Annotated in this window: 59 protein-coding genes, 1 other RNA gene, 1 pseudogene and 1 riboswitch (2 of these 62 only partly in view); of the genes and pseudogenes, 48 read left to right on the top strand and 13 right to left on the bottom strand. The window is 38.5% G+C overall.

Features of this window, described 5'->3' with window-relative positions:
• The 12 genes from eno to BMZ31_RS17100 all read left to right on the top strand — a co-directional run.
• Positions 1 to 423 carry the 3' portion of a phosphopyruvate hydratase gene (gene eno / locus BMZ31_RS17150; RefSeq protein WP_090833147.1) on the top strand. 876 nt of this gene lie to the left of the window's left edge, so only the last 423 of its 1,299 coding nucleotides appear in the window; its start codon lies beyond the left edge, outside the window; it ends in the stop codon at positions 421 to 423.
• A gap of 423 nt (positions 424 to 846) precedes the next feature.
• Positions 847 to 1,080, top strand: a complete 234-nt coding sequence (gene secG / locus BMZ31_RS17145) for a preprotein translocase subunit SecG (RefSeq protein ID WP_090833146.1) — start codon at positions 847 to 849, stop codon at positions 1,078 to 1,080.
• Positions 1,081 to 1,362: 282 nt separating this feature from the next.
• Positions 1,363 to 2,109, top strand: coding sequence for an alpha/beta hydrolase (locus tag BMZ31_RS17140; RefSeq protein WP_090833145.1), 747 nt, complete (start codon positions 1,363 to 1,365; stop codon positions 2,107 to 2,109).
• Positions 2,110 to 2,157: 48 nt separating this feature from the next.
• Positions 2,158 to 4,515, top strand: a complete 2,358-nt coding sequence (gene rnr, locus BMZ31_RS17135; protein ID WP_090833144.1) for a ribonuclease R — start codon at positions 2,158 to 2,160, stop codon at positions 4,513 to 4,515.
• A gap of 94 nt (positions 4,516 to 4,609) precedes the next feature.
• Positions 4,610 to 5,074, top strand: a complete 465-nt coding sequence (smpB, locus tag BMZ31_RS17130) for an SsrA-binding protein SmpB (protein ID WP_090833143.1) — start codon at positions 4,610 to 4,612, stop codon at positions 5,072 to 5,074.
• A 160-nt stretch (positions 5,075 to 5,234) separates the two neighbouring features.
• Positions 5,235 to 5,570, top strand: a transfer-messenger RNA (tmRNA) gene (ssrA, locus tag BMZ31_RS17125).
• A gap of 593 nt (positions 5,571 to 6,163) precedes the next feature.
• Entirely contained in the window at positions 6,164 to 6,472 is a 309-nt protein-coding gene (locus BMZ31_RS17120; RefSeq protein ID WP_090833142.1) for an ArsR/SmtB family transcription factor, read from the top strand.
• Positions 6,473 to 6,785: 313 nt separating this feature from the next.
• Positions 6,786 to 7,733, top strand: coding sequence for an LLM class oxidoreductase (locus tag BMZ31_RS17115; protein WP_090833141.1), 948 nt, complete (start codon positions 6,786 to 6,788; stop codon positions 7,731 to 7,733).
• A gap of 364 nt (positions 7,734 to 8,097) precedes the next feature.
• Positions 8,098 to 8,211: an oxidoreductase gene (locus tag BMZ31_RS20985; RefSeq protein WP_368086658.1), complete on the top strand. Its 114-nt coding sequence runs from the start codon at positions 8,098 to 8,100 to the stop codon at positions 8,209 to 8,211.
• 170 nt (positions 8,212 to 8,381) lie between these two features.
• Positions 8,382 to 8,705 (top strand): oxidoreductase, encoded by a 324-nt coding sequence (locus BMZ31_RS20570; RefSeq protein WP_217642766.1) that lies wholly within the window; start codon positions 8,382 to 8,384, stop codon positions 8,703 to 8,705.
• A gap of 216 nt (positions 8,706 to 8,921) precedes the next feature.
• A complete protein-coding gene (locus tag BMZ31_RS17105) occupies positions 8,922 to 9,203 on the top strand; it encodes a DUF3219 family protein (RefSeq protein WP_090833140.1) in 282 nt (93 codons plus the stop codon).
• A 22-nt stretch (positions 9,204 to 9,225) separates the two neighbouring features.
• The gene (locus BMZ31_RS17100) at positions 9,226 to 10,206 is read left to right on the top strand and encodes an LLM class flavin-dependent oxidoreductase (protein ID WP_090833139.1); all 981 of its coding nucleotides are present in this window, start codon (positions 9,226 to 9,228) and stop codon (positions 10,204 to 10,206) included.
• Positions 10,207 to 12,228: 2,022 nt separating this feature from the next.
• Here the strand turns inward: BMZ31_RS17100 and BMZ31_RS20820 are convergent.
• Positions 12,229 to 12,408 carry a hypothetical protein gene (locus tag BMZ31_RS20820; protein WP_254778892.1) on the bottom strand — a complete coding sequence of 60 codons (180 nt, stop codon included), beginning with the start codon at positions 12,406 to 12,408 and terminating at the stop codon, positions 12,229 to 12,231.
• A 327-nt stretch (positions 12,409 to 12,735) separates the two neighbouring features.
• Here BMZ31_RS20820 and BMZ31_RS17085 point away from each other — a divergent pair, with 327 nt between their 5' ends.
• The 8 genes and pseudogenes from BMZ31_RS17085 to BMZ31_RS17050 all read left to right on the top strand — a co-directional run bounded on the left by BMZ31_RS17085 (position 12,736) and on the right by BMZ31_RS17050 (position 21,125).
• Positions 12,736 to 13,740, top strand: a complete 1,005-nt coding sequence (locus BMZ31_RS17085; protein WP_090833138.1) for a DUF3231 family protein — start codon at positions 12,736 to 12,738, stop codon at positions 13,738 to 13,740.
• A gap of 282 nt (positions 13,741 to 14,022) precedes the next feature.
• Positions 14,023 to 14,262: pseudogene (locus BMZ31_RS20815) on the top strand (hypothetical protein); the annotation flags it as partial.
• A gap of 340 nt (positions 14,263 to 14,602) precedes the next feature.
• A complete protein-coding gene (locus BMZ31_RS17075) occupies positions 14,603 to 15,403 on the top strand; it encodes an NUDIX domain-containing protein (protein ID WP_090833136.1) in 801 nt (266 codons plus the stop codon).
• Between the two features lie 85 nt (positions 15,404 to 15,488).
• Entirely contained in the window at positions 15,489 to 16,055 is a 567-nt protein-coding gene (locus BMZ31_RS17070) for a cysteine hydrolase family protein (protein WP_090833135.1), read from the top strand.
• Between the two features lie 51 nt (positions 16,056 to 16,106).
• Complete coding sequence (locus tag BMZ31_RS17065; RefSeq protein WP_090833134.1) at positions 16,107 to 17,567, top strand: nicotinate phosphoribosyltransferase; 1,461 nt, start codon at positions 16,107 to 16,109, stop codon at positions 17,565 to 17,567.
• A 30-nt stretch (positions 17,568 to 17,597) separates the two neighbouring features.
• Positions 17,598 to 18,215, top strand: a complete 618-nt coding sequence (gene nadD, locus BMZ31_RS17060) for a nicotinate (nicotinamide) nucleotide adenylyltransferase (protein WP_090833133.1) — start codon at positions 17,598 to 17,600, stop codon at positions 18,213 to 18,215.
• 296 nt (positions 18,216 to 18,511) lie between these two features.
• A complete protein-coding gene (locus BMZ31_RS17055; protein ID WP_090833132.1) occupies positions 18,512 to 19,141 on the top strand; it encodes an AmiS/UreI family transporter in 630 nt (209 codons plus the stop codon).
• Between the two features lie 499 nt (positions 19,142 to 19,640).
• Entirely contained in the window at positions 19,641 to 21,125 is a 1,485-nt protein-coding gene (locus BMZ31_RS17050; protein ID WP_090833131.1) for an aldehyde dehydrogenase family protein, read from the top strand.
• A gap of 68 nt (positions 21,126 to 21,193) precedes the next feature.
• On the opposite strand, the gene BMZ31_RS17045 is transcribed toward BMZ31_RS17050, so the two are convergent.
• Positions 21,194 to 22,081, bottom strand: coding sequence for a response regulator transcription factor (locus BMZ31_RS17045; protein ID WP_090833130.1), 888 nt, complete (start codon positions 22,079 to 22,081; stop codon positions 21,194 to 21,196).
• A gap of 118 nt (positions 22,082 to 22,199) precedes the next feature.
• On the opposite strand from BMZ31_RS17045, the gene BMZ31_RS17040 reads away from it, so the two are divergent.
• From BMZ31_RS17040 to BMZ31_RS17020, 5 genes are all read left to right on the top strand, one after another.
• Complete coding sequence (locus tag BMZ31_RS17040) at positions 22,200 to 23,591, top strand: MATE family efflux transporter (RefSeq protein WP_090833129.1); 1,392 nt, start codon at positions 22,200 to 22,202, stop codon at positions 23,589 to 23,591.
• 127 nt (positions 23,592 to 23,718) lie between these two features.
• On the top strand, positions 23,719 to 24,171 hold the full coding sequence (locus tag BMZ31_RS17035; RefSeq protein ID WP_090833128.1) for a GNAT family N-acetyltransferase: 453 nt from the start codon (positions 23,719 to 23,721) through the stop codon (positions 24,169 to 24,171).
• 25 nt (positions 24,172 to 24,196) lie between these two features.
• A complete protein-coding gene (locus BMZ31_RS17030; protein ID WP_090833127.1) occupies positions 24,197 to 24,742 on the top strand; it encodes a GNAT family N-acetyltransferase in 546 nt (181 codons plus the stop codon).
• 165 nt (positions 24,743 to 24,907) lie between these two features.
• Positions 24,908 to 25,417 carry an RNA polymerase sigma factor gene (locus tag BMZ31_RS17025; protein ID WP_090833126.1) on the top strand — a complete coding sequence of 170 codons (510 nt, stop codon included), beginning with the start codon at positions 24,908 to 24,910 and terminating at the stop codon, positions 25,415 to 25,417.
• Positions 25,418 to 25,429: 12 nt separating this feature from the next.
• Positions 25,430 to 26,563, top strand: coding sequence for a DUF4179 domain-containing protein (locus BMZ31_RS17020; RefSeq protein WP_090833125.1), 1,134 nt, complete (start codon positions 25,430 to 25,432; stop codon positions 26,561 to 26,563).
• A gap of 279 nt (positions 26,564 to 26,842) precedes the next feature.
• Here the strand turns inward: BMZ31_RS17020 and BMZ31_RS17015 are convergent, their stop codons facing one another.
• The 3 genes from BMZ31_RS17015 to BMZ31_RS17005 all read right to left on the bottom strand — a co-directional run bounded on the left by BMZ31_RS17015 (position 26,843) and on the right by BMZ31_RS17005 (position 31,222).
• Positions 26,843 to 29,203, bottom strand: coding sequence for an FdhF/YdeP family oxidoreductase (locus BMZ31_RS17015; protein WP_090833124.1), 2,361 nt, complete (start codon positions 29,201 to 29,203; stop codon positions 26,843 to 26,845).
• 324 nt (positions 29,204 to 29,527) lie between these two features.
• A complete protein-coding gene (locus tag BMZ31_RS17010; RefSeq protein ID WP_090833123.1) occupies positions 29,528 to 29,887 on the bottom strand; it encodes a Na-translocating system protein MpsC family protein in 360 nt (119 codons plus the stop codon).
• 72 nt (positions 29,888 to 29,959) lie between these two features.
• Positions 29,960 to 31,222 carry an L-lactate MFS transporter gene (locus BMZ31_RS17005; protein ID WP_090833122.1) on the bottom strand — a complete coding sequence of 421 codons (1,263 nt, stop codon included), beginning with the start codon at positions 31,220 to 31,222 and terminating at the stop codon, positions 29,960 to 29,962.
• A 419-nt stretch (positions 31,223 to 31,641) separates the two neighbouring features.
• Here BMZ31_RS17005 and fdhD point away from each other — a divergent pair, with 419 nt between their 5' ends.
• The 4 genes from fdhD (at position 31,642) to BMZ31_RS20980 (ending at position 34,170) form a co-directional block, all read left to right on the top strand.
• Positions 31,642 to 32,430 carry a formate dehydrogenase accessory sulfurtransferase FdhD gene (fdhD, locus tag BMZ31_RS17000; RefSeq protein ID WP_090833121.1) on the top strand — a complete coding sequence of 263 codons (789 nt, stop codon included), beginning with the start codon at positions 31,642 to 31,644 and terminating at the stop codon, positions 32,428 to 32,430.
• A 24-nt stretch (positions 32,431 to 32,454) separates the two neighbouring features.
• Positions 32,455 to 33,474, top strand: a complete 1,020-nt coding sequence (gene moaA / locus BMZ31_RS16995; RefSeq protein WP_090833120.1) for a GTP 3',8-cyclase MoaA — start codon at positions 32,455 to 32,457, stop codon at positions 33,472 to 33,474.
• Positions 33,475 to 33,679: 205 nt separating this feature from the next.
• A complete protein-coding gene (locus BMZ31_RS20115) occupies positions 33,680 to 33,997 on the top strand; it encodes a hypothetical protein (RefSeq protein WP_139205969.1) in 318 nt (105 codons plus the stop codon).
• Between the two features lie 38 nt (positions 33,998 to 34,035).
• Complete coding sequence (locus BMZ31_RS20980; RefSeq protein ID WP_302846859.1) at positions 34,036 to 34,170, top strand: hypothetical protein; 135 nt, start codon at positions 34,036 to 34,038, stop codon at positions 34,168 to 34,170.
• Here the strand turns inward: BMZ31_RS20980 and BMZ31_RS16985 are convergent.
• Entirely contained in the window at positions 34,167 to 35,147 is a 981-nt protein-coding gene (locus BMZ31_RS16985; protein WP_090833118.1) for a quinone oxidoreductase family protein, read from the bottom strand. The genes BMZ31_RS20980 and BMZ31_RS16985 overlap by 4 nt on opposite strands.
• 153 nt (positions 35,148 to 35,300) lie before the next feature.
• Here BMZ31_RS16985 and BMZ31_RS16980 point away from each other — a divergent pair, with 153 nt between their 5' ends.
• Positions 35,301 to 35,582 carry a hypothetical protein gene (locus tag BMZ31_RS16980; RefSeq protein WP_090833117.1) on the top strand — a complete coding sequence of 94 codons (282 nt, stop codon included), beginning with the start codon at positions 35,301 to 35,303 and terminating at the stop codon, positions 35,580 to 35,582.
• A 247-nt stretch (positions 35,583 to 35,829) separates the two neighbouring features.
• Here BMZ31_RS16980 and BMZ31_RS16975 read toward each other — a convergent pair whose 3' ends face one another.
• The 5 genes from BMZ31_RS16975 to BMZ31_RS16955 all read right to left on the bottom strand — a co-directional run bounded on the left by BMZ31_RS16975 (position 35,830) and on the right by BMZ31_RS16955 (position 40,532).
• Positions 35,830 to 36,417 (bottom strand): DUF6944 family repetitive protein, encoded by a 588-nt coding sequence (locus BMZ31_RS16975; RefSeq protein ID WP_139206622.1) that lies wholly within the window; start codon positions 36,415 to 36,417, stop codon positions 35,830 to 35,832.
• Between the two features lie 69 nt (positions 36,418 to 36,486).
• Entirely contained in the window at positions 36,487 to 37,446 is a 960-nt protein-coding gene (locus BMZ31_RS16970; RefSeq protein ID WP_090833115.1) for a DMT family transporter, read from the bottom strand.
• Positions 37,447 to 37,623: 177 nt separating this feature from the next.
• Entirely contained in the window at positions 37,624 to 38,454 is an 831-nt protein-coding gene (locus BMZ31_RS16965) for an undecaprenyl-diphosphate phosphatase (protein WP_090833114.1), read from the bottom strand.
• Between the two features lie 69 nt (positions 38,455 to 38,523).
• The gene (locus BMZ31_RS16960) at positions 38,524 to 39,063 is read right to left on the bottom strand and encodes a flavodoxin family protein (protein WP_090833175.1); all 540 of its coding nucleotides are present in this window, start codon (positions 39,061 to 39,063) and stop codon (positions 38,524 to 38,526) included.
• Between the two features lie 323 nt (positions 39,064 to 39,386).
• A complete protein-coding gene (locus BMZ31_RS16955) occupies positions 39,387 to 40,532 on the bottom strand; it encodes a zinc-dependent alcohol dehydrogenase (protein ID WP_090833113.1) in 1,146 nt (381 codons plus the stop codon).
• A 377-nt stretch (positions 40,533 to 40,909) separates the two neighbouring features.
• On the opposite strand from BMZ31_RS16955, the gene BMZ31_RS16945 reads away from it, so the two are divergent.
• From BMZ31_RS16945 to BMZ31_RS16930, 4 genes are all read left to right on the top strand, one after another.
• Positions 40,910 to 41,692: an EcsC family protein gene (locus tag BMZ31_RS16945; protein WP_090833111.1), complete on the top strand. Its 783-nt coding sequence runs from the start codon at positions 40,910 to 40,912 to the stop codon at positions 41,690 to 41,692.
• A gap of 110 nt (positions 41,693 to 41,802) precedes the next feature.
• Positions 41,803 to 42,258, top strand: a complete 456-nt coding sequence (locus BMZ31_RS16940; RefSeq protein ID WP_090833110.1) for a MarR family winged helix-turn-helix transcriptional regulator — start codon at positions 41,803 to 41,805, stop codon at positions 42,256 to 42,258.
• Positions 42,259 to 42,319: 61 nt separating this feature from the next.
• The gene (locus tag BMZ31_RS16935; protein WP_090833109.1) at positions 42,320 to 43,204 is read left to right on the top strand and encodes an alpha/beta fold hydrolase; all 885 of its coding nucleotides are present in this window, start codon (positions 42,320 to 42,322) and stop codon (positions 43,202 to 43,204) included.
• 162 nt (positions 43,205 to 43,366) lie between these two features.
• Positions 43,367 to 43,684, top strand: coding sequence for an iron-sulfur cluster biosynthesis family protein (locus BMZ31_RS16930; protein WP_090833108.1), 318 nt, complete (start codon positions 43,367 to 43,369; stop codon positions 43,682 to 43,684).
• 9 nt (positions 43,685 to 43,693) lie between these two features.
• Here the strand turns inward: BMZ31_RS16930 and BMZ31_RS16925 are convergent, their stop codons facing one another.
• Positions 43,694 to 44,071: a winged helix-turn-helix transcriptional regulator gene (locus BMZ31_RS16925; protein ID WP_368086657.1), complete on the bottom strand. Its 378-nt coding sequence runs from the start codon at positions 44,069 to 44,071 to the stop codon at positions 43,694 to 43,696.
• A 113-nt stretch (positions 44,072 to 44,184) separates the two neighbouring features.
• Here BMZ31_RS16925 and BMZ31_RS16920 point away from each other — a divergent pair, with 113 nt between their 5' ends.
• From BMZ31_RS16920 to BMZ31_RS16865, 12 genes are all read left to right on the top strand, one after another.
• Entirely contained in the window at positions 44,185 to 45,162 is a 978-nt protein-coding gene (locus BMZ31_RS16920; RefSeq protein WP_090833106.1) for a zinc-binding dehydrogenase, read from the top strand.
• A gap of 184 nt (positions 45,163 to 45,346) precedes the next feature.
• Positions 45,347 to 46,321, top strand: coding sequence for a nuclease-related domain-containing protein (locus tag BMZ31_RS16915; RefSeq protein WP_090833105.1), 975 nt, complete (start codon positions 45,347 to 45,349; stop codon positions 46,319 to 46,321).
• Between the two features lie 80 nt (positions 46,322 to 46,401).
• A complete protein-coding gene (locus BMZ31_RS16910; RefSeq protein WP_090833104.1) occupies positions 46,402 to 46,746 on the top strand; it encodes a metal-sensitive transcriptional regulator in 345 nt (114 codons plus the stop codon).
• Positions 46,747 to 46,771: 25 nt separating this feature from the next.
• Positions 46,772 to 46,978, top strand: a complete 207-nt coding sequence (gene copZ, locus BMZ31_RS16905; RefSeq protein WP_090833103.1) for a copper chaperone CopZ — start codon at positions 46,772 to 46,774, stop codon at positions 46,976 to 46,978.
• A 63-nt stretch (positions 46,979 to 47,041) separates the two neighbouring features.
• Positions 47,042 to 47,608: a TVP38/TMEM64 family protein gene (locus BMZ31_RS16900; protein WP_090833102.1), complete on the top strand. Its 567-nt coding sequence runs from the start codon at positions 47,042 to 47,044 to the stop codon at positions 47,606 to 47,608.
• Positions 47,609 to 47,793: 185 nt separating this feature from the next.
• A riboswitch (Lysine riboswitch) is annotated at positions 47,794 to 47,972 on the top strand.
• A gap of 121 nt (positions 47,973 to 48,093) precedes the next feature.
• Positions 48,094 to 49,521: an amino acid permease gene (locus BMZ31_RS16895; RefSeq protein WP_090833101.1), complete on the top strand. Its 1,428-nt coding sequence runs from the start codon at positions 48,094 to 48,096 to the stop codon at positions 49,519 to 49,521.
• A 322-nt stretch (positions 49,522 to 49,843) separates the two neighbouring features.
• Positions 49,844 to 51,370 carry a sensor histidine kinase gene (locus tag BMZ31_RS16890; RefSeq protein ID WP_090833100.1) on the top strand — a complete coding sequence of 509 codons (1,527 nt, stop codon included), beginning with the start codon at positions 49,844 to 49,846 and terminating at the stop codon, positions 51,368 to 51,370.
• Entirely contained in the window at positions 51,367 to 52,062 is a 696-nt protein-coding gene (locus BMZ31_RS16885) for a response regulator transcription factor (protein ID WP_090833099.1), read from the top strand. Before BMZ31_RS16890 ends, BMZ31_RS16885 begins: the two co-directional genes overlap by 4 nt.
• Before the next feature lie 20 nt (positions 52,063 to 52,082).
• Positions 52,083 to 52,433, top strand: coding sequence for a YisL family protein (locus tag BMZ31_RS16880; RefSeq protein ID WP_090833098.1), 351 nt, complete (start codon positions 52,083 to 52,085; stop codon positions 52,431 to 52,433).
• Between the two features lie 182 nt (positions 52,434 to 52,615).
• Positions 52,616 to 53,434 (top strand): amino acid ABC transporter substrate-binding protein, encoded by an 819-nt coding sequence (locus BMZ31_RS16875; protein ID WP_254778890.1) that lies wholly within the window; start codon positions 52,616 to 52,618, stop codon positions 53,432 to 53,434.
• Positions 53,421 to 54,119, top strand: a complete 699-nt coding sequence (locus tag BMZ31_RS16870) for an amino acid ABC transporter permease (protein WP_090833097.1) — start codon at positions 53,421 to 53,423, stop codon at positions 54,117 to 54,119. The genes BMZ31_RS16875 and BMZ31_RS16870 overlap by 14 nt, the downstream gene beginning before the upstream one ends.
• A gap of 23 nt (positions 54,120 to 54,142) precedes the next feature.
• Positions 54,143 to 54,880 (top strand): amino acid ABC transporter ATP-binding protein, encoded by a 738-nt coding sequence (locus BMZ31_RS16865; protein WP_090833096.1) that lies wholly within the window; start codon positions 54,143 to 54,145, stop codon positions 54,878 to 54,880.
• Positions 54,881 to 54,989: 109 nt separating this feature from the next.
• Here BMZ31_RS16865 and BMZ31_RS16860 read toward each other — a convergent pair whose 3' ends face one another.
• Complete coding sequence (locus tag BMZ31_RS16860; RefSeq protein WP_090833095.1) at positions 54,990 to 56,726, bottom strand: M1 family aminopeptidase; 1,737 nt, start codon at positions 56,724 to 56,726, stop codon at positions 54,990 to 54,992.
• A gap of 217 nt (positions 56,727 to 56,943) precedes the next feature.
• Here BMZ31_RS16860 and BMZ31_RS16855 point away from each other — a divergent pair, with 217 nt between their 5' ends.
• Positions 56,944 to 57,480: an NfeD family protein gene (locus BMZ31_RS16855; protein WP_090833094.1), complete on the top strand. Its 537-nt coding sequence runs from the start codon at positions 56,944 to 56,946 to the stop codon at positions 57,478 to 57,480.
• A gap of 49 nt (positions 57,481 to 57,529) precedes the next feature.
• Positions 57,530 to 57,671, top strand: partial view of a flotillin family protein gene (locus tag BMZ31_RS16850; protein ID WP_090833093.1) — the beginning only. The gene runs 1,355 nt beyond the window's last position; the window shows 142 of its 1,497 coding nt (coding positions 1-142); its start codon is at positions 57,530 to 57,532; the stop codon falls past the right edge of the window.

The following is a 57,671-nucleotide window of genomic DNA, read 5'->3' as shown; positions in this document are numbered from 1 at the left end:
GACGAAAACGACTGGGAAGGTCACAAGCTTCTAACTGAGCGCATCGGCGGTAAAGTACAATTAGTTGGTGACGATCTATTCGTTACAAACACTTCTAAACTTGCTGAAGGTATTGAAAAAGGAATTGCTAACTCAATCCTTATCAAAGTTAACCAAATCGGTACATTAACTGAAACTTTCGATGCAATCGAAATGGCTAAGCGCGCTGGTTACACAGCAGTTATCTCTCACCGTTCTGGTGAAACAGAAGACAGCACAATTGCTGACATCGCTGTTGCAACAAACGCTGGTCAAATCAAGACTGGTGCACCATCACGTACTGACCGTGTTGCGAAATACAACCAATTGCTTCGTATCGAAGATCAATTAAACGAAACAGCTCAATTCTTAGGAATCAAATCTTTCTACAACTTAAAGAAATAATGATTTCTTGAAAAAAGCTCGCACTTTTTATAGGGTGCGAGTTTTTTTTCTGTTTTGAGGGTTTCTTCATTAGGCTTGATTCGTGTTATTTACGCCTTATTAACTTGTTTATTCCCCCTCTCAATGAATTCATATGGCTTTCTGAGGGAGGGTGCTGTTTTGTTTGTGTAATTGTATAGTTTACTCGCGAGAATCAGAGTTTTACTCGTGTAAATTCTAGTTTTACTTGGGTAAATCTCGATTCTACTCGCGCCTGACAAAATTCAGACACTTTCTAGCAAATCTACTCCCGATTTTTCAGATAGGGAAAAGTTAATCCGAGTTTCCACTTCATTCCCAAAGCTTAAAACCTTCTATTGTTAAAAAAACAAAATTATGATAAATTTAAAATAATGTAAATGTACGTTAACGGAGGTGGACTTCATGCACGCATTATTAGTTACATTATTAGTCATCGTAAGCCTTGGACTTATTCTTGTTGTCTTGCTTCAATCAGGCAAAAGCGCAGGTTTGTCCGGTGCCATTTCAGGTGGTGCTGAGCAACTTTTCGGCAAGCAAAAAGCACGCGGAATCGACTTGGTACTTCACCGAATCACGGTTGTACTGGCTGTCTTATTCTTTGTCTTAACAATTGCAGTATCATATTTCAAATTATAAGATCAATCAAACCTGGCCTTAACCGGTCAGGTTTTTTGATTTTTTCTACAGAGTCACATAGCTTGGAAGCTTATCGAATTATATAATGCTTATTTCTGGAATGTGTGGGTCATGTTTGTTTAAACTAAATTCATAATCGTATTTTGATTCTGTTGTTCAAACGTTTGTTTAAAGAGTGTAGAAGCCATGTCCCATAAGGGATTTGCAAAACTAAACAAACGTTTGGTTAAACTTATTTCACCATTTAAGTGAAAGTAATTTGTTAATAAAGGAGTTTTACATATGAGAGTTGCAATGCCAAAGCCATTTACTTTTGAAGGAGGAAATAGAGCCGTTCTGTTGTTGCACGGTTTTACTGGCAATTCCTCTGACGTTAGGATGCTAGGCAGATTCCTCGAGAAAAAGGGATACACTTGTCACGCACCACACTATAAAGGTCACGGCGTTCCACCAGAAGAACTTGTTCATACAGGTCCAGAAGATTGGTGGCAGGATGTCATGGCGGGCTATGAATTTTTGAAAAATAAAGGTCATAACGAGATCGCTGTTGCAGGGCTTTCCCTCGGCGGGGTATTTTCTTTAAAATTAGGTTACACTGTTCCTATAAAGGGTATCGTACCGATGTGTGCTCCAATGTATATTAAAAGTGAAGAAGTGATGTACCAGGGAATTCTTGACTATGCCCGCGAATATAAAAAGCAGGAAAGAAAGTCTGAACAGGAAATTGAAACAGAGATGATCGAATTCCAAAAGACACCAATGAACACACTTAAGGCACTTCAAGGACTAATCAGTGATGTCAGAAATCATGTTGATATGATTTATGCCCCAACATTTGTCGTGCAGGCGAGAAATGATCATATGATTAATACAGACAGCGCGAATATCATTTATAACGAAGTAGAATCAGATTTGAAAGAATTGAAGTGGTATGAAAATTCCGGTCACGTGATTACGCTTGATGTGGAAAAGGAACAGCTTCATGAAGACGTTTATAACTTTTTAGAAAAATTGGATTGGCACAATTAGGATAAGCCCAAATTCATAAAATATAAATCCTCAAAAGGAGGAATCTGCTTGGAAGAAAACATTCAAAACCATATAGACAGGTTATTGCAGTATATGAAAGACGAGGCTTATAAGCCGCTAACGGTTCAGGAGTTAGAAACAGCTTTTGGAATAAGTGACTCCAGTTCTTTTAAAGAGTTTGTGAAAGCACTCGTGGTCATGGAAGAGAAAGGCCTCGTCGTCAGAACGCGCAGCAATCGTTACGGTCTGCCGCAAAAAATGAATTTAATTAAAGGTAAACTGACGGGCCATGCAAAAGGGTTTGCCTTTGTTGTGCCTGAAGAACCAGGGGCAGATGATATTTTCATTCCGCCAAATGAAACGAACAATGCAATGCATGGTGACATCGTTCTTGTTAGAGTTTCCTCGGAAACGTCTGGTGAGCGACGCGAAGGAAGTGTTGTACGTATTCTTGAAAGAGGCGTCCAGCAAATCGTCGGGACTTATACGGAAAGCCGTAATTTTGGATTCGTGTTGCCTGATGATAAAAAGTTCGCTAGTGATATTTTTATCCCGAAATCAGCTGCCAAAGGTGCCATTGAAGGTCATAAAGTAGTCGTCAAATTGACGACGTATCCGGAAGGGCGTAAAAGTGCTGAAGGAGAAATCGTCGAAATCCTTGGGCACAAAAACGATCCTGGCGTCGATATTCTTTCTGTTATTCATAAACACGGATTGCCGCTTGCTTTCCCTGATGATGTATTGCAGCAAGCAAATGAGGCGCCAGATACAATAGATGAGAGCGAAATCGCTAATCGTCGTGATTTAAGAAGCCAAACGATTGTCACCATCGATGGTGCCGATGCGAAAGACCTTGATGACGCGGTAACGGTAACGAAGCTAGAGAATGGCAACTATAAACTTGGCGTCCATATCGCAGATGTTACATATTATGTGACAGAAGAATCGCCAATTGACCGTGAGGCTGCAGATCGTGCGACAAGTGTGTACCTCGTTGACCGTGTTATTCCGATGATCCCTCATCGTCTATCTAACGGGATATGCTCATTGAATCCTCAAGTTGACCGCTTAACCCTATCTTGTGACATGGAGATTAATCCTGATGGCGAAGTCGTTCATCATGAGATTTTCCAAAGTGTCATCAAGACTGCTGAGCGAATGACTTATACGGATGTTAAAAAGATCCTTGTTGATCAAGACGAGGAATTAATAGAGCGTTACAAACCACTTGTACCTATGTTCAAAATGATGGAGGAGCTAGCGGCTATCCTGCGCAAAAAGCGTATGGCGCGTGGTGCGATTGACTTTGATTTTAAAGAATCAAAGGTTTTGGTTGAAGAAGACGGTAAGCCAACCGATGTTGTCTTGCGTGAACGTTCTGTCGCTGAGAGATTGATTGAGGAGTTCATGCTATGTGCCAACGAAACGGTTGCTGAGCATTTCCACTGGCTCGACGTACCTTTCATTTACCGTATCCATGAAGATCCAAAGGAAGACAAACTTAGACGTTTCTTTGAATTCATTACGAACTTCGGCTATATCGTGAGAGGAACGGCAAATGACGTTCACCCACGAGCGCTTCAGGAGATCATCGAAGAAGTTCAAGGGAAGCCAGAAGAGATGGTTGTGTCTACTGTCATGCTTCGCTCCATGCAACAGGCAAAGTATGATCCGAACAGCCTTGGTCACTTCGGATTATCTACGGAATTCTACACCCATTTCACATCACCGATTCGCCGTTATCCTGACTTAATCGTACACCGTTTGATCCGTACGTATTTAATAGAAGGAAAGCTCGATCAACCTACAAGAGAGAAGTGGAATGCTCGCCTTCCTGAAATTGCGGATCATTCTTCAAAAATGGAACGTCGCGCTGTCGATGCTGAACGTGAGACGGATGAAATGAAGAAAGCAGAATACATGGAAGACAAAATCGGTGAAGAATACGATGGTATTATTAGTTCTGTCACGAACTTTGGCTTATTCGTCGAATTGCCGAACACAATTGAAGGTCTTGTTCATGTTAGCTATATGACCGATGATTACTACCGCTTTGATGACCGTCATTTTGCCATGATCGGTGAGCGTACAGGCAATGTGTTTCGAATTGGGGACGAAATTACCGTACGTGTCGTTAATGTGAAAAAAGAAGAGCGCTCCATCGACTTTGAGATTGTCGGTATGAAAGGAACGCGTCGTCCTGATGAGCGCAGTGGTCCAACGAAAATCTTCAAAACGGGAAGCGATTCAAAGAAACCGCGCCGCAATAAAGAAGGCGACAAGCCTAAATCACGTGGTGGAGGCGGAGGAAAGCCTTCCGACGATTCGAAAAATAAATCTAAGAAGAAGCGTAAGTTTTTCGAGAATGTTCCTAAAGCGAAAAGCAAGAAACGCAAGAATAAATAACAATGACGAGAAAGAGGGCTCAGAGCTGGGCTCTCTTTCGTTGTAGTAGTAATAGCAATTTGCTAAAATAGAGATAGATGAGGGGGAAGTTACAATGCCAAAAGGTGAAGGGAAACTCATTTCCAATAATAAAAAAGCGTATCACGATTATTTTATCGAAGAAACATTCGAAGCTGGCATCGTTCTTCAGGGTACGGAAATCAAAGCTATTCGTGCTGGGCGTATCAACCTGAAAGATTCGTATGCTAAAATTTTTAACAATGAAATCTTTTTGTACAGCATGCATGTTAGCCCATATGAGCAAGGAAACCGCTATAACCACGATCCATTAAGAACAAGAAAGCTTCTATTAAAACGTCGCGAAATTGCCAAGTTGATTGGTGAAACAAAGCAAGCAGGCTATGCACTCGTACCGTTAAAGCTATACTTGAAAAATGGCTTTGCCAAAGTTTTGATTGGTCTTGCAAAGGGTAAAAAGAATTATGACAAGCGTGAGGATTTAAAGCAGAAAGAAGCGAAACGTGACATTGAGCGTGCCTTCCGCGACCGTCAGAAGTAAATACAGATATTTACAATTGAAATATCTGCTCACTGTGTTATAATAAGTTATGTCGCAGGAGCGACGATGACTTTTGCTCAAACTTAACTTGAGCATCCCGAACGTCAGGGCGTGTAAATCTTAAATGTGATTTTCCGCTTATACTCTTACATGGGGACGCTACGGATTCGACAGGGGTAGTTCGAGCTTGGGTTGCGAGTCGAGGGGATCGGCCTCGTTAAAACGTCAAAGCCAATAACTGGCAAAACTCAAAACAACTTCGCTTTAGCTGCTTAATAGCGCTTAGCGGTTCCTCCCTCCATCGCCTATGTGGTAGGGTAAGGGACTCACTTTAAGTAGGCTACGCCGGATTCCACCGCCTGAGGATGAAGGAAGAGAACAACCAGGCTAGCTGACCGGACGCCTGTCGATAGGCATAAGGATCAGCGAAACGCCAATATGTCGACTACACTCGTAGAAGCTTAAGTGCCGATATCTTTGGACGTGGGTTCGATTAGTAATTAGTCGCCTTGTGTGGTAACACACAAGTGAAAATCTGGCTTTATCGGTGAAACCTAACTCGTCAACATGACGACAAGGCAATGCCGAGCGGTATGTGGAGTAATCCAACAGCCGTGTATCGACTTATAGGCTGCCCCAAGTGGTAGTACTAGGATGCGAAATCCGGCTTGAGAGACTCAAGCAAATATATGATTCGCATAATACGCCAGAGGGCCTTCAGATTGAAGGTTCAAGATATAGTCAGTGCCATGACGAAAGCATGGAAGTGCACGTCCCACCGTCTCCACCAAATACATATTTGGTGGTTTTTTATTTGGTTTTGTGACTTAAAGCATAAAAATGTCACCATTACATCATTATGCTTTAAAAAGTTAATGACAATAATATGCTTTAAACTAAAAAAAGAGTTGCAAAGTGGGAATATTTTGTTATTAATAAAGGAGCATTCTCGTGAAATTATTATACTATGTTTTAGAAGATAGAATTGAAACAAGAATTGTCCAAGTGGATAATGCACAAGAAGTTTTAAAAGTCCTTTTAGGGGAAAATACAAATTGATATATCGGAAATTAATGATATAATAAACATATGGATATCATAGAAATTTTTAAAGCATTGTCTAATGAAAAACGTTTGCAGATTTTGAAGTGGTTAAAAGAGCCTGAAAACTATTTTACCCTCCCTATTTCTGAAGGGGTTAGCTTTGAGAAAGAGGGTGTATGCGTATCACAGCTGCATCAAAAGTTAAATGTAACACAATCAACGGTTTCTCAATATCTTACTATGTTACATCGGGCTGGGCTACTCGAAGCAACGCGTAAGGGGAAGTGGACATACTATAAGCGTAATGAAGAAGTGATTAAGGAAATAAGCTATTACATTGCGAAAGAGATTTGAGGATTAAAGTGAATTGCTTGAAGCAATTCACTTTAATTAATTACTATATATCGAGATTTCAGAATATATAAATATGCTAGGTCATCTATTTTTTTATTAAAATAAATCGTTAATTCGCGATATATTAATTTATTATATACGCTTCTATGATTTCAGCTTTATTTAAGGAGCTGATTTATTAATTATAGTAAGGAAGAAATGGTGTCATAAAGGATAAGGATGAAGTATTCGCTTTTGTTTCCTATTGATCCAAAACAATCCGTTGTTTAATAATATACTGAAATTCTAAGAGATGAAAAGGGAGATAATAAACATGAACAAATTTGAAAAACATAATGGATATTCGAGAACATTTCAAGAAAATAAACTTACTTTAGGTTTGCTTTTTCCACTTGAAGCCTACCAAGGCAACATTCCAGAAATGGATTTGGAACAACAAATAAAACTAGCAACTGTTGCTGAAAAAGCCAATTTTGCTTCTCTATTTGTCCGAGATGTTCCATTAAATGATCCGTCATTCGGAGATGTAGGACAAATGTATGATCCGTGGGTATTCCTTAGCCATATAGCAGCGCATACAAAGAAAATTGCCTTAGGAACAGCAAGTGCGATAACGTCATTTCAACATCCATTAAATCTTGCTAAATCAGCAGCATCCTTGGACAAAATCTCAGGGGAAAGACTTTTATTTGGTCTTGCAACGGGAGATCGTCCGATTGAATTTAACGCTTATGGCCTTGACCGAGAAAAAAGGACTGAATTATATCAAGAAGCTTTTTATGTGATGAAGGAAGTTTGGGCAAAATCATTCCCAACGATTAATTCTAGTAGGGTAAGTCTGACTGGAGGAACAGATCTTCTGCCAAAACCAGTTTTAGGCGATATCCCAGTATTTGTAACAGGTTTTTCTGGGCAATCGATGGAATGGATTGCGGAAAATAGTGATGGAATACTTGGTTATCCACGTAACCCAGCTCAACAAGAGAGACTCATTAGAGATTATCGTTCATTAACAGATGGATTTAAACCATTTGCCCAATCGCTATATATTGATTTAACTGAGGATCCGAATGAAGGGCCAACATCTATTCACTTAGGGTTCAGAAGTGGCCATAAATTCTTAATCGAATTTCTAAACGCATTACAAGAAGTCGGAGTTAACCATGTGTTTATAAATAACAAATATAGTCGTCGCCCTGCGGAAGAGGTAATACAAGAATTAGCGGAAGAAGTAGTCCCTCTATTTCCTGCATTAACGTAATCGAGCGCCTATTTATGAGTTCAATAAGGAAAAGTAACTTTCAAAAATTGTAAATAAAACAATAGGATAATTATGGAATGGAATTAAAAGAAGCAATTTTTAATAGACGTTCAGTCCGTTACTATATGGATAAAAACAAATTGATAAAGAAACATTAATTGAAATAGTTAAAGATGCGAAATGACACCTTCATGAGCAAATTCACAACCATGGCGTGTTTAAATTGCGACTGGTGAGACGCTTAAACAAATTCAAAAAGCTCATTTGGCATATGCGCAGCAAGGAATTCATGTTAGAAATTAAAAATTAGAGTAGAAACATTACGAGAAAAAGTGCAATTAAAGCCTGATTTGATGGGGTAGAAATTGATGGAGCAAACACCTATATAATCCAACAATTTTTCTCTCCACACTCAAACCGTCGTGAAGACCAATGGGGAGGAAGTATAGAGAAACGATTTAATTTCATTAACCAATAAGTTGATGCTGTTACTGAGGTCGTGGATAATTCAAATGTTCAAGATTTTTATTGTGGGATATCGTTTTTCTCTAGAAGAATATGAAGAACCTGGAATAAAAATGTCAGATCCCCTTTATCTTGTTGATAAATTAGCTAATAAAAAGTTAGACTATTTGCATATATCATTGGGTGACTAAGCGAGTATCTGTATCTGAAGATTATAAAGAAAAATCTATTATGCAATATGTTCATGAGAAAATAAATGGACCTGTACCTTTAATTGGTGTTGGTGATTTTCGTACTAAACAGGATGCAGAGGATACATTGACAAAGGCTGAAATAGTGGCAGTAGGGCGCTCTCTCATCATTGACCCTCATTGGACAAGTAAAGTGCTGGAGGGAAAAGAAGATATGATCAGAAGAGTACTAGTTGATCAAGATAGAGAAGAACTCATGATAGGGAATGGGATTGTAGATTTCCTGAGTAGTATAATGCCTGATCGATTACGCTAAACCAAATTCAATAAAAGCGCTGGTCACAAGTAAGTTGGTTACATTGTTGAAAATACAGCTAACGGTTGATTAACTTTTTATATGGTTGTGACGAACGTAGAAAGTTTACATTCGTCACGATATTCTAGAAAAATCATATCATACGACGTCATTTATAAGTTAGAGTACGTTAATTGTATAAGGAATGTGTATCTATTAGAAAGGGACGATGATGAAATGGTTACAGAAATCCAACTAAATGATACTAAAATTAATATCACACAATATGATGAAAAAAAGATAGAAGGTAAAACTCAGATATCGTTAACTTTTTATGTTACAAGTGACAACTACCATGACATAGCAACGTTATTATACAAAGGAACATTTGATGTAATCGTACCCGAGAGACATCTTGAGTTCCGCGGAACGATTCAAGAATATTCAACATCAATTACGAATCTATACGAAAAAGGGCAAATTGGTGAATATAAACTGACTTTGAAAGAAGCGGAATAATAGAAAAGGGGATTTTCATCTTATGAAATTAAGCATTTTAGATCAGTCTCCCATTTCAACTAATCAAACGGCAAATGAAGCATTACAGGAATCAATGAATCTCGCACGCATAGGGGAGACATTAGGATATTCACGTTATTGGATTGCTGAACATCATGCAATGCCAGGGCTTGCATGCTCCGCGCCCGAGGTAATGTTAGGGTATATTGGGGCAAATACAAAAAATATACGAATTGGCTCTGGAGCAGTTTTATTGCCATACTATAAGCCGTATAAAGTAGCAGAAACCTATCACATGTTATCCACTCTATTTCCTAATCGAATTGATATAGGGATTGGAAGGGCACCGGGTGGTCCTGCTGAAGCAACAAATGCATTATCGGATAACTATTTGGAACATGTCTATAAAATGCCTGATTTAGTAAATGAATTAATTAAATACATAGATAATGAAGGGACCGTATTAGAGGCTTCTCCGATACCGCAAATTAGTCCTGATCTATGGATGTTAGGTACAAGTAGAAAAAGTGGAAATTTTGCTGCGGAAAACGGTTTAGCCTATAGTTTCGGACAATTTATGAGTGATGAAAACGGAGCAGAAATCGTCCAACAATATCGTCAGTCATTTAAACCAAGAAAAAAAGGGCAAAAACCATACGTCATTATGGCTTTATCAGTAATATGTGCAGAAACTATTCAAAAAGCAGAAGAAATTGCATTAAGTTCGATTGTTTGGGAACTACAAAATGAGAGTATGAATGGAAACAAAGGAGTTCCTTCTGTTGATGAGGCAAAAAATATTCTATTAAATCTACGTAATCAAAAGTCTATTGAAAGAATAAAAAAGAAAATGATTATAGGTACTCCTAATGAGGTGAAAAGCAAAATATTAGAAATTCAATCTCATGTATTAGCAGATGAAATCATGATTATAACTATCACTTATTCATCAAAGGATAAGCATCAATCATATCGATTAATCGCAGAACAATTTATTAAATGAAAAAGTTAAGATTAAAAGGGAGTGGAATGATTAACGTTTTTTTCCCTTAAGTTCCATTTTAGAGTAGAAGAGATTAAAAGGAGTAGTGTGTTAAAATTGGTGAGGTTTGTGAAAAATTCTTCTGCGCGAAACGTTTCCTTATAAGTGCCAAAGCACGAAATAGGAGAATTGCTACTAAGCAATTACAACTGATTAATTAAAACTCTGAATGAAAGCCGTCATGTTGAGCTGAAACGGGTTATCTGATCCTCCTACATGCACATAATGGTAGTAGTCAGAGTGTGTATGAAGCTAGGTAAAGTCGGCTGAAATGAACCTAAGCTGCTTCTTCAGGATATGTTTGTGATAGGTCGGGATGCTACAAAATATCTATGGTGAGAATGTCCAATTGGACTGACGAACTTGTGAATGTAAGGGTCTAGAAATTAATACGTTCGAAAGGCGTATACTGCGAACGCAGTTTAAAACACCGAAAAGTACGAGTAGTGTATAGGAACTTCGGTATATCTAACAAATGAGGGTATAGAGTTGATAGGCTTAAAATGAGCACCTACGGATTTAGACAACCTGGAAGTTGCAGATAACAGAATCTCAAGGTACTCTATGCAATTAGGCAAATGTGCAGTAACAGGGGAATTTTTAACATCCAATCAAGTACACTGTCATCATATATTACCCAGATATATGGGAGGCATGATGAGTTTAATAATCTTGTAATCGTACATAAAGATGTCCATAGATTAATCCATGCTACAAGTTAAAAGACGATTGAACGATATAGGAACATTCTTCAATTAGATGGAAAACAATTGAAGAAGCTAAACCAATTTCGTAAAGTTTGTAATTTAGTTGCTTTAGTCTAAAAGAATGAGATTGAACGCCTAATGCGGTGAAAGTCGCACGTTGGGTGTGGAGCTAGGGGAAAGATGGAGATAACATCAAAGTCTTACCTATTGCTATTAAACAAACGGGCGCTTTAGTTAAATAAGTATTTATTTTATATAAGGCTTTATATACAAGATTTTATGCATAACTGGGATATAAAGCCTTGAATACTATTCAAAAAACATACTGCCATAAACGACATTTTTTATTTGCCAAATATGCCCTTACATTTAAGTGATATTTAATTTTTGAAAATACATAGGCGATTTATTAAGTTTAAAATATTTCATGAAGACTCAGATTAATAAATCATAAAATTTCCTAAAACAAAAAAATAAAACAAAAGCTTTCCTAAAACGATTATAATACAGTTATTTTACTATATTTCATAAAACTATCTGTGATAAAGGAAGTGGGAAGTTAAATTGAAAAGTGTCTTGAAGTCAAGTGGCTCTAAGGCTGGAAAGCTTATGCTTTATTCGATGGAAATTTTATGGTTAACGTCAAATGTTTTACTTTAAGCATAAAATGTCAGTGCATCTTTATGTTTAAAAATCATCGTAACAATATTATGCTTAAAATATATTTCTGAGTTAAGAGATGTAGACCCAATGGGTCTACATCTCTTCTTTACTTATTGTGTTGTCCATGATATGGAAAACCTTCATAAATAGTCTTTTACGGATAGATTTATCCATTTTAGTTTCCTCTTTTTTGACGATTGAGAAGGGTTTACTTAAGTATTGTTATTTTTCCATTCTTATAGAAACTTATTTTCATGGGTAGTTGAATAAGAAAAGCTCTCCTCTCCTTGTTGAAGTAAAGCACCCGTAACTTTAAGTGTAATTCTTCACAAATAAAAAAACCTCTTTAGGGTTATCTGTAATAAATATGGCAATAGCATTGGACAATCACCTTTATTTAGTCACTATTTCAGGAGGTGTAAATGCTTCCCATTGACTATATTTCGTTGTTATTGATGAAATTAACCAGTTCGTCATATATGGTACTGGATTCTGTTCAACAGTAATAACCTTTTGCCCATTCCCGAAGTTTGCATATGAACTTAGTAAATCGTAAACAACTGTATATTGTATTTTTGAATCACTAATCTTGTACACCTTTACAAAGCGAAAGTTATCGAGCCAAGGGCTTGATTACTCCTGTTACCCATCCTCTTTGTTCAAACTGTTTCCTTGTCTTTTGTTGAAGCGAAGGCGATAACATAGCAAATTGAACAGCACCACTTCGGTTATTCACACCTAATATCCATAATTCAACAGCTTGTTTCGGATCTTCGACTTGCAAACCAGTCATAAATGACGTAATTATCTGGCTTTCTAATGGATTTTTTTCTTTTCCTGCATAGGTCGAATTGTTTTGTAATAAAATTATCGCAATTAAAAGGGGAAGAAGAACAATTAAACGCACATTATCACCTCTGATGTATTTTCTCCTTTTCCATCTTTTATAGTCCCTCGTATTAACCTGCTCCGTTTGTTCAATAAGAAAAAAGGAACGCGGCAGCAATCCCACTCGTTAGTTGAACAAGAAACTACTCAACTAATCATCTAAAAAGTTTAAGTCCAAAGAAATGTATACCTATTTCTGTATTAGTAAAAAATACTGAAGAGGTGAGAACAAATGGAAAATGATAAATTAAAACTTACATCTTCCGAAATAGGAACACTATGGGGGGAGTATGTAAACGGAACAATGGCCGAGATAGTAAATAGGTATATGATTTCTATTTTAGAAGACGAATCAATAAAAAAAGTTTTTCAAATAGCCATTGAGATATGGGAAAAGCAAAAGCAGCAGATTGTAACCTTCATGGAGAAGGATGGATTTCCAGTTCCCATTGGATTTACTGAGTCCGACCTTAATCAAAATGCAGAGAGATTGTTTTCTGACACATTCTGCTTAAATTATTTACATATTATGACTATACATGGTTTGTTGGGTCATACAACTGCTTTAAGTGTTTCTGTCAGAAAGGACATACGGGAATTTTACAATGCATGCGATAATGATGCAAAAAGAATGTACGATTTAACCATTGAGTTATTGCTTAAAAAAGGAATATTCCAAAGAGACCCCTATTTCTATCCTAACGAGAACCCTGAATTTATTTCTACCAAAGATTTTATTGATGGATACTTTGGAAAAGGGAGACGATTATCTAGTTCAGAAATAATCAGTATTTCTCTTAACATTAAAAAGGGCATATTAGCAAAAGCTCTTTCAATCGGATTCAGTCAAGTCACAGAATCGAAAGAAGTAAGAAAGTTTCTTGAGGAATTAGATAAAACCGCAGATGAAAACCTACAAGCCCTTTCAAAAATTTTGCAGAAGGATAATTTGCCCGTTCCAATGTCGTTGGAATCAGAAGTTACAACGTCAAAAGACTCTCCTTTTTCAGAAAAATTAATGTTGTATCATGTGGGTTTCTTGGTTCAAACTGCACAAGTATATTACGGGACAGGTCTGGCAGGAGCCATGCGAACAGACATAGCTGTAGCTTATGAAAAAGCAGTTCTAAAAGCACTAGGAATCACCAAAAACTGGTTCGATATTATGGTGAAAAACAAGTGGTTAGAACAGCCACCACTTGCTCCTAATAGAAAAGAACTTGCACGGGATAAATAAGATATACCCCTCATTAGTGAGGGGTATATTTTTAATTAGGCTCTTTTTATTTATAACTTCGTTACGTTATTAGCTTTTCCTTCTAAAATAAATCTGACACGTTACTTCAAAAGGAAAAAGCGATCCCTCGTTTTTGAAGCATCGCCCTCTATAGCATTCCTGTAGAGCATTATTTTTGAGCTTTGATAAAAAAAGGATCCTCAGTAAGATATGAGTAAGACACGACTCTAACTCAACTTTAGTAGGAACCCTTACTATGAATCTTAAAATGCAGGAAAAACAAGCTTGGTGGTGAACAAAGTAGAGTTTAAGGCCATTCACTCCAACAACGAGAAAGTTAAGAAAATGAAAAAGATGAAATCCATTATGAAACTGGTTGGTAAATTTGCCAGGATTTTTGTAGGAATAGACCAGAGGGACTTGATGACTATAACACAGCAAAGAATTTTTATGAGTGTTTATCATAAAGGTTGTTGGATGCACAAGAAGCATGGGAAGAAGATTTTTAAGATAGATAAATAGAAAGAAATTATAAATGAAATTAACGGTAAAGTATATCAGTGAGAGCCATAAGTCGGTGGCTCAAGTAAGATAAAATAAACCATGTGTGACTTTAGGTCTTAATGTCTAAGTTGATAGGAGAACTCCAAAATTATATTAATTATGAAAAACGATTGATCTAAATTTTTGTGTGAAATGCCAAAAATTTCCTCAATAAAATTATTGGAAAAATTTTAGGGTTTTCACTTGAATTATTTGTATGGAATCGTTATTATATTATTAATTAGTAATTATATAATTTATAATTACTGATAACTCAATAAAAACAATCAGTTTTGCTACACGAAAAGAGGATTTCTAAATGACTAAATATAATACGGAACAAGAGGTTTTGGCCCACTATGATTCATCCAAGTACCTCACTCCGGATGGCTATGTTGCAGATATCGCTATATTCACCATTGTATCGGATAAAGTAGAGGAAAAAGCGCCTCCTAAAATGACGCTTAAACTGATGCTCATCAAACGAGCAGAAAAAGACAGTGAAGGTAATGCGAATATCGAGGGTGGTAAATGGGCTTTGCCAGGAGGATTTGTAGATGCCATTCATAAAGAAACAGCGTTGATGGCAGCAAAACGCGAATTAAAGGAAGAAACAAACGTTGATGGATTACTCATCAAACACTTCGGTGTTTATGATGAAGTAGAGCGTGATCCACGTGGTTGGATGATATCCAATGCATTCTACGCGATCGTCCCTGAACAATTGATCGGTCAACGTGAAGCAAATGACGATGCAGCAGATATAGAATTGTTTGATGTAGAAGAAGTGTTTCAATTGGACTTAGCTTTCGACCATCGTAAAATTATTAAAGATGCTTTGACATTTATAAAAAGGGACATGGTACAAACCACCCTTGCGAAGAACTTTTTACCGGAAGAGTTTACCCTTTCCGAATTACAAAGAGTCTTGCTGACAGTAGGTGAGGATTCAAAGATTTCAAGTGACCCAGTATTCTTTGCAAAAGCTCCAAAGCTGCCTTTTTTAGAGAAAGTACTAGATGAAGAGATGAAGCCAAAAAAGACGAATAGGAATTCTTTTAGGCCATCTCAATTATATCGATTTAACGATTTTGAAATCATTGAATCAATCTACAATTAGGAAAGAAATTCTTTTCTAATTATTTTTAGAAGAAGTAATTAGTAATATTATAATTACAAAATACAAAAAGGATGGAGAGATGAAAATGGAAAGGCGTGCATTGATCAACATTGATTACACGAAAGATTTTGTCGCAACAAACGGAGCCCTTACTTGTGGGGAACCTGCACAATTATTGGAAAGTCGGATTACACAGATTACGAATTTTTTTATTGATAATGGTGACTTTACAGTATTTGCAGTCGATGTTCATGAAGAAGGAGACTCACTTCATCCAGAAACAAAGTTGTTCCCGCCTCATAATATACGTAACACTGAAGGAAGAGATCTATATGGTTCTTTAAATGAACTTTACAAAAGTAATGAACAGGTTGCTCAAGTTTACTTTATGGATAAAACAAGATATTCGGCTTTTGCAGGAACAGATCTAGAAATCAAATTGCGTGAACGGGGAATTACGGAAGTCCATTTAGTAGGAGTTTGTACGGATATCTGCGTTCTTCATACCGCTGTGGATGCATATAACAAAGGATTTAATATTGTCGTTCATCAAGATGCAGTAGCTTCTTTCAACCAAGCTGGACATGAATGGGCATTGGGACATTTTGAACATACACTTGGAGCAAAAGTTATTCGGGGAAGTTTTTTATAAAAGGAAACAGTGAAGAGGATAAATGATCAAACCGGACAGGAGAAATGAAGGATGAATTATAAAGACGATAGCTTAATGCTACACACGGATCTTTATCAAATCAATATGGTTGAAACGTATTGGAAGGATGGCATCCATAATCGAAATGCCGTATTTGAAGTGTATTTTCGAAAATTGCCATTTAAAAACGGATATGCCATTTTTGCAGGCCTTCAACGTATCTTGGATTTCATTCATAAATTCGGTTTTTCTGAAAGTGACATTGCCTATCTGAGAGAAGAAGGAATGTACTCTGATGAATATCTTGAATACCTTCGCAAGCTTACTTTTACAGGAACGATTCGATCTATGCGGGAAGGTGAATTGGTTTTTGCAAATGAACCTATTCTCCGTATCGAGGCTCCACTAGCAGAAGCACAGCTTATTGAAACACCCATCCTAAATATCATTAACTTTCAAACATTAATTGCCACCAAAGCTTCCCGTATCAAGCAAGTGATTGGTGATGGCCATGCAATGGAATTTGGAACAAGACGTGCGCACGAATTTGATGCTGCTATTTGGGGAACACGTGCTGCTTATATTGCTGGATTTGAAGCTACAAGTAATGTAAGGGCAGGGAAATTGTTTGGTATTCCTATTGCAGGTACTCACGCTCATGCGATGGTTCAAGCTTATCGGGACGAATATGAAGCATTTAAAAAGTATGCAAGTACTCATAAAGACTGTGTGTTTCTCGTAGATACGTATGATACATTGCGTTCAGGTGTCCCGAATGCGATCAAGGTGGCTAAAGAATTTGGTGATAAGATTAATTTCAAGGGGATTCGCTTAGATAGCGGTGACTTAGCTTATTTTTCAAAAGAAGCTAGGAAAATGCTTGATGAAGCAGGCTTTCCTGATGCAAAAATTGTAGCTTCAAATGACTTAGATGAATACACGATCATGCATCTAATAGCTCAAGGAGCCAAAATTGATATGTGGGGAATAGGCACAAAGTTGATCACGGCCTACGATCAAGCGGCTCTTGGTGGGGTTTATAAATTGGTTTCAATTGCAAATGAAAATGGGCAAATGGTAGACACGATCAAGATTTCTGCAAATCCAGAAAAAGTGACTACACCAGGTCGCAAGCGGATCTACCGAATCATTAATAACCTGAATGGTCATGCAGAAGGGGACTACATTGCATTGGATCATGAAAACCCAGAAGGGGAAGAAAGATTGAAAATGTTCCATCCCATTCACACCTATATTAGTAAGTTCGTTACCAACTTTACAGCAAAAGAGCTTCATGAAGATGTAGTGGTGAATGGTTCTATCGTTTACCAAATGCCAGCATTACAAGAGATTCAAGCGCATGCAAAAGAGAACCTAAAGGTATTGTGGGATGAATATAAACGTACGTTGAATCCAGAAGAATATCCCGTGGATTTAAGTCAAGCTTGTTGGGATAACAAGATGAAGAACATTCAAGAGGTGAAAGAAACAGTAGCTAATATGATTCGTTAAACGACATGAATGCTAGGGAGGAAACAGCTCATGGCTAAAATCGGTATTTATGGATCATCATTTGATCCGATTACCAATGTGCACTTATGGACGGCAAGTACAATCGCACATCGCTGTCGATTGGATAAAGTAATCTTCTTACCTTGTTCAAATAAACGCAAGGACAAAAAAATGAAAACAGAAGATATCCATCGTTGGAACATGCTGCAAATGGCAATTGAAAAGGACGAACGTTTTGCTGCGGACTCATTCGAAATGGAGCAGGAAGCTTGGAAAATTTTCACCTATAATACGATGGAACATTTCAAGAAGCGATATCCAAATGACGAAGTGTATTTCATCATGGGAGCGGATTTGTTAGTAGATATCGGAGCGGGCATGTGGAAAAATGGCGAAGAATTAGTCGCTGAAAACAAGTTTATTGTAATGGCTCGAGACGGGATCGATATGTTGTCTACCATTAGCCGATCCCCGATTCTGAGAAATCATGACAACGGTTCACGATTCCACCTCATTGACAAAGGTCTAGCAATGGAAATCAGCTCCAGCTATATTCGAGAAGAATTTGCAATGGGTGGAGAGCCCAAATTTCTATTGCCGCAAGCTTGTTATGACTATATCAAAGAGCATGGACTGTATCTTAAATAAAGACTATGTTAAAGTTCATTTTTGTTATTATGAGAACAGTGTCCGTCATGGATGCTGTTTTTATTTTGTCATTAAGATTTTAGAATCCGAGATTTGAATTCAAGGTCGATTTTGGGGAATATGGAAGAAATTTAATTTTACATTTGTTCAAAGTTTGTTTTACATATGTGCGAAATTTCTGCTATAGTTAATCTGTAAAAAATGATTTTCATATAATAATTCAGCCGTTTGAAGCTGAAAACTATATTTTACTAGGAGGGGAAAGTTGTGAATAGCCGATATTCACAACAAAAAATATGGGTTTCGTAGGCTTATTTCTATCTGGTGCAGTCTTATTCCTAAACAGTTTGATGTTGTTAGGGAAGGCAGAGGCAAAGAGTGTTGGCGTATTTAATCTTTTCGTTGGTGCCATTCAAATTTTCATCCCAACTTATTTGATGATCACTTCTGACCAAAGTAATTGGGAACTTTATAATATTGCAGCTATTTTCCTATTTGGCTTAACGTATTTATATGTCGGTGTCACGTTGTTGAAGGACCTTGAAGGCAATGGACTTGGCTGGTTTAGCTTATGGGTTGCCATCATAGCAGTCATTTACACCATCACTTCCATCGTTCAATTCCAAGATACAGTGGGTGCATTAACTTGGGGATTATGGTCATTCTTATGGTTATTATTCTTCATGGCCAATACATTAAAAATGAAGATAGAGAAATATATTGGAATGGTTGCTTTCGTACAATCTTGGGTAACTTTAACGATTCCAGCAGTTCTATTCTTCTTAGGTGTCTGGAATACACCAGTTGTTATTCAAATTATGACTGGGGTATTAACTCTTTCGATTATCCTCTTTGTTGTGGGTCTTCTTAAATTGAAGGTTTCTTCAAAAACGAAGAATAGTGGGAGAGAGATTGAAGCTATTTAATTAAAATGTTCATTCTACCCAGAAGAGGGTGTCCCAAAAGTTATACTTTTGGGACTTTTGTTTTGATAATGTGCAAATTCTAAGTAAAAGGGGGATTTTTTAAGGAAGTAGAAGATCATATTGGGGACAGTGCTTTGGTGATTAGTACTTCATAAGGCCGATGAATAACAAATTCCACCACGAGATTAGTAGAAAAGTACTTCATAAGTTAGAAAACAGAATAATAGGGGGAATCCCCTCTACATTTACCTCTAATACTTCTAAAAACCTCCAAAAAAGTTCTCAGAAGAAAAAAACTGACTCAAGAGTTCGTTATCAATGCTTATTTGCGTCAGCCTCTTTTAAAATTATTGTCATATATTATCAGAAAATTAATTAAATTCAGTCTTGATTTTGTTAATTTCATAGTGGTAACATATTAATGAAAACGCTAACATAAGCATTTTTCTCAATCTTTAGCATCATGGCGTACATAGACTACTATTTTAGGAGGAGTTTTATGAGTCAACTAGCTGTAGGTTTAAAAGAAAAGGTAGAAAAGTTCTTAGTTGGAAAGAAAAAGTTATTTATTAATGGTGAATTTGTTGAGAGTAAATCTCAAAAAACTTTCGATACGTACAATCCAGCTACTGGTGAAGTATTAGCTAGTGTTTATGAAGCTGGTGCAGAAGATATTGATTTAGCTGTTAAAGCTGCTCGTAAAGCTTTCGATGAAGGCCCATGGTCAAAAATGAGTGCAGCTAGCCGCAGCCGCCTTATGTACAAACTTGCTGATTTAATGGAAGCGAATGCTGAGGAATTGGCACAGTTAGAAACTTTGGATAATGGTAAGCCAATCAGTGAAACATCTAATGCGGACGTTCCTTTAGCTGTTGAGCATATGCGCTATTATGCAGGCTGGAGCACGAAGATCGTTGGCCAGACTATTCCTGTAAGCGGACCTTTCTTTAACTACACACGCCATGAGGCTGTTGGGGTAGTTGGACAAATCATCCCTTGGAACTTCCCACTTCTAATGGCAATGTGGAAGCTTGGAGCTGCCCTTGCAACTGGATGTACAGTCGTTCTAAAACCTGCTGAGCAAACTCCATTATCAGCACTTTACTTAGCTGAATTAATGCAAGAAGCTGGTTTCCCTGCTGGTGTTGTCAATATCGTTCCTGGTTTTGGTGAAACAGCTGGCCAACCGCTTGTCGACCATCCATTAGTTGATAAGATCGCTTTCACTGGTTCTACTGAAGTAGGAAAGATGATCATGGCAAATGCTTCTAAAACTTTGAAGCGTGTTACACTTGAGCTTGGTGGTAAGTCACCGAACATCATTCTTCCTGATGCTGATTTATCAAAAGCAATCCCTGGAGCAGTTAATGGAGTAATGTTCAACCAAGGCCAAGTTTGCTGTGCAGGTTCACGCGTCTTCATTCAGAAGAAGCAGTTTGATAATGTAGTAGCTGATATGGCTGCACATGCGCAAAAGATTAAGCAAGGTGCCGGAATTCATGCTGATACACAAATTGGTCCACTCGTTTCTGCAGAACAGCAAAAACGTGTACTTGGTTATATTGAAAAAGGTATTAGCGAAGGTGCACAGCTTGTTGCTGGTGGAACTAAGCCTCAAGAACAAGGCTATTTCGTATCTCCAACAATCTTTGCTGATGTACGCGATGAAATGACGATTGCTAAAGAAGAAATCTTTGGACCAGTTATTTCTGCAATGCCGTACGATGACATTGACGAGTTAATTGCTCGTGCTAACAGTAGCGAGTACGGATTGGCAGCAGGTGTTTGGACTCGTGATGTTGCTAAGGCACATTACATCTCAAACAAACTACGTGCTGGAACAGTTTGGGTAAACTGCTACAATGCATTTGATGCAGCATCTCCATTCGGTGGATACAAGCAATCTGGAATTGGCCGTGAAATGGGATCTTACGCACTTGAAAACTATACAGAAGTGAAAAGTGTTTGGATCTCAATGAAATAAAATAATAAAAAACGGAAAGGAGCTCATTGAGTTCCTTTCCGTTTTTTTATGTTTGTTGAAAATCGCTATTAATTAGAAGGTGCATCATCTATTCTGATACGCTGGATCATCTTCCTATACTCTAGAGGCGTAGTGCCTTCATATTTCTTAAATAACTTAGAAAAATAGGTGTGGTCGGAAATCCCAACTTCATGCGAAATGGTCATGACCTTATCATTTGTTGTGACAAGAAGTCTTTTTGCCTGTGATATCCGGTAGTGATTCAAGTATTGAACTGGGCTCATTCCCAACGTTTTTTGCATACATCTTGTGATATAGTCGGGATGAAAAAGCAACTCTTTAGATATATCCTCCATATTGATATCCTTCTGGAAATTCTTCCGAATATATTTTAGTGCATCCTCACATAATCTCTCAGTTGCTGAAGGAATCCTCATTGCTTCTATTTGAAGCTGTAAAATAAGGTCATTGAAATAAATTTGCTGTCTTAATGGATACTCTGGAGTTTGGATGTCAGCTAAACTCACGATGTTTTCAAAAAGTTTATCGATATATTCCAAGTGTTCCACCTCGCCGTAGCATGGAATTTTAAATATATACCGAGCGGGTTCTGTATATGTACTTTCATCTTTAAGAACAGCCGCCCAGTTTAGCACGGATTCCTCTTGGATGGAGTAGTTGCCTTCCATTTGAAAATGAAGCCAGTATATCTCTGTGGTAACAAGACTGTTCTTATGACCAAAGTGCTCCAGCCCTGGTCTTAGAATGAGATATTGCCCTTCGCTAACCTCGTATTTCTTATTGTCTTCCGTTATGTAGAGTGTTCCGGTTCTTACATACAAAAGATCAAAAACCGTATATGTCCGCTTAAAATGCTTCGTTCCTTTTTGAAAAACAAAGTCACCAGCTTTGATGAGGGTTGGAAAGGGAGGGATAGAAAAAGTTAAAAAGGACATGTTTACCTCCAAAGAATAAGTCGGGATTTTCCAAAAAATATCGGTTTCCTCTCTTCCTATTATAATGACATGAAGCTAAACTAGTAAGGGTTATGACAATCATTCTTAAAATGAATTCATGCATCAACTAAAGGGGGGACTCAAACTGAAGACAACTGCACAAAAAATGACCCTTTTTGCATTGACTTGGCCTATTTTTATTGAAATGCTCTTGCATATGTTCATGGGAAATAGTGATACGCTTATGCTATCGATGTTCAGTGATTCAGCTGTAGCAGCGGTCGGCGTGTCGAATCAAATCTTATATGTGCTTATTGTTATGTTTGGTTTTGTTGCAACAGGAACAGCCATCTTGGTCGCGCAGAATCTTGGGGCAAATTTGAGGAAAAGTGCCTCAGAAATCGCTGTTCTCGCAATTTTAGCGAATTTGGCTTTCGGATTGGTCATCAGCGCCTTTGTTTTTTTCTTCAGCAAACCGCTGCTTTCCATGATGAACTTGCCTGCAGAATTAATGCCTCAGGCCAGGAGCTATTTGAATATTGTTGGCGGATTTATGTTCGTCGAAGCGTTGATCATGACGGTGGGTGCTATTCTTAGGAGTTATGGATTTACGAGAGACTCGATGTTTGTAACTATTGGCATGAACATCTTAAATGTCGTGGGAAATTCCATCTTTATCTTTGGTCTATTTGGAATGCCTGTTCTGGGCGTTGAAGGTGTCGCCTTGTCAACAATCGTGAGCCGTATGATTGGTCTTGTTGTCATTATTGTTCTCTTATTTAAACGCATTGAAGAACCATTGCCTTTCCGTAAATTCATGGGTTTACCAAAAGGTCATCTGAAAAACTTGTTGAAGATTGGTGTGCCTTCTGCGGGAGAACATTTGGCATACAATGCTTCGCAAATCATCATTACCTATTTTATTGCTGAAATGGGAACGGACTCGCTGACCACGAAGGTATATGCTTGGAACTTGATGATGGTTGTACTTGTATTCAGTATTTCCATCAGTGAGGGAACGAGAATAATGGTCGGATACATGATCGGCGCAAATGAGTATGATTCGGCTTATAAAAGGTGCATCAATAGCCTCAAGATCTCCCTTGTTTTAACGACAGTTATGGCAACGGTTTGCTACTTGATTGCACGCCCTGTGTTTTCCATTTTCACCGATAACCAAGAGATTATCGCAATGGGCGTAACCTTAATGCTATTGACGATTATTTTAGAACCGGGTCGCGCTTTTAATCTCGTTATCATCAACTCTTTAAAAGCCGCAGGAGATGTAAAGTTTCCAGTCTATATGGGGATTCTTTCTATGTTAGGAGTCAGTGTGACTATTTCATACGTTCTAGGAATTCACTTTGGCTTAGGTCTGGTAGGGGTTTGGATTTCCTTCATCGCCGATGAGTGGTTCAGGGGACTGATCATGTTATTTAGATGGAGAAGCAGAGTTTGGGAAACGAAAAGCTTTGTTAAAAATGAACCTGTGTCAGTGAATGCAGTTTAAAGGAGTGATGGTTATGAAAATAACCATTGCTCTTTTTTTATCTTTATCTATCCTAGTTAATTTTTCCAAGTATATTGTCTTATGTATAATAGAATTATATATTGTAATTATTGGAAGGTGAAGCAGGATGGGCTTTGAAGTAAAAAGGATAGAGAATTTGTTGGATGTTGATCTATCCCATCTAGTAAAAGAAAGTCAGGAAGCTGGTTTTCGTATGCTTGGCAGATTAGTAGATGATTATGAAAAAGGTGAAAATACCTTCAATCAGAAGGGGGAGGCCTTGTATGGTGTCTATAATGAACAAGGCAGCCTAATAGCAATAGGAGGTCTGAATATCGATCCATTTTCCAATAATCATAAAATTGGCCGATTAAGAAGGTTTTATGTGGCTACTGATTATCGAAGAAGCGGCATCGGGACACTATTATTGAACACGATCGTTTCAGAGGCAAAACAACATTATGAGATTTTAGTATTAAATACAAAAACAGAGGAAGCGGATCGATTTTATAATGTGTTTGGGTTTCATAGATGTTCGATTCATCCGAACGTAACACATGAGCTAATTTTGAAACCTTAAAGTCTGATGAAGTGGGGAGAAAAGAATGATTGTTAATCAAAAAGAATGCTATATTAATGGATTAAGCTATATGATAAGGTCTGCAGTGGAAGAAGATGCGAAAAACCTGTCTGAAGTAAGATTGCAGATTGATGGAGAAACAGAGAATTTAGAGAGAGAAAAGGGCGAGGCTTACATAGATGAATCTGGTTTTAAGCAGATCATTAAGGACGATACAGAGAGTATTAATAACCAATTTTTAGTTGCTGATGTAGATGGAAGAATCGTAGGTTTTTCCAGATGTGCAGGAAGCAAGTTAAAAAGAAATGCTCATAAAGTCGAATTTGGGGTTTGTGTATTAAAAGAATTTTGGGGATATGGCATAGGAAAAGAGTTTCTTAAGGAATCCATTCGATGGGCTGATTCAAATGGAATAAAGAAGATCACTTTAACTGTACTTGAAACCAATGAAAAAGCGATTAAACTCTATGAAAAATATGGTTTTGAAACCGAAGGCATTTTGAAAAAGGACAAACTTCTTTCTGATGGGAATTACTACAATACGATTCTGATGGGAAGATTTAATGGATAACGATTTAGAAGCATTACTTCTTTATATGAAGTAGTGCTTTTTCATGTTTGTATATCTTTTAGTAGGGATGAACATTCGATGGAAATCAGAAGTTAAATAGAAAAATATATTTTTTACCAATAAAAGGATAAGTTGGTGCGTCTACTTAGTGAAAGGAGGCGGAACATGGTTCCATCAAGTTTACGTCAATCAGAAAATTCCATGGATAACATGGATGAATTCAAACAATTATTCAACGAACATAAGAAGCATGTATTTGCGATGGCACTATCCATTTTAAGAGACAGTGAATTGGCAGAAGACGTACTTCAGGAAGTGTTTATTAAACTTTATCAGTACAGGCAGCATCAAGAAATTTCAAATGTTAGGGCTTGGCTGATTAGCGTAACAAGGAACACTTCTCTAGATCTTTACCGTAAAAAGAAGCGGGAAATAACCGGTTTTGATGATGATTATTTTGAACGAGCACAATATTTATCTGAAGATCCTCTAGATAGAATGGTGTTATCTAAATACTTGGAGTTGCTCGATAGCGAGGAGAGGCAGATTGTCATTCTTAAGGATATATCAGGGATGAAACACAGAGAGATTGCCAAAATTGTTGAAATGCCATTAGGGACAGTGCTTTGGAAGTACCGACGTGCGTTAAAAAAGCTGAGAACGGGATTAGAGTGAGGAGGAATTTTAATGGAAAAGGAAAAAATCTTGAAGCATTTGGACAAAGCAATTGAACAACAGGTACCTGATGTTTGGGAACAAATCCAGTACAATATACTAAAAAACGAAGAAGCGGGAAACAAAAAAGTTGTTATGCTAAGTAACGGCAGCTCGCAAAAAAAGAAAAAACCTCTTTACAAAAGGCTTTCAATCGCTGCTGCCGTTTGCTTGATTGCTGTTTCAACCTTTACCTTTACTCCGGCATTTGCAGCTATTCAAGAAATGTACGATAAGCTTTTTTCAAGTGAACATATTGATGATAAAGGTTTAAAGAGTGCTCTGGATTTAGGAATTGGTCAATTTATTAATCAAACCTATTATGATAAAGAGCATGATATTACGGTGCAATTCCAAAATGTGTTGACCGACGATAAAGAAACAAAGCTACTTTTAACATATCGAAGTGAAGGTACTGATTTGAAAAACTATTATATCGATAACTTTGAAGGAGATAGTAAAATTAATCTCATTTTACAAGACGGAAAGAAAATCTCGCTAGATAATGTTGGTTGGGGAAGCAGGTACTATGACAGTAAAGAAAATAAGGTAGCAAAGGCGTTATCTTTTGAATCGATTAAAGAGTATGAAGGGCAAGACATTCGGTTGGAAATTGAGAATTTGACCATTTATGAAGAGCAAAAATCAAAAAAAGTAGAAACAGTATGGCCAGTTCATTTCAAGTTAGATCCATCTGCCACTTCAGATAGAGAAACATTAGTATTGAATACCGAATTTACTTTTCAAGGTGAAACGTACACGATTAAACAGGTAGAATTTTCGGATCTGGAGACAAGAGTGGTGGTGACTGGATCAGATACGAAGCTTCTTAAAGATGAAAATGGTATGGAATATAAAGTTAGGAGCAAACTTGAAAGTCAGTACATGAATGCACGTATGATTGATAAACAAAAAGGGTATATTGTTGATGAAAAAAAATCTGGTGTATTTTTGAAATCTGCTGGCGAAAAAGTGGAGCCAATCTTTAACAAGGGTGAAGTAGAAGGCGAAATGGATGAATATTTAATGATTTTCGCTCCGGTAAAAAATAAAGCGGACTGCATGCTCGAAATTGGTGACGATATTAAGATTCCTTTATATAAGTAGAAAAACAAAAACAAGCAAGTGTCCTGTAGCGGACGCTTGCTTGTTTGTTTTGCTTACTATATAAGAAAGTAACGGAGACAACTGTCTAGCTCCAGCGCCCAGCCAGTTAACTGAAAGGCGCATTCACAAAAGAAACCGGGTTTTACACAAATGAAACGGCAATTTACACAAATAAAGTCTACAGTTACACAAATAGAAATTCTTCTACAACCTACCTTCGGAATTAAGGGGGGAAAATAGATGTTAAATATTACTTTTTACACAGTATCTTTTTTTAATTTATGCCGGTGCATCGATTTCATCTTCTTCAATTCGCTTTTCGTTGTATTCGACATCTTTGCGGGCGTTGAAGCGGTCTGCTTTTTCAACGGTAACTGTGATGTTGTAATCAGGAATCCCTGCGTATTTTTCGTAACGTCCTCTTGGTAAAAGGAAGTTGCCTTCTGGGAAATGTACTTCTACATTTCCTGGTGCGATTTCAACGAACTTTGCTCTTCCTTGGAATACACCAAAGCCATTGTATAAAACAATTCCTTCGCCTTCAGCAATGCTCAATTTGTGTGCGTCCTCTGCGTTTATCAACACATCATAACGGCCTGCACCATTTTGAGGATCGACTTCGCTATAGACCATGCTGTTAAATTGTTTACCGCGACGTGATGTTACGATGAATTGACCTTCTTTTTTGCCTAGGTCTGGAATTTCAACCGGTATGAGATTTCCTTTTCCATCTGGAGTCGGGCAGATTCCATCCTCACATAACCAGGCACCGCCCCACTGGAAGACATCTCCTGCTTTTTTTAGATGCTGAATGCCGTCATAGTTCGGATTAGCCAAGGCGATTTCATTTCGAATTTCTTGCGCATCCTTAAAATCTACTAAATGAGCCGTTTCAGGCTTCACTTTTTTCGCTAAATCGATGTACATTTTCCACTCTGCACGTGCTTCTTCAACCATATTCTTATTGCCCTCAATTTCAGGGCTAAAATAAACCATTCTCTCAGTAGAAGTAGACGTTCCGCCACCTTCTTGTTCGTATCTTGTTTTTGCAGGAAGCAAGATGACAGCTTCTTTTGCGTCAACAAGAGTGGAAGTGTTTAGGATAATATCTTGGTGAACACGAATCTCGAGCTCTGACAATGCTTTTTCAACGAAGTTTGGATCTGGCATTGTTTCGAGGAAGTTGCCTCCAGACAAGTAATAAAGTTTAATTTTTCGCTCATGGTCATCTGGTAGTAAGATATTTTCGAGCGTTACTCCTACGATATCTCCTTGCCATTTCGGCAGTTCAAAATTCCATAGCTTTTCAATGCGATCAACGTTTTCTCCATAGAAATCTCCGCCAGGGAGTACAAATGGATCTGCCCCCATTTCGCCACTTCCTTGTACAGAAGAGTGACCACGGAATGGCATGAGTCCAGCGTATTTACGGCCAAGATGTCCACGGAGTAACGCAAGGTTTGCTACTTGTGAAATGTTATCTGTAGCAAAAGCATGCATTGTTAATCCTAAAGCCCAAGCATATACAGCGTTTTTGCTTTTAGCAAGAAGCTCAGCAAGTTCAATGATGCGTTCTTTTGGCACACCTGAAGATAAGACGATGGCATCCCAAGATTGTTCCTGTACGGTTGCTTTTAATTCGTCATAACCGTTTACATGCTCATTCACAAACTCATAATTAATGGCTGAACCATGTTTTTTCGCTTCCATATCAAACCAATGCTTCATGATACCGTGCATGAAGGCGATATCTCCACCGATATTGACTTGATAGAAGTCATCGGCAATTTTTGTACCAAATAAAGCTGATTCTGGATTGGAAGGGATCCAATACTTATCCATTGCCGGTTCTCTATAAGGGTTCACGACGATAATCTTCGTACCCTTTTTCTTAGCTTCAAGCATATATTTCGTTGATACCGGTGAACTGTTGGATGCAACAGAGCCCCAGAATAAAAGGACGTTAGTGCCAATCCAATCGAGATAGTTGGAAGTGGAAGCCCCTACACCAATTGATCTTTTCAACGCTGTTTTGGATGGTGAATGACAAATGCGGCTCGCATTGTCAATATTGTTTGTCCCAAGAAAACGGGAAACCTTTCCTGCTACATAGTAAGATTCATTTGTAATCCCACGGCTTGTTAGGTAAAAGGCGTACTGTTTAGGGTCAAGCTTTTTCATTTTTTTAGCAATCATATCCATTGCTTCGTCATACGTGATACGAGAAAACTTGCGCTCTCCCTTTCTGCGAATCATCGGATAGGGGATGCGGCCCAGCTTTCGAAGTTCGGTGCTGTCATATTTTCTTAATTCATCGATATCAGCATGAAGGATTTCAGGTTTAATCGCACCTACTGTATTTAAGCGGATTACATTTAATCTTGTTGTACAAATATGCGGACCTGTTAATGTTTGATCATAAAGCCCAGAAACGCCCAGTGCACAACCATCACATACACCTTTTGTAAGGATGTTAGTGGCATATCCAAGATTATCTCTGTTATCCCATAAAATCTTTGCTGTATCTCTCATATGTTTCGGCTTTATTTTGCCAAGACCAAAAGGAATCGGACTAACCCAATGCTTTGGTGACGGCATTAATGCCTTTTTTTGTGGTCCCGGATGTAATGTTTTTCCCATTGTAAAACACTCCCAATGTAAATTGTTTATATGGTGGCTCTGTTCAACGATGCGGTTGATGAGTGGATTCCCCATTTATTCTTAAAAGAAAGCAATACTAAACGTTAACAGAGCTTATATGATAGAAAATTAGACTTCACTAAAATTCTGAGTGGTCAAAAGAATTTAGACTATTCAAATATATTATATATTTTTAAGTGTTAAATAGAATAATATAAAGTAGAAAGAAAATAAAAAAACCACCGTAAACCAGAATCTCCTAAAAGATTCGAGTTCAAACGGTGGTTAGTCTTTAGCAGGATCGCTGCCAAGTGCCATACCTGGTTATTCAGAGAACTTTGATTGAATGTCACCATCAAAAACGAAGATAGACATTCCGAAATCACGGTCAATATCTATGTCTATAAATAATTCTACAAATTTACACCCCAGAAACTCTTCCATTTCTACTGGCGGAATCTTTCGATACATTTCTTTTACCATTTCAGTCCTTGCCGATCTTAGGGCTTGTTTCCCTTCGTTGGCAGAGGCAATAAATTTTTCAACGGGTGAAAGATTTCCTTCCATTTCACAAATAGCCCAATTTTTCACGAAGGTAGTTGTAATTTTACTAGGGCCTTTACCCATATTCTTTTTTCGGAAAGAGCGAACCAAATTACTGAATTCTGCTTCGTACTTATTCATAAATCCACCTGCTATTCTAGAGGTAATAGGATGATAGGTATTTTACCATACGAAGCATCGTTAGGAAAGTGATTAACTTGCCTGTTTTTGTAAGCCTGCATTTTGCTCACGTAATTTGCGAATGTCACGACGAATGACAATCGAGACGATGAGTGCTACGACGAACAGACCTGCAAAGAAAGTTAAGCTGGTTGCATAGCTTCCTGTCGTATCCTTAATCCATGCAGCGAACATCGGGCCAGCAATACCAGCTGCAGCCCAGGCAGTTAAAATATAACCATGGATGGCTCCTAATTGTTTCGTTCCAAACATATCACCGATGAATGCTGGAATTGCGGAGAATCCGCCACCATACATGGTGTAAACGATGGCTAACATGACTTGGAAAATAAATGCTTCTTTTGTGTGTGGCAATAGAGTAAACAAGATAATTTGTGAAGCAAAGAAAATCGTATACGTATTTGGTCGACCGATATAATCAGAAATGGATGCCCAAGCAAGTCGGCCAAATCCATTGAATAGACCCATCACACCTACAAGTGCCGCTGCTTCTGCTGTTGTCAAACCGATACTTTCTTGTGCTAACGGCTTAGCAGCAGACAGAATGGCAATTCCACATGTCACGTTAATGAACAGCATCACCCATAAATAATAAAAACGTGATGTCTTAATTGCTTCATTTGCAGTTAATTGAGACAAGTCTTGTGGAATCTTAACGTTTCCGGAATTTGTTTTCTCTTTAAAGCTTTTTGGCGCCCAATCAACAGGCGGTTTTTCCAGGTAAAGTGATGATAACGTCATAATGATTAGATAGGCTGCGCCTAAAATATAAAAAGTGTTAGCCGTACCGACGGACTTGATCAAAGTATCCATAATGGGACTGCTGATCGCTGCTGCGAATCCGAAACCCATAATGGCTAATCCTGTTGCAAGACCACGGCGGTCTGGGAACCATTTTACTAGTGTGGATACTGGAGCAATATAGCCTACTCCCAGACCGATACCTCCGAGTACCCCATATGTAATATACAACAATGGCAGGGATCCAAGGTTTACAGCTAATCCAGAGCCAATAATACCTGCTCCAAAAAATCCAGCTGCTAGAAGTCCTGCTTTTCTAGGACCATGCTTTTCAACAAAGTGTCCAAGGAAGGCTGCTGACAATCCTAAGAAAAGAATGGCTAAGCTGAATGTAAATTGTACTTGCTTCGTTGACCAGCCGAACTCTTCGATTAATGGATTAGTAAAATTACTCCATGCATACACCGACCCAATGGAAATATGGATTCCAACTGCAGATGCAGCAATGAGCCAGCGGTTTTTCGTCTTTTTCATTTGTTTTCCCCCTTTTTCATTGAAGTTCACTTCCAACCCTTTGCGTATCCGCATATGGTTGAATAATTAGAACCTAAAAAACAAAAAACCGCCAATTCTTCTGCATGCAAATAGAAAAAGGGCATGCAGTGATAAATTGACGGTTAGTATCTAGCAGGTTTCGCTACTATCGGACCAACAGTTATCGCTTTCATTTCTAGTGACATGTTAACCGAAGACAGGGTCGCTATCTCGAATCAAAATGTGACAGAATTGTGAACTAGGAAAATTTTATCACTACATGAAAGCTGATGCAATATCTTTTAAACTTTGTTTTTATAATTTTTTACTATGACTGTGCAGTAAATTTAACTTGTGAAAAAGAATGGAATATGTTTAGATTTTACTATTCTTAAATCTTGGGAATTTAGGTGACTACCATGTTAGAGAAAATGAGCGAAAAAATTACCATTACCAAATATATAAATGGCCAGTTTGTGGATGTGGAAGATGCGATCGTGAATGAGTTCCCGTTGACCATCTTTGTCAATGATGACGAGTTTGCCACAATGGTTTGTACCCCAACGGATTTTGAAGAAATGGTTGTGGGCTTTTTAGCATCTGAAGGTGTCATCCGTTTCTATAGCGATATAACATCTATCAACATTGACGAAAGCCGGGGGTATGCGTATGTTGAGCTAAAAGCGGCCATGACTACCAATCAACAATATTTTTCCAAAAGGTTTATTGGATCTTGCTGCGGGAAAAGTCGTCAGTTCTATTTTCACAACGATGCAAAAACAGCCAGAACGTCTACGTCAACGACAATACTGACTGCGGCACAAGCTATTAAACTGATGAATTCAATGCAAGATCATTCTGAAGTCTTCCAAGAAACGGGTGGTGTCCATAATGCGGCACTTTGTACACCCGATGAAATGATTGCCATGAGAACAGATATTGGAAGACATAATGCTTTGGATAAGTTATTCGGATATAGTATCTTAAATCGTGTTCCAGTCCGTGATAAGATCATTGTTTTTAGTGGACGGATTTCTTCAGAAGTATTGTTGAAGGCGGCAAAAATCGGAGTCGGAATTGTATTATCCAAGTCAGCTCCGACAGACTTGGCAATTAAGCTTGCGAATGATTTGAACATCACTGCGGTGGGATTTATTCGCGGAGGTTCATTCAATGTCTATTCATGTCCAGAACGGATCATCGTTTAAAATAGAGCGAGGTGAGAAGAGAAGATGACAGCTCAAAAAACGGTATTTGATCATTTCAACCGACCTTTAAGAGACCTGAGAATTTCGGTTACGGACAAGTGTAATTTTCGTTGTTCCTACTGTATGCCTGCCGAGATTTTCGGACCAGACTACCCATTTTTGAAAAAAGAAGAACTGCTTTCTTTTGAAGAAATAGAACGACTGACAAAGATATTTGTTTCTTCATTAGGAGTCGAAAAGATTCGGATTACAGGTGGTGAGCCTTTGATGCGAAGAAATTTGGCAGAACTGATACGGAAGATTAAGAACATCGACGGAGTAGAAGATATTGCGATGACCACCAACGGCTCTCTTTTACCGAAATATGCTCAAGAATTGAAGGATGCTGGATTGAAGCGGGTTTCAATCAGTCTGGATTCCTTAAGAGATGAGATTTTTGGGAAAATAAATGGTCGGGGTGTGAGCGTTCAGACCGTTTTGGATGGAATAGATGCGGCTAGTGAGGCAGGTTTGCAGGTTAAAATCAATATGGTCGTGAAACGGGGAATGAATGAGTCGGAAATCATTCCGATGGCAAAATTCTTCCGAGAAAAAGGTCACATCTTACGTTTTATTGAATTCATGGACGTTGGAAACACGAATGAATGGAAACTTGATGATGTTTACCCGAAAAAGCAAATCATAGAAGACATTCACAAAATTATGCCATTGGAACCTATCGATCCAAACTATACGGGCGAAGTAGCAACGCGCTATCGCTATATTGGAAGCGATGACGAAATAGGTGTAATTTCATCTGTTTCCGATGCTTTTTGTTCCTCTTGCAACCGCGCTCGTTTATCGGCAAGTGGAATGCTTTATACATGTTTATTTGCTTCAAATGCGCATGATATTAAAACGCCATTAAGGTCTCAAATATCAGACCAACAGCTATCCAATCTTTTAGGGGATATTTGGAATAAAAGGAAAGACCGTTACTCAGAAGAGCGCAGCGTCGCTGGTACAAAGCGCAAGAAAATCGAAATGAGCCATATTGGTGGATAAGGATCATATCATAAACACCCCGGCTTCCTGGTGAAGTCGGGGTGTTTATTAGAAAATCACTTAATCGTATTTTTCTACATTATACTGTAACCAATGACTCTCATCTCTGGGGATTTTGGTCTCGATACATTTTAAGATTTCACACCGAGTTTCTTATTCCATATAGGGAATTTTAATACCAGTTTAAAAAGTGGAGTGAAGAAGAGTGAAATTACCATCCAAGAATGAACTGAAATATTACGTTTTCCGGGGTTTATTCTTAATCCCGCTAGGATATTTAGGACTAAATTCTATTGAAATTGGTCCTAAAGTTTATATATTCTCATTGATTTCTCTTGGTGCTGTTGCAATCTATTCGGTGGCAGCCCTAATTTTGAAAAATAAGCTTAAGGATTGGTATGTGTACCCAATTATGTTAGGGCTGATGCTCTATTACTCTGGAGAAACCATTCTTGATTGCCTGCATATTGGCAGAAAGATTTCGAAATCATTCAGGGCTACCCTCAATCCTATAAGGAAATAACAGGTACTAAACGTGAAAAGGACTTTTGGGAACTCAGAATGGATGATGTAAAGTTCAAAATCCCGATGCGTTTCTCGAAAAGTTACGGTCATAAGTATTGGGAAATTACCTATTTACCAAAATCTAAGTTCATTTTGAACATTGAAGTTTCCGATGAAAGTAGTGACGATTAGTCTTTTATACTCAATAGGATTTTACCGATATTTTTTCTGCTTTCGATTAAAGCGTGAGCATGTGCTGCTTCCTCTAAGGGAAGTATTTTTCCGATATTCATTTTTAAACGACCGTCTTCAAGATATTCAAAGACTTTCTTAGCTGTACTTTGTAAGGTATGCGGTCGTTTTTTGCGAGTTGTGCCAAAGCTGAATCCTAAAACCGAGCGACAGCTCGCATGTAATTCAGAAGTGCGGAAAGTACCTGCCACTCCGCTGGAATTGCCAAAATGGACAAGACGTCCGTAATCTGCAAGGCAGTTCATACTCTTTTCTGAAATTCTACCAGCTACCGAATCTAGAATGATATGTGCTCCTTCACCATTGGTCAGTTCATTCACTCTTTTGGCAAAATCCTCTTGTTCATATACAATGACTTCATCTGCACCAGCATGGAGAACGGCATCGGCTTTAAGCTGATTTCCTACCGTGCCAATGACTCTTCCTGCACCAAGAATTTTAGCCATTTGAACGGCCGTTAAGCCCACTCCACCTGCTGCAGAATGAACGACTACCGTTTCTCCCTCTTCTATTCTTCCAATCTTTGCAAGAAGTTTATAAGAGAGAAAGGAGACAGTTGGGCTGGCAGCTGCAACATTGAAATCAAGGGACTCTGGTATGGAGAAAGTCAGATTTTCATCTGCTGCTACATATTCTGCATACGATCCATTGGCGGGAAAAGCAACGACCCGCTGTCCGACTGAATGGTTTTGTACCTCATTTCCAATCTCGACAATGGTTCCAGCTGCATCTAGGCCTGGAACGAAAGGGAAGTTGCCCTCTCCCTTCTTCCCGCTTCTTGATTTGATATCTGCAAAATTGACGCTTGTTTTTTCAACTTTTATCAAAACTTGTTTAGGACCAATGGGTGGTATGGGCATTTCAACTAGTTTCAGAACTTCCGGTCCGCCCAATCTGCTTACCACAATTGCTTTCATATAGATTACCTACCTCTATGTAAAATTCAGATATTCTTATTATACTATCTGGTTATTCTTGAATGTCCAATAAATTCCAAATGTAATTATGAGGGATGAGGACTTGAACTTAAGTTGTTTTTCAAGTATGTTCAATTCAATGGAGGTAAGAACATGTTTGGAATATTTCTATGTTTATTAACTGGTGCATTTTTTGTTGAACTGTTCCGAAAGTATATCCTTGGAATAAAAGATCCTGATATTCATGATCTTTGGAAGGAATTAGATGAAACGGAATGGTTTAAAGAGCTGATGAGTAACCCTGAGTTAAGAAAATGGATTCTGTCTGATAAAGAAAAAGGCTTGTTGAAGGATCCCTATTACGTAAGGAAAATTATAGATAAAGAGGGACATCGCGACGGCTTTATCAACTACATTCAAGATAAAAGTAGGTAGAAGGCCAGATTGGGACAGATCTGGTCTTTTTGTTATTTGAAGGAGGGCAAGGATATACCCACTGGTGGTAGTACGCCTGTCGAATAATGTCGACATATCGATATTCGTTGAAATCGTATTGATAAGTCAGGATTTCAGATCGATATATCGCATTTTTACATTGATAAACAAGAAAACGGTATCGATAAAGGTTCTCAACAACCCCAATCATCATGCAATAGCCCTATATACCCCCAATAAGCTAAATTTATTGGGATTTATCTTTGTATCTATCAACTACACTAATAGAATAAAGATCGATCGATGCCCCAGCTACCTGCACCCAACCACCTAACATTTGAACAAATTCACCTTTCGTATGGTCTTGATGGAGGGTGATGAAATTACCAGCGGAATCCAACAACGCTCCAATGGCCAATAAGCTATTGCCTGTCACTTCCAGGTTCCTTCCTTCTTCATATGCCCCTGTTGCCTCAAACGCTGCTCCGACAGATTGAATGCCACTTCCTAAAGCGTTTAGCGGGATGCCTTCTTCTTCATTGGTCTGAAGTTCTATCTCAGAAGCGACAGAATTTGTTGTATTTCCTGCTGCTTGGATCAGGCAACCTATTAAACTTAAAATTTCTGCTTCGTTTCTTTTTAATTCAAGCTTTTGGATCCAGCCAGAAGCTTGCAAAAGATTCCCAAAAGCTTCTACAGCATTTCCAATAGTGAATAATCTTTTTCCAGTATCATGTCTCACCGTTTGTCCGATGGCAGAGATAATGGTTCCTGTTGTTAAAATGTAGGCGCCTGAAATGAGTAAATCTTCGCCGGCTTCGGTCACGGAAATCACTGCCTTTTTGTGAGATACGTTATCCTATGCCTGCTGGCGAAAAGTTTTACCCATTGATTATGAGTGAGTCTACATGACGTTTTTCTTTTCTTTCCAAAAGCTTAATTTAGCCGAGGAGAGTTCTCTTTTTTCAGCGAAATAATTGGTTCCAACCACTCCAAGGACAATAAATAATGAACCGATGATGTCATAGCTGCTGATCCTTTCATCGAGAAAAACAGCACCTGCACCGATGGAAACAACGGTTGATAAGTTTGAGAAAACGCTCATTTGTGAGGCCTTAATTTTTGATAAAATAAAGTTCGAAAGCAAGGATGTAACTAATGATGCAAGGACGCCAAGGAAAAGAATCGCCATCACATATTGGAAGTCTGACCAAGGTGAAATGAATGCAGTGATATTTCCTGATTGAAGATGGGTAAACAAGGCGGCACCATTAAAGAATAGGAAGCCGACTCCGAGCATGAAAAATGTGATTTCCTGTGGAGTGAATTGCTTCGTTAACGAGCGTGCCATCACAGAATAACCGGCAATTGATAGGCAAGATAGCAGCAATAGACTTATGCCAAAAATACTTTTTAAATCAACAGAGCTGCCTTTCATGACAAAGATGAAAATGACTCCGAATACAGATGCAAAGATGGAGAGTTTTTGAAGGGAAGTAGTCGTTTCGTTTAAGAAAAAAGCTGCAAGCATCGTAGTCAAAATGGGTATCACCGCAAAGATTATTCCGGCATCAGAAGATTGAGAGTACTTGAGCCCAAAGGCTTGAAAGCTGAAGAAAAGTGCTGGATAAAACAAGGTGAGAGGAATCAACTTTTTAAAACGTCTTATGTCCAAATCAACTTTCACTAGCTTAAAGGCAATGAGTATCACAATGACCACAAAGGCTATGGTAAAGCGATGGGCTAATGTATCAAGGGGACTCGAAGCCATGACAGCCGTCTTTGTAAAAAGAAAAGAAAAACCAACGATTAAAGCATTTATGATCGCAAAGCCATAAGCTAAAAAAACTCCTGAATTCTTCATTTATTGCATCTCCTATCAATCTCTTATTTTCCTATACGTGAATCATACCATCATGGACATGCATTAAAACTCGGCTATCCGAATGGTTGTAGATACGACTTTTGCATGAGATTTGGAATGATTAGGTTGTGTGGAAGCAATAAAAAATCGGCAATCCCCATAAGGGATGCCGATTTTTTAGAAGAAAATCAAAAAGATGATCAGTGCCAATACGATTCGGTAAATGGCGAATGGTACGAGCTTAATTTTGTTGATGAGTTTCAAGAAGAAACGGATCGAGATGAGTGCGAAAACAAATGCCGTGATAAAGCCTGCGATAAAAAACGGCAGGGCATCCAACGTGATGTACTCCCAATTCTTAAGCAATGACAGGAAGCTTGCTCCAGCCATAATCGGAACCGCCATGATGAACGTAAAGTCAGCTGCTGCACGGTGACTCATGCCAAGCAGGACGCCACCGGAAATGGTTGATCCAGAACGTGAGAATCCAGGCCATAAGGAGAAACACTGAATAAGTCCAACAGTGAATGCTTGCTTATACGTGATTTGGTCAACCGTTTCGACTTTAGGGTTCTTGCTTCCGAAAATATCGGCAAGAATCATGAACACTGCACCAATAACCAAGCCGATCAACACAGTCGCAGTCGAGAATAAATGCTCGTCGATATAATCTTCGAACAACACTCCAAGAACTCCGGCTGGGATCAAGCCAACGATGACTTGACTAAGTTTTAACTTGTTTGGATTACCAGCTTCTTTAAGACCTTTTAATCCAAGCATTTGGTAAAAGCGTTCTCTGAAGGTAATGACAACCGCCATAATCGAACCAAGCTGTATGACGACTTTAAATGTATTCGCCGTGTATTTCCCTAAAAACTTTTGAGATTGAAGCCACATATCGTCAACGATAATCATGTGACCAGTAGAGGAAACCGGGGCAAATTCTGTTAAGCCCTCGACCATTCCTAAAATGATTGCTTTTAATATTGCGATTAAATCTAAACTCATGATGTCTCCTTTAGTTCTTTACTTTAAATCATATTATGGTAGAAACCTCTTCTTTTATCAACTATCTTCCTAAGAGCGGAAAGTGCTATTCCAATGCGCCGCCTTATTGAGAGCAAGTTGATCGTTCTTCACTTCTTCAGGTTTTACACCTGCACCAATCAAGTAATCCGCAAATTCCATATTGACGAAATCAAAGATGTAATTGAATTGCTGAACGAGCGGAAGACCTTTTATCTTGGCATCTCTTCCGCCAGTGATGACGACATATGCCTTTTTCTTTGCCAGTTCTGCCTTGAAATCAAATCTTTCATCCCTAAGGTACTGTGACCAGCGATCAAAGAAATCCTTCATCCCGCCTGACATCCCATACCAATAAAGTGGTGTGGCAAATAGGATGACATCGTGATTAAAAATGTGTTGGATTAATTCGTCGTAATCGTCTTGTACGGGCGAGAATCCTTCAGTTGTATGTCTTTGATCGATGATGGGCTCAATGTGTTTTTCGGCAAGGGGAATAATTGTATGTTCTATGCCGTTAAGTATTTGATTTACCAAGTATTCGGAGTTTCCGTTTCGTCGTGTACTACCAAGCAACGCTAATACTTTCATAACAAAACCTCGCTTCTTTAGAAAAGCGCAAGCGGCCTGTTCATCCCCGATAGGCATAAGACGAAGCGCATAAGAAATGCTGATTTCTGGAGCGATTTGGCTTATGATCAAGGTTGTTTCGGCTTTAGGAAACAACCCCGAGGGGCTGGGCGCTGGAGCTAGACATTCATCTCAGTTTCATTTACATACTTTCTTACTCTGTAAATTAAACCTTCGTCTATTTTAACATGATAATCGGGTCTAATCTATTTTGGAGAAAATAAAAAGCCTCAATTAGCATGGATTTTGTTTGCTAATTGAGGCTAAATAAGAGTCTACATATGTTAGGGCTTTAGTACAACCTTGATAACTTCATCTTCGTGATCGTTGAATATCTTATAGGCATCGCTTGCCTGCTCAAGTGGAACACGGTGTGTGATGATTTCAGTCGGGTCGAATTCGCCCTTCGTAATCTTGTCAAACAGCATTGGCATGTAGTGGATGACGGGAGCCTGTCCCATCTTAAGCGAGATATTTCTTTCAAAAAGGTTGCCAAGTGGGAACATATTGTATTTGGCACCATAAACACCGGTTAATTGAATTGTTCCAAATTTTTTTACTGATTTCATTGCGATTTCAATCGCACTTAATGTCCCGCCCTGCAGCTTCAGTTTTTGCTCAACCGTTTCGACGATGGATTTCTTACCATCCATTCCGACACAATCGATTACTACCTCAGCACCGCCTTGGGTAATTTCTTTTACATATGCACCCATATCATCATATTTATCAAAATTATAGATTTCTGAGTCGTTCATCTTTTTCGCATGATTGAGGCGATAGTCAAGATTATCAATCGCGATGACACGTTTTGCGCCTTTCATCCAGGCAAATTTTTGCGCCATCAGTCCGACAGGTCCGCAGCCTAAAACCACTGCTGTTTCCCCTGGCTTTAATCCTGAGTTCTCAACGCTCCAGTAGGCTGTAGGAAGTACATCTGACATGAATAATAGAGCTTCGTCCTCTAATTCACATGATTCTGGAATGACAAATGGCATGAAGTTTCCGTATGGTACACGTAGAAGCTCAGCTTGACCGCCTGGATAATTTCCGTATCTTTCCGTAAAACCGAAATAGCCACCCGTATCGACTGGAGGAATCGGATCTGGATTAGAATTATCACATTGGCTCTCCATTTCATTTTCACAGTAAAAACAGTGCCCACACGAAATGTTAAAAGGTAGTACAACTCTGTCACCTTTTTTCACTTTCGTTACCTCAGGGCCTACATCTTCAACAACCCCCATAGGTTCATGTCCAATGACATAACCCGGAGTGGCAGGGAGTGCCCCTTGATAAATATGGAGATCGGATCCGCAAATCGCTGTTGAAGTGATTCTGACAATGATATCGTCTTTTTTCTGAAGGGTCGGATCCTCCACCTGCTTGACTTGAATATCCTTTGTACCTTGAAAAGTTACAGCTTTCATAATCAACCTCCTCATCATGGAATCTTTGTCTTTACCCATATAAATTCTGTAAATAACAGTTTTTTAGAATAGGTAATTATTTCTGTAAGGCTAGTTTCTGTACATTTTTAATTGGATTGGAGGACGCTTGACTCCAGGGGGATTAGCGTTTAAGAAGAGACCCCGCAGGAGCGATAGCGACGAGGAGGCTCGACGAACGCCCCCAAGAAGAATTTGCTCTTGAAAAAGCCGGCATTAGGGCTTTTTCATAATTCTTCCCGGAAAGCAAGCGGCCGAAACGGAAATCAACAGGCAAATTTAACAGAGCCTTCTGTAAAAGGGACATCTAGTGGTAGAATGTCCCTAATTGGAAAAATTATTGAAGAGGATGTTGTGGTATGGAATCTAGAGAAGAACTGATGAGTCAACTTCAGCTCATTGAAAAATGGGAGAAAGACCAAAGCGACTTATGGATTTGGGAGAGGCTAGGAAGGTTGCCTTTTAAGATTCTTGATAAGATCACACCGAAGTTCATTCATCAAAAAATCGGAACGTTGCTCGATGAAATCGGTGGTTATATTCAGACGGGTGGTAGCTATTTAATAAGAAATGAATCCATTTACAAAGAAATAGAAAAAGAAATAAGTGTACCCATTACAAGTGTCGATGACATGAAGGAAGTTCCGCTTGCCGTTATGGAAAAAGTCACAGGGAAGATTGTGGGGCAAAGAAAGAAGTTTGCGACTCTTCAAGGAGCGACAACTGGTTTTGGAGGCATTTTCACATTGGCAATTGATATTCCAGCCATATTGGCCATCTCATTGAAAACGCTTCAGGAAATTGCCATTATTCATGGCTATGATCCTAACGAAAAAAATGAGCGTATCTTCATTGTAAAGTGTTTGCAGTTCTCTTCAGCGGATATAGTAGGAAAACGAGCAATCCTGAATGGGCTTAATGAACAGGGACGTTCGGGAGAAATGATGTCTGAACTTCAAGGCTGGCGAGAAGTGGTGTACACCTATAGAGACCAGTTTGGATGGAAAAAACTTTTTCAAATGGTTCCTGTTGCTGGGCTTATTTTTGGAGCATTTACAAACAGGTCAATGATCAATGACCTTGCCGAAGTAGGAACGATGCTTTATCGAAAACGAAGAATTATGGATAGGCTCTCAGAGTAGAGAATTTAGGCGGCATGATTATATGAGTGCTGCCTCTAAAATGCGGTATGTTTAAGTTTGCTTAATTGTTAATGTAAGTTTAGAATTAGAATAACAAGAGGTGATAATATATGGAAAAAGAAACAACTGAGATCTGTAAGGATATTGTAGATACTGCTAATGCTCTAAGTACTCTTTTCTTGGAGGATTATAAAAGGCTCGCTGCAAATGAATTTGCCAACCTTTCTACAAAGCAAAAGATTATTCTCGAACTGCTAAGGGTCCAAAATAGATCTATAAATGAGATTGCACAATATTTTTCCATCACTGCCAGTGCCGCAAGTCAGCTCGTTTCAAAATTAGAAAAAGAAGGATTCGTAAAACGGGAAATCAATCCTCATAATCGCCGCGAAATCATTGTCGAACTTGGAGATAAGGGTCATCAATACAATGAAATGGTTTCAGAGAATCAAAACTATATTATTGAAAAGTATTATGCAAAGCTACCAAAAAAAGACTTAGAAACACTCCTAGAACTGCATCAGAAGTTATATGAGATAGTCGTTGAGACACAGAAGAGTGAATAATTTTTTAAAATGTATATTTAAGTTGACTTAAATATTAATAGAGTTAAAGGAAGTGGGGAGAATGGGAAGTTACACGATTAAGCTAAAAGATGGACGGAATATAGGGGTAATCGAATACGGGGACAAAAATGGCATACCCGTAATGTTTTTTCATGGAACTCCAGGTTCCAGGCTCATGTTTCTAGATGATGATGAAACATCCATGCGAGTAGGAATTAGATTAATTTCATTAGACCGTCCTGGATTTGGCATCTCTGATCCGAAACCTAATCGAACTGTACTGGATTGGACAGAAGACATAAAAGAAATCGCCGACCATTTAGATCTAGAAAAGTTTTCTGTTATCGGTGTTTCAGGTGGAGGTGCCTATGCAGCTGCGTGTGCCCACCAACTTCCTGACCGATTACATTCTGCTGCTTTGATTGCAAGTATTGCTCCTTTTGAAAACGGGAAGCCACCGAAAAGTATGATGAGAGCAAACAAAATTTCATTCTTCCTAAATAAGAAAGCACCGTGGCTAATGAAGATGGGATATCGTGCTCATAAAAAAATGCTTGAAACAAAACCTGAAAAATATATGGAAGACACGAGAAAAGGAAATAAGCATTTGAGTGAGTGGGACCGCCAATTTCTACAAACTGATGAACAAATCAAAACAATCATGATGCATCTTGGTGAAGCATTTCGGATATCTGTTGATGAGTGTGTAAATGAACCAGTTCTCTTGTCTAATCCATGGGGATTTTCTGTTAGTGATATCAAAGTTCCGGTAGATATTTGGCATGGGGAAGGCGACACCATGGCTCCGTTTGTGGAAACGAAGAAATTTGCAGCGGCTTTTCCTAATTCAGAAACACACTTTGTTCCTAAAGCAGGTCATTTTCTGAGTGACGATGAAAAAGTTTGGGAAGAAATATTAAATACGATTACGAAGAGAGTGTACTAGCGCCATCCAAGTCATTGGATGGTTCTTTTCATATATGTAAGAGCTGTATATTAAAGATAGCGGTAGCGGCGCATATTTATAGAACAAAAGCATAAAATTCGTCGCTAATAAGCATTTGGGGTAATATTAAAGGGTACAGTCTACCCATGAAAGGGTGAAATAATGAATATTAACATTAAACCAGGTGCATTGGCAGAACTAAAAAAATACGATTTTCAGGAAGACCAAGGCTTCCGGATTGAGGCCATCTTTATTGGGAGCTGTTCGATTTACGCTGAGCATCATTTAAAGATTGACCGCAGACGAAATGACGATGACTTGTTCAATGTTGAAGGCATTCCTGTCCTCGTTTCAAAGGAAAGCCAGAAACATCTTCATCAGAGAATTTCACTCGATTACAATCCAAGCCTAGGGTACAAGCTGTCTTCAGATGAAGAAATTTATAGCTATAACTTAAAGGTGAAACATGTAAATGACTAGCTGTGGCAGCTAGTCATTTTTCATGAAGTCATAGTTCGTCCAGCACCGATTCATGCTTATGCCTTTTTCCTCGGCATAAACATCTCCCCACTTGCCCATCTCGAACAATGTGGGCTGTAATTTTTTTCCTAACGCAGTCGTCGTGTATTCGACGCGTGGCGGCATCTCTTCATAAACGGTCCTGGAAACAAGACCATGTTGTTCAAGTTCTCGGAGCTGTTGTGTCAGCATTTTCTGAGTAATACCTGGCAATGCCCTCTTTAAATCGTTAAAACGTCTGCCACCCTCGTTCAGGTTCCAAAGGATGAGAACCTTCCATTTGCCACCGATGATTTCAATAACCATGTTGATTGCACACTGATATTCCGAACTAAGATTTTTCATCATTTCCTCCAAAGGAGTTTCCAATTGGAAACTAGGTTACAAAATAGTGCCTGCTTGTTTTTTATAAAAGTAGTATATATTATATACCAATAAAATATGATCTGGAGATGATAGTAATGAAGGCACTATTGCTTGAAGATAAAGGACTTTGGCAACAAATGAAGGTGGGTGAAATGGACAGGCCTAAACCTCAAGAAGGGGAGATTCTTGTAAAAGTACAAGCAGTTGGTTTAAATCCGGTGGATTATAAAACCGGTACAGGAGGAAATCCAAACTGGAATTATCCACATGTTCTTGGCTTAGATGTTGCAGGTGAAATCGTTGAGCTTGGTGAAGATGTAACTCAATGGAGTGTTGGTGATCGTGTCGTTTATCATGGTGACCTCACAAAGAAAGGCGGTTTTGCCGAATTTGCTATAACGACTGCCCATACTGTTTCAAGAATCCCGGATTCGGTTAGTTATGAGGACGCAGCGGCTCTACCGACTGCTGGATATACGGCTTATCAATCACTATTCCGCAAGCTGCCGATGAATCAAATTGAAATCCTCCTCATCCATGGCGGCGCAGGGGGAGTAGGCGGTTTTGCTGTTCAACTCGCCAAAAATGCAGGGAAAACAGTCATTTCTACTGCTTCTAAACATAATCATGAGTATGTAAAATCGTTAGGTGCTGATTATGTGATTGATTATCGCGAAGAAGACGTAGTGGCCAAAGTGATGGAAATTACAGGCGGTCGCGGTGTGGATGCAGTTGTGGATGCTGTAAGTAGACAAAGTGCAACAGATTCATTGGGCTTGCTCGCTTTCATGGGACACATCGTGTACATCGCTGGTGCACCCGATTCCAGCAAAGTGAAGCCTTTTACGAAAGTATTTTCTTATCATGAAATCGCACTTGGCGCTGCACACCAATCTAGTGATGTGAAGGCGGAGAGTGATCTCGGTGTTATGGGAGATGAAATGCTTGCTTTGTTGGAGGACGGGAAGATTTCTTCTATGCTTGGAGAAGTTATTACATTAGAAGAAGTACCGTCTGCACTTACACGTTTATCAGAGCGTCATGTAAAAGGGAAAATCGTTGTAAAAATTTAGACCCGCGTTGTGTGCGGGTCTTTTTTGATGGAGGGAGTATTTATGTACTTTTTGTGAAACTAGGAGAATGTGTTTGAAAATTGGACAGATGTAGTGGAAAATTGGATTAATGAATCGCCAAATTGGAAAGATTCAAGTATGAAAACATCAACAAATTTCAATTTTTAGAAAAAGAGGTGTTGCAATGATTGTAAAAGAGCGTCAGAAGCCTATTAAATTGTACAAATTAGAAGCACTATTAAGGCGAACATCAGAGAATCACCCGAAACGAGCACTAATCAAGGCGGAATATGCTAAAAGTAAGGCTGGTTTTGCAGGCGAGAAGGCATTTGATCATCATTTAAGGAATCTTCCTTCTAAAAATTACCTCATTTTAAACGATTTAAGACTTGCGCATGAACATACCTTCTTCCAAATGGATACCCTCGTACTGGCTCACAAATTTTTTATCATTGCTGAAGTAAAAAACCTCTCTGGAACACTTTTCTTCGACACCAAATACCCTCAGTTGATTAGAACTTCAAACGGAGTGGAAAAAACTTTTCCAGATCCACTTCTTCAAGTGAAAACACAAACTCGAAAATTACAATCATGGCTAAAAAGCCACTCCATTCCTGAGGTACCAATAAAATCAAACGTTGTAATCAGCAGTAACAGCTCGAAAGTCAGAACGGCTGAGGTCCCGCGAAACGTTTTTCAAACCGTAACACCTGCAGCAAACTTTATTTATAAGGTAGAGGAGTACGAAGAAATTCATAAAGATATGCATTTATCGGAAAAGGAATTAAAGAAACTAGCAAAATTATTGATTAAATGCCATGTGCCAATAAATCAGGACATACTAGAACTCTTTGATGTTCCAAAAAACGATATTATCAAAGGTGTGTTTTGCCCGGAATGCGGAGCTGCTCCTATGAAGAGACATTGGGGAAAATGGTACTGTGTGAAATGTAGATTTATTAATAAAAATGCTCACCTAGATGCTATTAAAGATTACTCACTTCTGTTAGGTACCACTATTCACAATCAACAATTTATGAATTTCTTAAAAATATCCTCAACTTCATCATCTTCTAAGCTAATCTCCTCTTTGAACGTTCCATTTTCAGGTACTACACGAAACAGAATCTATGACATTACGGATTTTCACCTAAAGTGACTTACAATATTGAATATAATCCTTCTCAGTTGTATACTATAGAGGGGTATATTAAAATGTAAATATAAGGGGAATCTAATATGGAGATAAACAATCATCAGACAGATTCAGATTGCCACGATCACTGTGCTACTGAAGGATCAGAACGCAAAAGTCATCATTCAGAGATTACAAAAAAGAATTTGATAACAAGGTTAAATCGTGTTGAAGGTCAAATTCGCGGAATCAAAGGCCTTATTGAAAAAGATACTTATTGCGACGATGTGATTACACAAATTTCGGCTACTCAGGCAGCATTGAATAGTGTGGCGAGAATTCTCCTTGAAGGTCATATGAAAAGTTGTGTCATTGAACGGATACAAGAGGGCGATCATGATGTAGTAGACGAACTGCTCGTAACCATTCAAAGACTAATGAAAAAGTAATACATTTTTGAAAGGGGTTTTTAGAATGGAGAATGTAACACTTCATGTTAAAGGAATGTCTTGTGGGCATTGTGTGAAAGCAGTAGAAGGCAGTGTAGGGAAACTGGATGGCATTCAAAAAGTAGAAGTCGATCTTGGCGCTGGTACAGTGGCAATCCAATATAACAGAGCAGTTGTTTCTCTTGAAGCGATTAAAGAAACAATCGACGATCAAGGCTATGACGTTGCTTAAAACACGTGTCGATTTGCACGTGTTTTTTTTCTGCACTTATCTCAGTTAGAGAGGAGGGGTACCATGCAAAGTGAAGTGATCGAGTTTTTTATCGCTTATCCACAATATGCCATTCTTTTTAGTTTAGTGATCAGTATCATCATCAGCATCGCCGGAGTCATTCCAAGTGTGTTTTTAACAGCAGCCAATTTGATTGTATTTGGATTTTGGGAAGGGATGTTGCTTTCAGTTTTGGGTGAGTCGCTTGGAGCGTATGTGTCGTTTATCCTCTATCGTAAGGGTTTACGAAAATTTGCCCTTCAAAAGAGTGTAAACCATAAATATCTGCAAAGGTTACTCAAAACGGAAGGGAGGGACGCATTTTTCCTCATTATTGGATTACGCATATTTCCGTTTATGCCATCGGGACTTGTAACGTTGACAGCTGCAGTCAGTAACGTTTCAGCAGTGATATTTGTTATCGCAAGCTCAATCGGCAAGGTACCTGCTCTTTTCATAGAGGCTTATTCGGTTTATCAAGTCATTCAATGGAATGGTTCAGGAAAAATGTTTCTAATGATTGCCTCGATTATTATCCTTATATATATTTTGAGGAAGATATTTTTCAAAGATACAGATTTATATTCATGATTTATGTATATTGTTCTGGCTTGGAAACCTTAACGGATACTGTTAGCAACTATGGGTGAAAGTGGATAACATACTATTTCTTTCTTGATTTAACACTTTAGTAAAATAAAATTTTCCATTGACTTCATTACTTGACCATTGTATTCTTGTTAACGTAAATTGAATAATTATTCCTCGTCGGTTTTAGATGAGGTAGAGGTTGCGGTTTTTATGAGTAGGTTGAAAGAGAGTCAGAGAACTCGTTGAATTCAGCTGGAAGGAAACATCGCCGAAGCGCTGCAGAGCTCTGACTGCAGTAAGCTGGGACTGTATCGAACAGGTGCAGGACTGTCATAGCTTTATGCTATGTTGAACTATCCAATCAAGACTGATGCGGTCGTATTAACACGCCGTAGACAGGTGTGTTTTTTTGTTTCTAAAAGCACATATTGGGTAAAATAAAAACTCTATCTTAAAGCTTGAGGAACTGGAAAGGGGCTTTATCAATGGGTAAATCAAATAAACTAGGGTTGTGGATTTTAACGGCACTAGTTGTTGGAAATATGGTTGGGTCAGGAATTTTCATGCTTCCTCGTTCACTTTCGGAAGCAGCAAGTCCGGCTGGTGTTATTTCAGCTTGGCTATTAACAGGATTTGGGGTATTGATGACAGCTTTAGTTTTCGGAAATCTTGCCATCAGAAAACCTAAACTCACAGGCGGACCGCAAATTTATGCGAAAGAATTATTTGCTAAAGGATCAAAGGCTGCCCTTTTATCTGGATTCATGTCATCATGGGGTTACTGGATTGGTAACGTTGCAGGTAACGTAGCAATCATTACTACATTTACTGGATATTTATCAACATTTTTCCCAATTTTAACATCACAAGCAAAGTGGTTCACTATCGGTGGATTTACTTTAAAGGTCGGTAACGGACTGACATTTATTGTTTGTACGTTATTGCTTTGGTTATCACACTTTATTATTTTGCGCGGTTTGGAAAACGCAGGTAAGTTGAACTTTGCGGCAACAGCTGCAAAAGTAGCTGGATTCTTCATTTTTATCATTATTGGACTTTTTGCTTTCGAACAAAGCAATATTCTTCCATTTACAGCTCCGAGAATGGATGAAGCTGGACATGCAATTGGATTGTTAGGACAAGTAAACAATGCTGCAGTAGCAACGCTTTGGGCATTTATCGGTGTTGAATCTGCCGTTGTATTTGCATCACGTGCTAAAAAGCAAATTGATGTTAAACGAGCAACGATTCTAGGGCTCTTCATTGCATTAGCGATTTATATGGGGATCAGCTCACTTGTTATGGGAATGTTAAGCCAGGATGCATTAATTGCATCAGATAAGCCATTAATTGATGCGATCACGGTTGTTACTGGACCTATCGGTGGCCAATTGCTTGCTGGTTTAGGATTAATCAGTTTATTTGGATCTACAATCGGATGGGTAATGCTAAGTGCCGAAGTTCCATATCAAGCGGCAAAGCAAGGCTTGTTCCTTCAATCATTTGGAAAAGAGAATAAAAATGGTATTCCTGTTTATTCTTTGGTCATCTCGAACGTACTTGGGCAACTGTTTATCTTCTCGACTGTTTCCAATTCGATTTCAACAGCGTTTGATTTTGTTATTACCATCGCAACTCTTTCTTATCTAGTACCATATTTCATCTCCTCTGTATATCAGTTAAAGCTTGTTACGACAGGTGAAACTTATGGAAGCGCTAAGAAAGCTCGTATCATTGACGGTATCATTGCAGGACTTTCAACTATCTATTCCATTTGGGTTATTATTGCCGGCACAGCCGATATGAAGACATTCTTGTTTGGAGTAGGATTATTGGCAAGTGGAATCTTATTTTATGGACGAGTATCCAAAAATAAACCTGATGCCGATGTTGAAGATGAATTAATTGCATAAGTAAACCAAAGCCTGTCGGGGCAACCCGGCGGGCTTTTTTTCTATATAAGAAAGTTTGAAAATTATACGGAGATAACTGTCTAGCTCCAGCGCCCAGCCCCTCGGGGTTGTTTCCTAAAGCCGAAACAACCTTGGTCATAAGCCAAATCGCTCCAGAAATCAGGATTTCCTGTGCGCTTCGTCTTATGCCTGTCGAGGCTGAACAGGGCGCTTGCGCTTTTCTAATGTCGTTCTACATATTTAAGAAAAATTTAATATAATTTTTAGGACTTGTTGAGGTTTTTTAGCTAATCTTTAAAAGAAGATTTAGAGACCGCTTCATATGATGTGGCCATCTGTGGTTTACTATATGGGTAACACAACATCATTAATGAAAAAGAAGGTGCAAGACTTGTCTATCAGGTTTCGATTGCTTTTTTCCTATATTGCCATGATCTTCGTACCGGTGATTCTTTTTTTAGTGGCGGGACTCCTGATGGTACTCCTTTTTATCGGAGATATTCGTGAATTAAAGTCCATCTTGCCGGAGAACCATGCCTTTCATAAAATAACGAAAGACGATACCATCCTCTTTTATGAGTTGAAAAAGAAGTCGGTCACCGACCCAGAAGGTTTACTTAATCAGTCATATTTAGAATCCTTAACAACAAGGTTAGTAGAAATGAGGGGGGCTCTCCTTATTCGTCAAAATGGCAAGGTTGTATACACATCGACGGCCAAGATTGCGGATTTGTCGGACAAGTTGCCTGACTTTGGGCATGCCGAGTTTCGTAATGAAATTCAGCAAATTGATGAAAAGACGTTCTCTGTAAAGCAACATGATTTTTATATGAAGAACGGTGATGAAATCAGCTTATTTGTGCTAAGAGATGCAAGTCCGCTGGTGAAATTTGCGCACCAGTTTTCAGCTGCTTTGTTTGCCATTCTTATTATTTTATTAATTTTGACGAATGGGATTCTGACCTATTATGTTTCAAAAAGTATCATAAAACCGATTGAAAAGTTAAGGGATGCTGTCGATCGTATCAAAAATGGTAAGCTTGACCAGAGTCTTACTATTAAAAAACAAGACGAAATTGGACAACTTGCACAATCTTTTGAAGAGATGCGGGTTCAATTGAAAGAATCATTTGATGTAAGTGCTCAATATGAAGAAAATCGTAAGGAGTTGCTTGCGCATATCACCCATGACTTGAAAACGCCCATTACTGCTATAAAAGGATATGTGGAAGGTATTCGAGATGGAATCGCCGATACACAGGAAAAGCAGGATCGTTATATTCAAACGATTTACGCTAAAGCAGTAAACCTTGATCATCTTATTGATGAGTTGTTCCTCTATTCTAAATTGGATCTGAAAAAACTCCCATTTCATTTTGAAAAGATCAATTTATTAAGCTATCTTACAGATTTTGTTGAAGAACTGGAGTTTGAACTGGAAAAGGAAAATACGGAATTGATTTTTGAATGGAATAAAACGGCTTCGTATGAAGTGAGGGCAGACCGTGAAAAACTTAAACGGGTTCTTTCCAATATTATTGACAACAGTTTGAAGTATATGGATAAGTCCCGTAAGAAAATAACCATTTCTCTGGGTGGGGATGGTGAAACGGTTCAGGTTTCCATTACTGATAATGGGCCAGGAATCCCTCATAAGTCGTTGCCGCATGTTTTTGAACGCTTTTTCAGGGCAGAACAATCTAGAAACATACAAACAGGCGGGAGTGGGCTTGGTCTTGCGATTGCCAGAATGATTTTGGAGGAACATCAAGGTACCATTCAAGCAACTAGCACACCCGGAGAAGGTACGACCATATCTTTCACACTAAAGGTTGATGATAAGCCATGAAGAAGATCCTTGTGATTGAAGATGAAAAAAGCATCGCAGAGCTTGAAAGAGATTACCTTGAAATCAATGGTTTTACTGTTGAAATATGCTTGTCAGGAAGCTTAGGACTTGAACTGGCTCTTACGAAAGACTATGATTTAATTCTATTGGACTTGATGCTGCCGCATGTAGACGGTTATGAAATTTGCAGGCAGATTAGACGAGAAAAAGATATACCGATTATCATAGTATCGGCTAAGAAAGAGGATATAGATAAAATCCGTGGACTAGGGCTAGGCGCAGATGATTATATGGTCAAACCTTTCAGTCCAAATGAACTCGTTGCACGTGTGAAGGCTCATCTTTCAAGATTTGATAGGCTGGCTGGAAAGCAAACGAGGAAAGTGGATGAATTATATATTCGCGGATTATATATTGACCGCACATCAAGAAGAGTGTTTATTAATAATAAGGAGGTTATTTTAACAGCAAAAGAATTTGAGTTATTGGCCTTTCTTGCAAGTAACCCAAATCAAGTGTTTAGCAAGGATCATTTATTTGAAAAGCTTTGGGGATTGGACAGCCTCGGAGATATTACTACTGTTACCGTCCACATTCGTAAAATAAGAGAAAAAGTTGAATCTGATCCGTCCAATCCGCAATACATAGAAACTGTTTGGGGTGCCGGTTACCGATTCAAAGGCGAAAACTAATTTATTCGGAGGTATTAACCATGATTCATGCACATATGACAGCTTGGCTTTTAGCCATTATTCTTTTTATCGTTACATTTTCCATGCAAAGCAAAGGTAAGAATGTAAAAGTCCTTAAAATGGTTTTGCGCTTATCTTACTTACTAATCATCGCTACAGGCGGTATGCTGATTAGTGCAGGAGACAATATCCCAACATTGTATTACGTAAAAGCATTAATGGGAATCGGCATGATCGGTCTTTTGGAAGCTATGATTGGAAGAAGCGGGAGAGGCAAGTCAGTGAAGCCATTATGGATTGTTTTTATCATCCTTTTTGCAGCTCTTCTATACTTGGGATTCACTTTACCATTAGGAACATACATTCATTAATCAATTTAAACCGACCGGGTAGGCAAACGTCTATCCGGTTTTTTATTTGTTTACGATTTATCCTAACTATTATAGGGAATAATAAAACTAGATTTGCGAATATTTCCTTTGACAGTGCAATATGGATGTAATATGATATGTAATGCCGACAAAGTTGATAAGAATTAAGGGGGATTATAAAAGTGAAAAAATTAACCGCTATTTTTGTACTATTATTTAGTTTTATGTTGATATTATCTGCTTGTGGAAATGATGCAAGCAAAGAAAATAAAAAAGAAGAAAAAACGGCTGCTAATGACGACCTTTTAAAGAAAGTAAAGGATGAAGGTAAAATCCTTGTTGGTACTGAAGGTACATACCCTCCGTTTACTTTCCATGATGACAAAGGAGAATTAACTGGTTTTGATGTGGAAGTTGCAAGAGAAGTAGCGAAGCGCATCGGAGTTGAAGTTGAATTCAAGGAAACACAGTGGGATGCGATGTTTGCTGGTTTAGATTCAAAGCGTTTTGACATGATTGCAAACCAAGTAGGAATTCGTCCTGATCGTGAAGAGAAGTACGATTTTTCAAAACCATACATTACTTCTGCTGCGGTATTGATTACGCATAAAGATAACGATAAAGTAAAAACTTTCGAAGATATTAAGGGTTTAAAAGCAGCACAATCTTTAACAAGTAACTATGCAGATATTGCCAAGAAATACGGTGCAGAGCTTACAGGAGTTGAAGGCTTCAACCAAGCCGTAGAATTGATTAATTCTAAGCGTGTTGATGTTACGATTAATGATAAACTTTCATTCCTTGATTTTAAAAAGCAAAAGCCAGATGCAGCAATCAAGGTAGTTGCAACGAGTGATGATGCTTCACAAAGTGGTTTGATGTTCCGTAAGGGCAGTGAAACACTTGTAGAAGAAGTAAACAAAGCACTAGACGAAATGATTAAGGACGGCACTTACCTAGAAATTTCTAAGAAGTGGTTTGGTGAAGATGTACTTAAATAGTATATTTGCAGACCCAGAACGCGCCGCCAGATTGATGGATATTGCGCAAAGTTCCCTTCAGCCTATGCTGGAGGGTGCTGTTGTTTATACGATTCCGCTGACAATCATCAGTTTTATTGTCGGACTTGTATTGGCTATTCTAACGGCTCTTGCGCGCATATCCGATGTTAAGTCGCTGCAAATGATTGCAAGGGTGTACGTATCTGCCATCCGCGGAACTCCCTTATTGGTGCAGCTATTCATCATCTTCTACGGACTTCCAACCATTGGGGTGACCATTGATCCGTTTCCGTCCGCGGTCATTGGTTTTTCGTTAAGTGTGGGTGCCTATTCATCAGAAATTATCAGAGCGGCAATCCTGTCGATACCAAAAGGACAGTGGGAAGCAGGTTACTCGATTGGAATGACATATCCACAAGCGTTAACAAGGATTATTCTGCCACAAGCCGCGCGTGTTTCATTGCCGCCGCTATCAAATACATTTATCAGTCTTGTAAAAGATACAAGTTTGGCTTCTCTCATCTTGGTTACGGAAATGTTCAGGCGTGCCCAGGAGATAGCAGCGACCAACTATGAATTCCTCCTGCTTTATTCGGAAGCCGCACTAATTTATTGGGTGATTTGTTTCCTTTTATCTGTCGTGCAGGGAAGAATCGAGAAAAAATTGGACCGCTATGTGTCTTAGCATGAGAGCGAGGGAAGGTAAACATGATATCGATTAAGGGTTTATATAAAAGTTTCGATCAACTTGAAGTGTTAAAGGGCATTGACCTTGAGATAGAAAAAGGCAAAGTAGTTGTCGTAATCGGTCCTTCCGGTTCCGGTAAAACGACACTTTTACGTTGCTTGAATGTATTAGAAACTCCTACAAAAGGAGCCATTAATATTGGTGATCAATCGCTCGACTTTTCCAACCGGAATGCCAAGAAAAATATCGCTTCTTTCCGACGTCTGACGGGAATGGTGTTTCAGAATTATAATCTTTTTCCACATAAGACCGCATTAGAGAATGTGATGGAAGGGCCAGTTATTGTTAAAAAAGAAAGCGTAGAATCAGCGCGGAAAAACGCAAAGGAACTTCTCGAAAAAGTAGGATTAGGGGATAAATTGGATTACTATCCTTTTCAATTATCCGGGGGTCAACAGCAACGAGTAGGAATTGCCCGTGCCTTGGCGATGGAGCCTGAAGTGATGCTGTTTGATGAACCTACTTCTGCACTCGATCCAGAACTCGTTGGGGAAGTCTTGAAGGTAATGAAAGACCTTGCGGGTGAAGGGATGACGATGGTCGTTGTTACCCATGAAATGCGCTTTGCTAAAGAAGTGGCGGATGAGGTCATATTTATGGATCAAGGTGTCATTGTTGAACGGGATAAACCGGAAAACATCTTCACTCAACCCAAGGAAGAGCGTACAAAGCAATTTTTACGTCTAATTCAATCCTAAAAGAATTCAGATATTCAAAAAGGTGGTGCTGTGAAGCGCCACCTTTTTTCAGGTCTTCTAGAATTTCTTGAAATTCCTTAGTGGTGACATATTAACCTGAAACATTAGGTTATTGTTTCAGCGAGCCGGTTTCTTCTAGATTCAACCACTCAGTAAACTCCATCTCACTAATGTCAAAATAGTCCTTGGTAAACTTAACGAACTCTTTGGTAGTCACTTGCTGGAAAGAGTAAGTTTTATAATAATCTGAGAGGAATTTTAGTGCCGTATCTTCATCACCCTCAACTTTTTGTGAAATATCCAACAGATGTTGAAGTGGCTGTATTTTGAAATACCAATCATATCCTCCATCGGTATAGGATGGCACAGTTAGATTTGAAGGGTGTGTTCGTTCTTTACTATAGGCGCTAAGATCATTAATATCTTTTGCAGCTAACGAAAAACTTTCGTATTGTGACTTTTTTGCAACAGTCAAATTGTAAAGGTAAGTGCTAAATTCTGCTATGCCCTCGTCCAACCAGTTTTCAGAGTATGGTTCGTTGTTAACCACTCCGTAAAACCACTGATGGGCAATTTCGTTTACGATGGTATGCTTGAAATACTCCTTTTTGAACCTAATATGGTTGATTTCATGTCTGGAAACGGTAATGACACCTGGATTTTCCATGCTCACTCCACCATCGATTACAATATCAAGTTGCTTATATGGATAATCTCCAATCTTTTCTTCAAAAAAGCTAAAAGCATCTGAAGCGGTTTCCATGGTTAAATCCATGAGTGCTTGACTTGTTTCATCAGCAAATACCCTAATGGTCGTATCATTGATTTGCTTTTCTTTTAAGAAAGGCTTTTTCATAAGGGCGACATACATTTCTTTCACGTTTGTCATGGTAATTTTTCCATTTGTAGATCCTTCTATAGGATCAGAATCAGCAGAGGACAAGAGAACATATTCTGGTGGAATATCATAATTGACCTCAAAATTGGAATGAGTCGTAAAATGTGTAATATGTCCGGATAATGGAGGTTGTATGTTCCAACCATTTTCATTAAATGTTGGGAGCATCGGATACCATTGAGCTAAGTAAAAATCGTCTCCTTCCTTAGAATACTGAAGTCCTTTATCAGGCAATGAAAAAGTATAGGATACTTCAACTGTAGTGGTTGCTTCATTTCTAAAGACATCTTTCAATTCAAGTTTTAAGATGTCTTTTTCCAGTATGTATTTTACTGCTTCATCACCCATTTTTACTTCTTGAATTTCAAATTTCCCCTTTTGTACCTCTTCGGGGCATATTGTGTAATACATTTTCAAATGGGCATTGTAACAGCCATTTGCACTGTCCGAGTTCATAAATGGTAAAAAGTAAAAGAAAATTTCATTCCAGCTGGTTCCCGACTTATTTTGAATCGTAATGTCTGCTTTTGCAGAAAACTGATTCTCAACTGGCATGCTTATGTTGAGTTTATAGTCGGCTTTACTTCCGACCATAGTAAAGCTTGGCTCAAATTTTTCTTTCTGTTTATCATTTTTCTTTATTTGCTTAGCACTTGCCGTAACCACCTTGGATCCTGATTCATTCATCCACATGAAAGTGGTTGTCGGTTCATTAGGAACGAAAAGCTTGGAATAAATCGGAACACTTATCAGTGCAAGAAATAATAAGGTTGCAACAGCCATTATCCATTTCCTTTTAAAGATCATTCTTAAAAATTCTAAAATTCGGGATCCGGCATCCTTTGTTTCCGTACTAGTAGAACTAGCTTCATCTTCTCTCCTGTGATGAGAATCAGATGAGGCTTTTTGTGGGTTGAATTCTGGATTCACAAATTCAAACTTGGACATTTTTCTTACCTCCTTCTTCAAGATTCATTAAAAAATTAGACAGTGTTTGGAAGAAAAAGGTTACAGGATGGTAACAAGTTTTGTTAGGAAATGGTTTTGATTTGTAAAATTTTTACTTGAAAGTGAAACTTTTTCCTTAGATAAACGTAAATATTGGTATCCCCAATAAAACTCATCTAGAGCTAAGTGACTATCTTAACAAGAAGGATGGATGTCCATGGAGATAAATGGGATTCCAATTGAAACAATCTATTTGTATGCGTTGATTTTTTCAGGTGTCATTACTGTTCTGTTATTGTTGTTCGGAGATTTATTTCATGGCTTTTTCACGGATATTCACTTCTTAAATCCTGTCCTAATTTTATCGTTTATCACTTTTACTAGTGGTAGCGGCTATTTACTCGAAGTCCTCACCAAGATTCCCAGCACCCAAAACATGCTCATATCCTCAGCATTGTCTCTCATACTAGTTACTCTATTAAATGTGTTTGTACTTATTCCGCTCTCAACTGCAGAAGAGTCACTTGTCTACAAGGAAAGTGATCTCGTAGGAAGGACTGGAGTAGTGATTACACCTATCCCGCTTGACGGTTATGGTGAAGTGATGATTGAAAGCCTCAGTGGCAGAATAGCAAAAACGGCATTAAGCTTTGACAAAAAAGAGATTCAAAATGGTACGCGCGTGCTTGTCGTTGAAGTGGAAAACGGTATTTTGCAAGTAGTTGTTTATGATAAGATGCAGGAATTTATTTAAAGGAAATTATTTTTAAAATATATCAGTACATTATTAGGAGGCAGGAATTATGGATGCTATTTTCATAGTTGGGGGCATTGTTGTATTTATCTTAATCGCGTTATTGGCAGTTTTCGTTACCAAGTATAGAACGGCTGGACCAGATGAGGCACTCATCGTTACAGGAAGCTTTTTAGGTAGCCGAAATGTTC

Source organism: Bacillus sp. cl95, assembly GCF_900115925.1.
Classification (GTDB): Bacteria; Bacillota; Bacilli; order Bacillales; family Cytobacillaceae; genus Neobacillus_A.
The sequence above is the reverse complement of the archived record's forward strand: the minus strand, read 5'-3'. Positions and strand labels throughout refer to the sequence as shown.

Coding starts and splice junctions, on each gene's coding strand:
- secG (WP_090833146.1), top strand. CDS start 847: ATGCACGCATTATTAGTTACATTATTAGTCATCGTAAGCCTTGGACTT.
- BMZ31_RS17140 (WP_090833145.1), top strand. CDS start 1,363: ATGAGAGTTGCAATGCCAAAGCCATTTACTTTTGAAGGAGGAAATAGA.
- smpB (WP_090833143.1), top strand. CDS start 4,610: ATGCCAAAAGGTGAAGGGAAACTCATTTCCAATAATAAAAAAGCGTAT.
- BMZ31_RS17120 (WP_090833142.1), top strand. CDS start 6,164: ATGGATATCATAGAAATTTTTAAAGCATTGTCTAATGAAAAACGTTTG.
- BMZ31_RS17115 (WP_090833141.1), top strand. CDS start 6,786: ATGAACAAATTTGAAAAACATAATGGATATTCGAGAACATTTCAAGAA.
- BMZ31_RS17105 (WP_090833140.1), top strand. CDS start 8,922: ATGGTTACAGAAATCCAACTAAATGATACTAAAATTAATATCACACAA.
- BMZ31_RS17100 (WP_090833139.1), top strand. CDS start 9,226: ATGAAATTAAGCATTTTAGATCAGTCTCCCATTTCAACTAATCAAACG.
- BMZ31_RS20820 (WP_254778892.1), bottom strand. CDS start 12,408: ATGACTGGTTTGCAAGTCGAAGATCCGAAACAAGCTGTTGAATTATGG.
- BMZ31_RS17085 (WP_090833138.1), top strand. CDS start 12,736: ATGGAAAATGATAAATTAAAACTTACATCTTCCGAAATAGGAACACTA.
- BMZ31_RS17075 (WP_090833136.1), top strand. CDS start 14,603: ATGACTAAATATAATACGGAACAAGAGGTTTTGGCCCACTATGATTCA.
- BMZ31_RS17070 (WP_090833135.1), top strand. CDS start 15,489: ATGGAAAGGCGTGCATTGATCAACATTGATTACACGAAAGATTTTGTC.
- BMZ31_RS17065 (WP_090833134.1), top strand. CDS start 16,107: ATGAATTATAAAGACGATAGCTTAATGCTACACACGGATCTTTATCAA.
- nadD (WP_090833133.1), top strand. CDS start 17,598: ATGGCTAAAATCGGTATTTATGGATCATCATTTGATCCGATTACCAAT.
- BMZ31_RS17055 (WP_090833132.1), top strand. CDS start 18,512: ATGGGTTTCGTAGGCTTATTTCTATCTGGTGCAGTCTTATTCCTAAAC.
- BMZ31_RS17050 (WP_090833131.1), top strand. CDS start 19,641: ATGAGTCAACTAGCTGTAGGTTTAAAAGAAAAGGTAGAAAAGTTCTTA.
- BMZ31_RS17045 (WP_090833130.1), bottom strand. CDS start 22,081: ATGTCCTTTTTAACTTTTTCTATCCCTCCCTTTCCAACCCTCATCAAA.
- BMZ31_RS17040 (WP_090833129.1), top strand. CDS start 22,200: ATGCATCAACTAAAGGGGGGACTCAAACTGAAGACAACTGCACAAAAA.
- BMZ31_RS17035 (WP_090833128.1), top strand. CDS start 23,719: ATGGGCTTTGAAGTAAAAAGGATAGAGAATTTGTTGGATGTTGATCTA.
- BMZ31_RS17030 (WP_090833127.1), top strand. CDS start 24,197: ATGATTGTTAATCAAAAAGAATGCTATATTAATGGATTAAGCTATATG.
- BMZ31_RS17025 (WP_090833126.1), top strand. CDS start 24,908: ATGGTTCCATCAAGTTTACGTCAATCAGAAAATTCCATGGATAACATG.
- BMZ31_RS17020 (WP_090833125.1), top strand. CDS start 25,430: ATGGAAAAGGAAAAAATCTTGAAGCATTTGGACAAAGCAATTGAACAA.
- BMZ31_RS17015 (WP_090833124.1), bottom strand. CDS start 29,203: ATGGGAAAAACATTACATCCGGGACCACAAAAAAAGGCATTAATGCCG.
- BMZ31_RS17010 (WP_090833123.1), bottom strand. CDS start 29,887: ATGAATAAGTACGAAGCAGAATTCAGTAATTTGGTTCGCTCTTTCCGA.
- BMZ31_RS17005 (WP_090833122.1), bottom strand. CDS start 31,222: ATGAAAAAGACGAAAAACCGCTGGCTCATTGCTGCATCTGCAGTTGGA.
- fdhD (WP_090833121.1), top strand. CDS start 31,642: ATGTTAGAGAAAATGAGCGAAAAAATTACCATTACCAAATATATAAAT.
- moaA (WP_090833120.1), top strand. CDS start 32,455: ATGACAGCTCAAAAAACGGTATTTGATCATTTCAACCGACCTTTAAGA.
- BMZ31_RS20980 (WP_302846859.1), top strand. CDS start 34,036: ATGGATGATGTAAAGTTCAAAATCCCGATGCGTTTCTCGAAAAGTTAC.
- BMZ31_RS16985 (WP_090833118.1), bottom strand. CDS start 35,147: ATGAAAGCAATTGTGGTAAGCAGATTGGGCGGACCGGAAGTTCTGAAA.
- BMZ31_RS16980 (WP_090833117.1), top strand. CDS start 35,301: ATGTTTGGAATATTTCTATGTTTATTAACTGGTGCATTTTTTGTTGAA.
- BMZ31_RS16970 (WP_090833115.1), bottom strand. CDS start 37,446: ATGAAGAATTCAGGAGTTTTTTTAGCTTATGGCTTTGCGATCATAAAT.
- BMZ31_RS16965 (WP_090833114.1), bottom strand. CDS start 38,454: ATGAGTTTAGATTTAATCGCAATATTAAAAGCAATCATTTTAGGAATG.
- BMZ31_RS16960 (WP_090833175.1), bottom strand. CDS start 39,063: ATGAAAGTATTAGCGTTGCTTGGTAGTACACGACGAAACGGAAACTCC.
- BMZ31_RS16955 (WP_090833113.1), bottom strand. CDS start 40,532: ATGAAAGCTGTAACTTTTCAAGGTACAAAGGATATTCAAGTCAAGCAG.
- BMZ31_RS16945 (WP_090833111.1), top strand. CDS start 40,910: ATGGAATCTAGAGAAGAACTGATGAGTCAACTTCAGCTCATTGAAAAA.
- BMZ31_RS16940 (WP_090833110.1), top strand. CDS start 41,803: ATGGAAAAAGAAACAACTGAGATCTGTAAGGATATTGTAGATACTGCT.
- BMZ31_RS16935 (WP_090833109.1), top strand. CDS start 42,320: ATGGGAAGTTACACGATTAAGCTAAAAGATGGACGGAATATAGGGGTA.
- BMZ31_RS16930 (WP_090833108.1), top strand. CDS start 43,367: ATGAATATTAACATTAAACCAGGTGCATTGGCAGAACTAAAAAAATAC.
- BMZ31_RS16925 (WP_368086657.1), bottom strand. CDS start 44,071: ATGATGAAAAATCTTAGTTCGGAATATCAGTGTGCAATCAACATGGTT.
- BMZ31_RS16920 (WP_090833106.1), top strand. CDS start 44,185: ATGAAGGCACTATTGCTTGAAGATAAAGGACTTTGGCAACAAATGAAG.
- BMZ31_RS16915 (WP_090833105.1), top strand. CDS start 45,347: ATGATTGTAAAAGAGCGTCAGAAGCCTATTAAATTGTACAAATTAGAA.
- BMZ31_RS16910 (WP_090833104.1), top strand. CDS start 46,402: ATGGAGATAAACAATCATCAGACAGATTCAGATTGCCACGATCACTGT.
- copZ (WP_090833103.1), top strand. CDS start 46,772: ATGGAGAATGTAACACTTCATGTTAAAGGAATGTCTTGTGGGCATTGT.
- BMZ31_RS16900 (WP_090833102.1), top strand. CDS start 47,042: ATGCAAAGTGAAGTGATCGAGTTTTTTATCGCTTATCCACAATATGCC.
- BMZ31_RS16895 (WP_090833101.1), top strand. CDS start 48,094: ATGGGTAAATCAAATAAACTAGGGTTGTGGATTTTAACGGCACTAGTT.
- BMZ31_RS16890 (WP_090833100.1), top strand. CDS start 49,844: ATGATGTGGCCATCTGTGGTTTACTATATGGGTAACACAACATCATTA.
- BMZ31_RS16885 (WP_090833099.1), top strand. CDS start 51,367: ATGAAGAAGATCCTTGTGATTGAAGATGAAAAAAGCATCGCAGAGCTT.
- BMZ31_RS16880 (WP_090833098.1), top strand. CDS start 52,083: ATGATTCATGCACATATGACAGCTTGGCTTTTAGCCATTATTCTTTTT.
- BMZ31_RS16870 (WP_090833097.1), top strand. CDS start 53,421: ATGTACTTAAATAGTATATTTGCAGACCCAGAACGCGCCGCCAGATTG.
- BMZ31_RS16865 (WP_090833096.1), top strand. CDS start 54,143: ATGATATCGATTAAGGGTTTATATAAAAGTTTCGATCAACTTGAAGTG.
- BMZ31_RS16860 (WP_090833095.1), bottom strand. CDS start 56,726: ATGTCCAAGTTTGAATTTGTGAATCCAGAATTCAACCCACAAAAAGCC.
- BMZ31_RS16855 (WP_090833094.1), top strand. CDS start 56,944: ATGGAGATAAATGGGATTCCAATTGAAACAATCTATTTGTATGCGTTG.